General features: G+C 68.4%; 52 protein-coding genes, 1 tRNA gene and 2 pseudogenes. 46 read left to right on the top strand and 9 right to left on the bottom strand.

Annotation, left to right across the window (positions count from 1 at the left end):
* On the top strand, positions 1-954 hold a 954-nt coding region (locus tag ACZ561_RS33315; protein ID WP_471002315.1), incomplete at its 5' end, for a hypothetical protein.
* A 689-nt stretch (positions 955-1,643) separates the two neighbouring features.
* Here the strand turns inward: ACZ561_RS33315 and ACZ561_RS33310 are convergent.
* Both ACZ561_RS33310 and ACZ561_RS33305 read right to left on the bottom strand, forming a co-directional pair.
* Positions 1,644-2,252, bottom strand: coding sequence for an HhH-GDP family DNA glycosylase (locus ACZ561_RS33310; protein WP_471002312.1), 609 nt, complete (start codon positions 2,250-2,252; stop codon positions 1,644-1,646).
* 155 nt (positions 2,253-2,407) lie between these two features.
* Positions 2,408-2,695 carry a hypothetical protein gene (locus tag ACZ561_RS33305; protein ID WP_471002309.1) on the bottom strand — a complete coding sequence of 96 codons (288 nt, stop codon included), beginning with the start codon at positions 2,693-2,695 and terminating at the stop codon, positions 2,408-2,410.
* Positions 2,696-3,117: 422 nt separating this feature from the next.
* Between ACZ561_RS33305 and ACZ561_RS33300 the strand changes: the two genes are divergently transcribed.
* The 4 genes from ACZ561_RS33300 to ACZ561_RS33285 all read left to right on the top strand — a co-directional run bounded on the left by ACZ561_RS33300 (position 3,118) and on the right by ACZ561_RS33285 (position 6,093).
* Complete coding sequence (locus ACZ561_RS33300) at positions 3,118-3,549, top strand: hypothetical protein (RefSeq protein ID WP_471002306.1); 432 nt, start codon at positions 3,118-3,120, stop codon at positions 3,547-3,549.
* 67 nt (positions 3,550-3,616) lie between these two features.
* Positions 3,617-4,291, top strand: a complete 675-nt coding sequence (locus ACZ561_RS33295) for a DUF5819 family protein (RefSeq protein ID WP_471002303.1) — start codon at positions 3,617-3,619, stop codon at positions 4,289-4,291.
* Entirely contained in the window at positions 4,288-5,490 is a 1,203-nt protein-coding gene (locus ACZ561_RS33290; protein WP_471002300.1) for an HTTM domain-containing protein, read from the top strand. Before ACZ561_RS33295 ends, ACZ561_RS33290 begins: the two co-directional genes overlap by 4 nt.
* Positions 5,491-5,682: 192 nt before the next feature.
* Positions 5,683-6,093, top strand: coding sequence for a GntR family transcriptional regulator (locus ACZ561_RS33285; RefSeq protein ID WP_471002297.1), 411 nt, complete (start codon positions 5,683-5,685; stop codon positions 6,091-6,093).
* Positions 6,094-6,195: 102 nt separating this feature from the next.
* Here the strand turns inward: ACZ561_RS33285 and ACZ561_RS33280 are convergent.
* From ACZ561_RS33280 to ACZ561_RS33270, 3 genes and pseudogenes are all read right to left on the bottom strand, one after another.
* A pseudogene (locus ACZ561_RS33280) lies at positions 6,196-6,963 on the bottom strand (transposase).
* A 57-nt stretch (positions 6,964-7,020) separates the two neighbouring features.
* Positions 7,021-7,566: a hypothetical protein gene (locus ACZ561_RS33275; protein WP_471002294.1), complete on the bottom strand. Its 546-nt coding sequence runs from the start codon at positions 7,564-7,566 to the stop codon at positions 7,021-7,023.
* A gap of 216 nt (positions 7,567-7,782) precedes the next feature.
* Entirely contained in the window at positions 7,783-7,911 is a 129-nt protein-coding gene (locus tag ACZ561_RS33270) for a hypothetical protein (protein ID WP_471002291.1), read from the bottom strand.
* Between the two features lie 25 nt (positions 7,912-7,936).
* Here ACZ561_RS33270 and ACZ561_RS33265 point away from each other — a divergent pair.
* A pseudogene (locus tag ACZ561_RS33265) lies at positions 7,937-8,497 on the top strand (site-specific integrase); the annotation flags it as partial.
* Between the two features lie 84 nt (positions 8,498-8,581).
* On the opposite strand, the gene ACZ561_RS33260 reads toward ACZ561_RS33265, so the two are convergent.
* Entirely contained in the window at positions 8,582-9,166 is a 585-nt protein-coding gene (locus ACZ561_RS33260) for a hypothetical protein (protein ID WP_471002288.1), read from the bottom strand.
* Between the two features lie 1,213 nt (positions 9,167-10,379).
* Here ACZ561_RS33260 and ACZ561_RS33255 point away from each other — a divergent pair.
* The 3 genes from ACZ561_RS33255 to ACZ561_RS33245 all read left to right on the top strand — a co-directional run bounded on the left by ACZ561_RS33255 (position 10,380) and on the right by ACZ561_RS33245 (position 14,426).
* A complete protein-coding gene (locus tag ACZ561_RS33255) occupies positions 10,380-12,320 on the top strand; it encodes a hypothetical protein (RefSeq protein ID WP_471002285.1) in 1,941 nt (646 codons plus the stop codon).
* A gap of 310 nt (positions 12,321-12,630) precedes the next feature.
* Entirely contained in the window at positions 12,631-13,866 is a 1,236-nt protein-coding gene (locus ACZ561_RS33250; protein WP_471002282.1) for a helix-turn-helix domain-containing protein, read from the top strand.
* Entirely contained in the window at positions 13,863-14,426 is a 564-nt protein-coding gene (locus tag ACZ561_RS33245) for a flavoprotein (protein ID WP_391393101.1), read from the top strand. The genes ACZ561_RS33250 and ACZ561_RS33245 overlap by 4 nt, the downstream gene beginning before the upstream one ends.
* Before the next feature lie 216 nt (positions 14,427-14,642).
* Here ACZ561_RS33245 and ACZ561_RS33240 read toward each other — a convergent pair whose 3' ends face one another.
* Positions 14,643-15,038 carry a GntR family transcriptional regulator gene (locus ACZ561_RS33240; protein WP_100109133.1) on the bottom strand — a complete coding sequence of 132 codons (396 nt, stop codon included), beginning with the start codon at positions 15,036-15,038 and terminating at the stop codon, positions 14,643-14,645.
* Between the two features lie 418 nt (positions 15,039-15,456).
* Between ACZ561_RS33240 and ACZ561_RS33235 the strand changes: the two genes are divergently transcribed.
* The 16 genes from ACZ561_RS33235 (at position 15,457) to ACZ561_RS33160 (ending at position 27,176) form a co-directional block, all read left to right on the top strand.
* The gene (locus ACZ561_RS33235) at positions 15,457-15,750 is read left to right on the top strand and encodes a hypothetical protein (RefSeq protein ID WP_386416184.1); all 294 of its coding nucleotides are present in this window, start codon (positions 15,457-15,459) and stop codon (positions 15,748-15,750) included.
* Positions 15,747-16,070: a hypothetical protein gene (locus ACZ561_RS33230; protein ID WP_471002277.1), complete on the top strand. Its 324-nt coding sequence runs from the start codon at positions 15,747-15,749 to the stop codon at positions 16,068-16,070. The genes ACZ561_RS33235 and ACZ561_RS33230 overlap by 4 nt, the downstream gene beginning before the upstream one ends.
* Positions 16,067-17,071: a DUF2637 domain-containing protein gene (locus ACZ561_RS33225; protein WP_471002274.1), complete on the top strand. Its 1,005-nt coding sequence runs from the start codon at positions 16,067-16,069 to the stop codon at positions 17,069-17,071. Before ACZ561_RS33230 ends, ACZ561_RS33225 begins: the two co-directional genes overlap by 4 nt.
* Positions 17,068-17,718, top strand: a complete 651-nt coding sequence (locus ACZ561_RS33220; RefSeq protein ID WP_471002271.1) for a GGDEF domain-containing protein — start codon at positions 17,068-17,070, stop codon at positions 17,716-17,718. The genes ACZ561_RS33225 and ACZ561_RS33220 overlap by 4 nt, the downstream gene beginning before the upstream one ends.
* On the top strand, positions 17,715-18,827 hold the full coding sequence (locus tag ACZ561_RS33215; RefSeq protein WP_471002268.1) for a DNA cytosine methyltransferase: 1,113 nt from the start codon (positions 17,715-17,717) through the stop codon (positions 18,825-18,827). The genes ACZ561_RS33220 and ACZ561_RS33215 overlap by 4 nt, the downstream gene beginning before the upstream one ends.
* A complete protein-coding gene (locus ACZ561_RS33210) occupies positions 18,824-19,147 on the top strand; it encodes a hypothetical protein (RefSeq protein WP_471002265.1) in 324 nt (107 codons plus the stop codon). The genes ACZ561_RS33215 and ACZ561_RS33210 overlap by 4 nt, the downstream gene beginning before the upstream one ends.
* Before the next feature lie 73 nt (positions 19,148-19,220).
* On the top strand, positions 19,221-21,476 hold the full coding sequence (locus tag ACZ561_RS33205) for a P-loop NTPase family protein (protein WP_471002262.1): 2,256 nt from the start codon (positions 19,221-19,223) through the stop codon (positions 21,474-21,476).
* A gap of 141 nt (positions 21,477-21,617) precedes the next feature.
* On the top strand, positions 21,618-21,869 hold the full coding sequence (locus ACZ561_RS33200; RefSeq protein WP_471002259.1) for a hypothetical protein: 252 nt from the start codon (positions 21,618-21,620) through the stop codon (positions 21,867-21,869).
* Positions 21,870-21,903: 34 nt separating this feature from the next.
* Positions 21,904-22,092, top strand: a complete 189-nt coding sequence (locus tag ACZ561_RS33195) for a hypothetical protein (protein WP_386416167.1) — start codon at positions 21,904-21,906, stop codon at positions 22,090-22,092.
* 11 nt (positions 22,093-22,103) lie between these two features.
* Positions 22,104-22,712: a hypothetical protein gene (locus tag ACZ561_RS33190; RefSeq protein WP_471002255.1), complete on the top strand. Its 609-nt coding sequence runs from the start codon at positions 22,104-22,106 to the stop codon at positions 22,710-22,712.
* 3 nt (positions 22,713-22,715) lie between these two features.
* Positions 22,716-22,901 carry a hypothetical protein gene (locus tag ACZ561_RS33185; protein WP_100109142.1) on the top strand — a complete coding sequence of 62 codons (186 nt, stop codon included), beginning with the start codon at positions 22,716-22,718 and terminating at the stop codon, positions 22,899-22,901.
* A gap of 5 nt (positions 22,902-22,906) precedes the next feature.
* A complete protein-coding gene (gene ssb, locus ACZ561_RS33180; protein ID WP_471002251.1) occupies positions 22,907-23,386 on the top strand; it encodes a single-stranded DNA-binding protein in 480 nt (159 codons plus the stop codon).
* 86 nt (positions 23,387-23,472) lie between these two features.
* Positions 23,473-24,372, top strand: coding sequence for a bifunctional DNA primase/polymerase (locus ACZ561_RS33175; RefSeq protein ID WP_471002248.1), 900 nt, complete (start codon positions 23,473-23,475; stop codon positions 24,370-24,372).
* A complete protein-coding gene (locus tag ACZ561_RS33170; RefSeq protein WP_471002245.1) occupies positions 24,369-25,544 on the top strand; it encodes an AAA family ATPase in 1,176 nt (391 codons plus the stop codon). The genes ACZ561_RS33175 and ACZ561_RS33170 overlap by 4 nt, the downstream gene beginning before the upstream one ends.
* A gap of 4 nt (positions 25,545-25,548) precedes the next feature.
* Positions 25,549-25,719, top strand: a complete 171-nt coding sequence (locus ACZ561_RS33165) for a helix-turn-helix transcriptional regulator (protein ID WP_356024836.1) — start codon at positions 25,549-25,551, stop codon at positions 25,717-25,719.
* Positions 25,716-27,176, top strand: a complete 1,461-nt coding sequence (locus ACZ561_RS33160; protein WP_471002242.1) for a tyrosine-type recombinase/integrase — start codon at positions 25,716-25,718, stop codon at positions 27,174-27,176. The genes ACZ561_RS33165 and ACZ561_RS33160 overlap by 4 nt, the downstream gene beginning before the upstream one ends.
* Here the strand turns inward: ACZ561_RS33160 and ACZ561_RS33155 are convergent.
* The gene (locus ACZ561_RS33155; protein ID WP_471002569.1) at positions 27,173-28,018 is read right to left on the bottom strand and encodes a S8 family serine peptidase; all 846 of its coding nucleotides are present in this window, start codon (positions 28,016-28,018) and stop codon (positions 27,173-27,175) included. The two genes, ACZ561_RS33160 and ACZ561_RS33155, sit on opposite strands and share 4 nt — an antisense overlap.
* Before the next feature lie 687 nt (positions 28,019-28,705).
* Between ACZ561_RS33155 and ACZ561_RS33150 the strand changes: the two genes are divergently transcribed.
* Complete coding sequence (locus ACZ561_RS33150) at positions 28,706-29,368, top strand: hypothetical protein (protein ID WP_471002239.1); 663 nt, start codon at positions 28,706-28,708, stop codon at positions 29,366-29,368.
* A 226-nt stretch (positions 29,369-29,594) separates the two neighbouring features.
* Here the strand turns inward: ACZ561_RS33150 and ACZ561_RS33145 are convergent.
* Positions 29,595-29,666, bottom strand: a tRNA-Arg gene (locus ACZ561_RS33145).
* A 169-nt stretch (positions 29,667-29,835) separates the two neighbouring features.
* Here ACZ561_RS33145 and ACZ561_RS33140 point away from each other — a divergent pair.
* The 20 genes from ACZ561_RS33140 (at position 29,836) to ACZ561_RS33045 (ending at position 50,762) form a co-directional block, all read left to right on the top strand.
* Entirely contained in the window at positions 29,836-30,294 is a 459-nt protein-coding gene (locus ACZ561_RS33140; RefSeq protein WP_471002566.1) for a response regulator, read from the top strand.
* 124 nt (positions 30,295-30,418) lie between these two features.
* Positions 30,419-31,612 carry an ArgS-related anticodon-binding protein NrtL gene (gene nrtL, locus ACZ561_RS33135; RefSeq protein ID WP_471002236.1) on the top strand — a complete coding sequence of 398 codons (1,194 nt, stop codon included), beginning with the start codon at positions 30,419-30,421 and terminating at the stop codon, positions 31,610-31,612.
* Positions 31,613-31,624: 12 nt separating this feature from the next.
* Positions 31,625-33,016 (top strand): diaminopimelate decarboxylase, encoded by a 1,392-nt coding sequence (gene lysA / locus ACZ561_RS33130; protein WP_471002233.1) that lies wholly within the window; start codon positions 31,625-31,627, stop codon positions 33,014-33,016.
* 104 nt (positions 33,017-33,120) lie between these two features.
* Positions 33,121-34,413, top strand: coding sequence for a homoserine dehydrogenase (locus ACZ561_RS33125; protein ID WP_355107956.1), 1,293 nt, complete (start codon positions 33,121-33,123; stop codon positions 34,411-34,413).
* 6 nt (positions 34,414-34,419) lie between these two features.
* Positions 34,420-35,490 (top strand): threonine synthase, encoded by a 1,071-nt coding sequence (gene thrC, locus ACZ561_RS33120; RefSeq protein WP_329115889.1) that lies wholly within the window; start codon positions 34,420-34,422, stop codon positions 35,488-35,490.
* Positions 35,491-35,859: 369 nt separating this feature from the next.
* Positions 35,860-36,777, top strand: a complete 918-nt coding sequence (gene thrB / locus ACZ561_RS33115; RefSeq protein ID WP_158990478.1) for a homoserine kinase — start codon at positions 35,860-35,862, stop codon at positions 36,775-36,777.
* 385 nt (positions 36,778-37,162) lie between these two features.
* The gene (gene rho / locus ACZ561_RS33110; RefSeq protein WP_471002227.1) at positions 37,163-39,190 is read left to right on the top strand and encodes a transcription termination factor Rho; all 2,028 of its coding nucleotides are present in this window, start codon (positions 37,163-37,165) and stop codon (positions 39,188-39,190) included.
* A gap of 209 nt (positions 39,191-39,399) precedes the next feature.
* Positions 39,400-40,497: an LCP family protein gene (locus tag ACZ561_RS33105; RefSeq protein ID WP_471002224.1), complete on the top strand. Its 1,098-nt coding sequence runs from the start codon at positions 39,400-39,402 to the stop codon at positions 40,495-40,497.
* Between the two features lie 165 nt (positions 40,498-40,662).
* A complete protein-coding gene (rpmE, locus tag ACZ561_RS33100) occupies positions 40,663-40,881 on the top strand; it encodes a 50S ribosomal protein L31 (RefSeq protein WP_376433449.1) in 219 nt (72 codons plus the stop codon).
* Between the two features lie 98 nt (positions 40,882-40,979).
* Positions 40,980-42,056, top strand: a complete 1,077-nt coding sequence (gene prfA, locus ACZ561_RS33095; RefSeq protein ID WP_361672528.1) for a peptide chain release factor 1 — start codon at positions 40,980-40,982, stop codon at positions 42,054-42,056.
* 37 nt (positions 42,057-42,093) lie between these two features.
* Positions 42,094-42,939 (top strand): peptide chain release factor N(5)-glutamine methyltransferase, encoded by an 846-nt coding sequence (gene prmC / locus ACZ561_RS33090; RefSeq protein ID WP_329115878.1) that lies wholly within the window; start codon positions 42,094-42,096, stop codon positions 42,937-42,939.
* 43 nt (positions 42,940-42,982) lie between these two features.
* Positions 42,983-43,630 (top strand): L-threonylcarbamoyladenylate synthase, encoded by a 648-nt coding sequence (locus ACZ561_RS33085; RefSeq protein ID WP_376433452.1) that lies wholly within the window; start codon positions 42,983-42,985, stop codon positions 43,628-43,630.
* Positions 43,627-44,271, top strand: a complete 645-nt coding sequence (locus ACZ561_RS33080) for an arsenate reductase/protein-tyrosine-phosphatase family protein (RefSeq protein WP_471002218.1) — start codon at positions 43,627-43,629, stop codon at positions 44,269-44,271. Before ACZ561_RS33085 ends, ACZ561_RS33080 begins: the two co-directional genes overlap by 4 nt.
* A 333-nt stretch (positions 44,272-44,604) precedes the next feature.
* Positions 44,605-45,852 carry a serine hydroxymethyltransferase gene (locus ACZ561_RS33075; RefSeq protein WP_471002215.1) on the top strand — a complete coding sequence of 416 codons (1,248 nt, stop codon included), beginning with the start codon at positions 44,605-44,607 and terminating at the stop codon, positions 45,850-45,852.
* Positions 45,853-45,959: 107 nt separating this feature from the next.
* Complete coding sequence (locus tag ACZ561_RS33070) at positions 45,960-47,297, top strand: MraY family glycosyltransferase (RefSeq protein WP_471002212.1); 1,338 nt, start codon at positions 45,960-45,962, stop codon at positions 47,295-47,297.
* Positions 47,298-47,562: 265 nt separating this feature from the next.
* Positions 47,563-47,979, top strand: coding sequence for a hypothetical protein (locus tag ACZ561_RS33065; RefSeq protein WP_260227957.1), 417 nt, complete (start codon positions 47,563-47,565; stop codon positions 47,977-47,979).
* A gap of 225 nt (positions 47,980-48,204) precedes the next feature.
* The gene (gene atpB / locus ACZ561_RS33060) at positions 48,205-49,014 is read left to right on the top strand and encodes a F0F1 ATP synthase subunit A (RefSeq protein ID WP_376433460.1); all 810 of its coding nucleotides are present in this window, start codon (positions 48,205-48,207) and stop codon (positions 49,012-49,014) included.
* Positions 49,015-49,108: 94 nt separating this feature from the next.
* Complete coding sequence (gene atpE, locus ACZ561_RS33055; RefSeq protein WP_158990502.1) at positions 49,109-49,366, top strand: ATP synthase F0 subunit C; 258 nt, start codon at positions 49,109-49,111, stop codon at positions 49,364-49,366.
* Positions 49,367-49,407: 41 nt separating this feature from the next.
* Positions 49,408-49,950 carry a F0F1 ATP synthase subunit B gene (locus ACZ561_RS33050; protein ID WP_376433462.1) on the top strand — a complete coding sequence of 181 codons (543 nt, stop codon included), beginning with the start codon at positions 49,408-49,410 and terminating at the stop codon, positions 49,948-49,950.
* The gene (locus ACZ561_RS33045) at positions 49,947-50,762 is read left to right on the top strand and encodes a F0F1 ATP synthase subunit delta (RefSeq protein ID WP_471002207.1); all 816 of its coding nucleotides are present in this window, start codon (positions 49,947-49,949) and stop codon (positions 50,760-50,762) included. The genes ACZ561_RS33050 and ACZ561_RS33045 overlap by 4 nt, the downstream gene beginning before the upstream one ends.
* Positions 50,763-50,867: the final 105 nt, after the last annotated feature.

The raw sequence follows: 50,867 nt of genomic DNA, 5'->3' as shown, positions 1-50,867 counted from the left end.
CCCGCCCCGGAACCGTCCGCCGCATCGGCCCCCGCCCCGGAACCGTCCGCCGCATCGGCCCCCGCCCCGGAACCGTCCGCCGCATCGGCCCCCGCCCCGGAACCGTCCGCCGCATCGGCCCCCGCCACGACCGGTAACCCCGTCGGCTCCTCTGCGGCTGCGGCCATCGGAAAACTGACGGGACTGCGTTGGCGATTCGACCACGCCCGGCAGACCGGCGACCTTGCCGAGGCCAGGCGCGTGTGGCAGGAGGCGGGCAAGCTGTACGGCGTGAAGCTGCCGCCCGAGCAGCAGGCCGCGTACCGTCCCCACCTGCGCGACATGAGCGAGTGGGTGCATGAGCGCGAGAACTCGGACGTCCAGGCCGACCTCCGCCGACTGCTCGGCGACCTCAAGCAGCGAACGGGGTCCGCTGCCGCCGAAGCCCTTCACGACGGCCTTGCCCGTGCGAAGGGGCTCAAGCGGCGGCACCGCGGCAAACTCCCGCAGGACCTTCAGGACGCCTATCGCGTCTGCGTGGAACGACTCGCCGAGCACTCCGCAGCGCCGTCCGGGGGCAACGACGAGGCTTCCGCTCCGGAGGCGGAGGACGCGTCCCGATCGGACGAGGCCAAGCTGTCCGAACTCGCCTCTGTCGTCCGCTCCCTGCTGGAGGACACCGCACGGGACCGGGCCACTCTCAACTGGTCGGCGATCCGGCACCGGCTGAGCGTGGAGCTCCCTCACCTGCGCCCGGACGACCAGGGGCAGGTGCTGGTCCTCGCCGACAAGGACACCCCGGCGGACGAGCCGCTCCTCTCCGCCCTGGTCACCACGAACAACGGGGATCTCCACCCGCTGTACCGGCATGTCGCCTTCTCGCTCGACCGGGAGACGCCCGCACGACAGGACGAACTCCATGCGCGCTGGCAGAGGGATGTCCTTCGGCTCCACAGCCTCTGGAAACACCGCTGACGGGGGCGCGGCGGCGGGTCTTCTCACCGTCTCGCCGCCGGGCCCGAGTACCGCCTCAGTCCTCCGCGGCGACCTTTCGCGCTCGGCCGCGAGGGGCTCCTGTTCTTGGAGTCCCGGACTCCTTTGACGGCCTGGGAGGTATCACCCGATGGGGCCGAACGAGCGGGACGGATCGTCGCCGAACTCGCGGCCGACGCTGTCCTGCACGGCTGCGTCCTGGGGTGCGACAGGCGGGGCCGTCCTCACTTGCCCGGCCTGCGTCCTGGGGTGTGACAGGCAGGCCGTCCTCACTTGCCCGGCCTGCGTCCTGGGGTGTGACAGGCAGGCCGTCCTCACTTGCCCGGCCTGCGTCCTGGGGTGTGACAGGCAGGCCGTCCTCACTTGCCCGGCCTGCGTCCTGGGGTGTGACAGGCGGGTCGTCCCCGCTTGCCCGGCCTGCGTCCCGGGGTCTCCGCATCGAGGTCACCGCCCCGCGCGGCGAACAGCTGTCTGTCTTACCACCGCACCCCGAAGTCCTCCTGTCCGAAGCCGAGTCGGTCCCAGGGTCTCGTCCTGGTCGGCCTCGCCGACCCGTTGGGCCGTAGATCCCTACGCGCGGGCTCAGACCCTCGCTCCCGGTTCCTCGCCGGGCGGGAGGCCGGCGGAGAACCCTTGGAGGGCGAGCGGCGCCATCCCCACACATGCGGAGCTCACCCCGCCTGCGCCTTGAACCGCCAGACGGCGTGTTCCAGTCCCCCCGGCTCATGCCCGAGGAGGGCGGCGGCCTCCTCGTACACGGCTCGCAGCTCTGCGTACGTGAGGCCGGCAACCCCGGCCGTTGCCGCGAACGACCTCAGGTGCATGTCCACCGCGACCTGAGACCTGCCGACGAGGTTGCCGATGTAGTCGACACTCTTCGGCCCCACCCCCTTCACTGTGCCCAGGGCGGCGCGGTTGTCCTGGTGACCGAGCCACTCGTGGAGGTCGTTCCGGCTGTCGACGCCTCTGGCGGCCAGCAGTTCGGTGATGGCGTGAGCCGTTGCGACCCTGCCGGGGCTGTTGAAGTTCATGGCGAGGGCGAGGTCTTCCGTGGCCAGCCGGTTCCGGAAGCCGCGGACCGTGACGGCGTCAGGCCATGCGGACTGGAGCTGGAGCAGCCGCGGCAGGATGGTGGACCGGTATCTGCGGCGCGCCTGGAAGCTGGTGTCGCAGATGACGGCACCCATGTGCGTCCAGCCGCCGGGCGGATCGAAGGGGCCGTCGCCGAGAGCGGACCGAACCTGGGCAGCGAGCAACTGAGCGCTGCTGAGAGTGTCCATGGGCCCATGATGGCTTTCCGGTAGCGCAGTTGGAGCCTCGTCGACGTACTACTGGGCATGGCGGGAAGCCCGAACCCCGGCCCTCCGATGAAGGTCCGGGACCGTCTCCTCGACCACAGCTGGCACACGGCCGGTCAGTTCCAGGAGTCTCAGCGTCACTTGAGGCCGTGGGCGGGCGTCGACCGCCACACAGAAGAGCTGGCCGCCACCGTCGAAGTACACGTAAACGGTGGGCACCGCGGGTGGAAGCCGAGCTGGATGCCGCGGATGTCCGGGAAGAAGGGGTCGGCGGAGCAGCGGCTCAGCTCAAGGGCCCCTGGGAGAGCAGCCTTCACCTCGCCGGCGTGCATGCCGAAGCGCAGCGGTCCGACACTCTTCAGCGGGGTCAGCATCCACACCGGCTGAGCGGACTCCGCCGTGGTCTCCTGGGCTCCCGCAGTCATTCCGTATCCCCTCCGTTCGTCGCCTGAATGCGGACCTGACCTGCTGTTTCCCTGCCGGGCCCAGCTGTCCGCGCTGATCTCTATCGCATGCCGTGCGCGAAGCACCAACGGACTTCCTCTGTTCGCGAATGGCCGGACGTACGCGAGCTCGCGTAGCGCCAGGCTGAGCAGTAGGCGTGCGGTTCCTCGTGGTCAAGGCCGACTGCAGATGGCGGCGGCGTCCCCCCGCCGCCAGAGCTCGTGTTCCGCGTTGAGAACCTGCAGGCTGGCGAACGCGGCCGGGTTGCGGGGTGCGAAGCAGCGTGGTTCGCGTGGTGCAACCCGATTGGTCCATCCAGAGCTGCGATTTCGTTACCTCCCCTCGTTCGCGCCGGTTGTGTGCGGCAGCGGCGACCGTGGGGCGCCGCCCTACAGGGAAGGCAGTGGCGATGAAGGGGATTCTCCGGACGGCATTGGTCGTGGCGTCTGTTGTGGGCACCACGGTGTTCGGTGGAGTCGCGTCGGCCGATAACGGCGACAAGATCCATCTGGGCGATGACATCAACAACTCGACGTCGAACAACCTCGACCACAACTGTGGCCCGATCAGTTTCGGATTCTGCAACCAGACCAACACCTTCAACCCCGTGGTGAATCTGAGCATCCGCGATCTGCTTCTGGGCAGTGGCGATGACGACGGCGACACCGGCAGTTCTGGCAGCAGCGGCTCCTCGGGCTCGTCGGGCTCCTCGGGAAGCAGCGGCTCCTCGGGCTCCTCAGGCTCGTCGGGCTCCTCGGGCAGCAGCGGCTCCTCGGGCAGCAGCAGCGGCTCCTCGGGCAGCAGTGGTTCCTCGGGCAGCAGCAGCGGCTCCTAGGGCGGCTAGCCCGCCCATGACGACGACTTAACGGCACCCGGACCCGGCGAAATCGGAGCGCAAGCGCATGACGGGCACTCAGAGCAACTCTTCCCGGGTCCGGTCCGGACCGGCCACGGCGGTAGTGGTCTCCGCCGCCGTGATCATGCTGGGAGCCGCGGCCTGGCACGTAGCGGTGGTATTCCTTGCTCTCGCGCCGGAGAACGGGATCTCACAGGCATACAAAGAACAGATCGACGGATATTCCAGACCCACATTCGCCAGGGACTGGAAACTGTTCGCCCCCAACCCCCTGCAGGAGAACACCGCGGTCTCCGCACGCGTCGAGGTGGCGTCCCCCGACGGCCGCCGCCAGGTGAGCAATTGGGTCGACCTCACCGGTCAGGACATCGCGGCTATCAGGGGCAACCCCCTTCCGAGCCACGCACATCAGAACCTGCTCCGCCGCGCCTGGGATTTCTACGCGAAGACGCACGACCTGCGCGACGGTCGCCGTGTGGACCGGCGCGGTGACTTGTCGGAGCAGTACCTGAAGCGGATCGCGCTCCAGCGCCTCGGCCGTGGGGACAGCATCGGCACTCACATCGTCGCCATCCAGTTCCGGCAGCAGGTGACACGGGTGCAACCACCCCACTGGGACACGCGCGACGTGGGCACCGATGTCATGGTCCGCGCGGCCGCTCCCGGGACGCAGCCCTGGTGGCCGGTGAGGGAACACGACTACGAAGGGCTGGGGCTGTGACCAAGCGCCTCACCGATCTCACCACACGTATGACGCACGTCCTCGACCTCGCTACCCGGACCCGGTTCCCCTACCAGGCCGCCACGATCCGGATCGGCTTCTCCCTCCTCTTCGCGGCCTTCCTCGTCCGCGAATGGCCCCATCGCCGGACTCTCTACGGAGACCACAGCCCCTGGTCGCAGGAGATGGCTCTGCGCGTCATCGGCGAGGACCAGGCCTTCACCGCCCTGGCCTGGTGGCCGGGCCACTGGTGGTTCGAGACCGTCTACCACGGCACCCTCGTGGCGGCACTGCTGCTCATGGTCGGATGGCGCACCCGTGCCACGTCGGCGCTCTTCATGGTCGGCGTGCTGTCCCTGGAGTTTCGTGCTCCCTACCTGGGGGACGGCGGTGACAGTGTCTTCATCACCATGGCGGTCTACCTCGTCTTCACCCGCTGTGGCGAGGTCTGGTCACTGGACGCACGCCGTCGGCGCACCGGTGCCGACGACCGGTCCGGTCCGTTGCTGTGGCAGCTGACCGGCGTACTGCTGGGACTGGTGCTCGGTCTCCCCGACTCCGGATGGACGGGGCTGCTCTGGGCACTGTGGGCCGGATGCGGTCTGCGGTATGCGGCCGACCGCTGGTTCCCCCGACACGAGGCCCGGACCCTGCTGGATGGTCTGGCGGCCATGCTGCACAACGTCGGGATGTTCATCATCGCGGTGCATGTCTGCTTCATCTACGCCACTGCCGGCTGGTACAAGATCCAGGGATCGCGCTGGCAGGAGGGCAGCGCGTTGCACTACGCGCTGCACCTGGACCACTTCCGGCCCTGGCCGATGCTGTCCGACCTGTTGGCGGCCGGGATGATTCCGGTCGTCCTCCTCGCCTACGCGACGGTCGTGGTCCAGGTCGCCTTCCCCTTCACGCTCGCCTCCCGGAAGATCAAGAACGTCCTGCTCGCGGTGATGATGGCCGAGCACGCCGGCATCGCGGTCGTCCTCGGGCTGCCGTTCCTGTCCGCGGCGATGATCGTCTGCGACGCCCTGTTCCTGCCGACCGCGCTGCTGCTCTGGATCGACGCCCGAGTCAGTCGCAGAAATCTTCGACTCGGGGGCGGCAGCGAGGCCCCGGTGGCTGTTCCTTCCATCCCGGAGGGCAGGAAGCCCGAGCCCGCGAAGACACCGGAACCGTCCAGCGCAACCCGGCCCTGGTAATGCGCGGCGCCCCCCTCGACAGCCATCAGTCCTGGCTGTCGAAGTACCGGCCGCTCAACCGGTAGCCGTTCTCGCGAGCAAAGCCACCTGGACGGGCCCGACGTGGGCTGCGGGGCCTCGGCGAGAGCCGCCCGGCGTGCGAAGCCGGGGTGGTCGACCACTTGCGGCCGAGGCTCAGGAAGGGGAGGCTGCGTGCCGCAGGCCAGTCCGCGAGGGACGTACTTGCTCATCTCCGAGGCGCTTCGCGCGAGGATCGCCGAGGGGCGCTACGCCCACGGCCTGCCGTCCGAGGCTGAGATCGGCCGTGAGTTCGGCGTGGCCCGTACGACCGTGCGGCGCGCCTTGCGTGCCTTGGAGGAGACCGGGGATGTCGCAACCCTTGCCGGGGTTGGCCGGCAGATCCCTGGGGCTTCCCCGCACGCACCATACGAGCAGATCATGTCGGACCTGCTGAAGCAGATCCACGAGGGCACCCTCCCGGCTGGGGCCCGCCTCCCCAGCGAAGCGGCGATGGCCGCGACCTACAACGTTTCCCGGGGCACGGTACGCCGTGCCGTCCGGGAGCTGGAGACGGCCGGGCACGTCAGAGCCCAGCGGAGGTAGGGCGGTTCGTCAGCAGCACCACCTGAATCCCACCCAAAAGCTCATCTCGTAAAGATCTTCCAGTCAATAGGGCCGTGATCAGCTGCCGTCTGCTCTGCTCGCCTATCGGCCGAGGGCAAGGTTGTGCAGGCACGCGATGCCTCTCATCGCGTGATGGACGCCGTCGCCCTTCAAGCGGCAGTCGCGGAGGATCTTCCAGGTCTTCATACGGGCGAAGGCGTGCTCGACACGGCCGCGGACCTGGCGGTGGCAAGTGTTGTGCTCTTCCTTCCAAGCAAGCAGTTCGCTCTGCCGCGCTCGCGCCGGTGCGGGATGATCAGGCCGGTGCCTCGGCAGCCGCCGTCAGCGATCACGGTGGGCCGGCCGACGGCGTCTTTGGCACCGGACAGTACCCACGCCTTGCAGTCGTTGCGGTTGCGGGCAACGGTCGGCCGACCACGAGTACGAGTCAGGTGTCGGCGTCGATGATGACCTGGTGGTTGGTGGAGTAGCGGTAGTTCTTGACCGTTCGGCCACGGTGTGGTCGCGGGTGGGGACCAAGGTGCCATCCACGATGAGCACGGTGCCCTTGCGAATCCGTCTGCGGGGCTTGAGCGCGAGCCGGGGGCCGAGGTGGCTGATGATGCGGTTGGCCGCGGACTTCGAGACGCCGAGCAGCGGTGCGAGCTGTCGTAGCGTCAAGTTGGTGCGCCAGTACGCCGTGACCAGCAGTACCCGGTCCTCCAGCGACAGGCTCCACGGCCGGCCTCTGCGGACCGCGTCAGCTCCTTCATGCCGCAGCTGTGTCACCAACGTGCCAAGACAGCGGGAGCTCAGCCCGGTGAACGGGGTTATCCAGGACGGCTCCGACACCGTAATCACACCAGACACCGCAAGATCTTTTCACGGGCCGCAGTGCCGATCTGCGGGCCGTCAGGATGGACATCGCTACGGTTCCACGGTCCTGAGCAGGCACTCGCGGTCGTCTGCGCTGATCAGTCCTTCCGGAAGGGTCCCGGTCTCCAGCAACGCGCGCAGGGCGGAAGCGTGTGCGGCGAAGGCGGCCCTGCACCATTCGCGTTCCGGGTGATCGGAGTCCTCCCCAAACAGCAGCACCTGGCGTTCGTCGTCGGCGTCGACGGGCGAAGACAGCTCCGCGGCGACGACCAGGAGGCCGACCAGGTCGGGCCGCACCGCGATATCGGGGACAGCTGCCAGACGGATCAGGAAGGGCAGGGCGGCCGGCATCACGGCGCTCACGTGGAAGACGCTGTTCATCAGGAGGTTCTCCAGCACGGGCAGGGCCTCAGGGCCGGCTGCCTCATCCAGGAGACTGCGGAGCAGGACCGGGACCCCCGCAGGACAACCCGGAATCTGCGACCAGTCGACATCGGCGCCGCCCAGCAGCGCGGGGTGGTCGCATGCAGCCTGCTCCATCTCCGGATGTTCGCGCAGGAACCGAGCGACGGCAGCCTCTTTGACCGCCGTATCCATCACACACATCTCTACTGCCCCTGCTCCCACGACATCGCCGGACGGCGTCCGCGAAACTCTTCCCGGAGGTGACGTCGAACGCAAGCACCAGGCCAGTAGCTGCCACCTCCTGCCCCCGGGGGTAGTGGCGCCCCAGCCCGGCACCGGATTTCGGGACAGCTCATAGCTTGTTCTTTATCAACGACGGCCGAAGCCTTTGTTGCTGCGTGGCGATGTTCAGTGATGTACGTCCAGGTACGCGTCGTGCTCGGCGTAATGGATGACCGCCTGGCATTTCTCCGAGGCGTCGGGCCGGGCTCCGTCCCGCCAGGACGACCAGACTTCGAGGACGTCCTGTGCCAGCACGACTTCGAGTAAATAAGGAAGGTTGTTCGGCGGGTTCCGGCCTGCTGAGGTGGTGGGCCTGGCCGAGCCTGATCTGACTCTCCCGGCATCGGGGTGGGGCACTGCCCTCCTCCATCGGACGCGCCCCAGTGTGGGCAAGCAGTGGACCGATTCTGGCGAGAGCCACGACGACCGTGGCCTCAAGAACCGGCCTACGGAGGATGTCCGGCGCGTGCCGCTCCCTCCCCAGCTCGTGAGGATCTTCAGCGAGCACATCGACACCTTCGGCACTGCCGACGACGGCCGCCTGTTCTTCAGCGAGAGCGGGGGAGTGGTGTCCTCCTCGACCTATGACCGGGCGTGGCAGGAAGCCCGGGAACCGGCGCTCCCGCCGGCCGTCGTTGCCTCGCCACACGCCCGGCGGCCCTACGACCTCCGGCACTCCGCGCTCTCCACATGGCTCAACGCGGGCGTCGACGCTACCGAGGTGGCCGAACGCGCCGGCAACAGCGTGGAGGTGCTGCTGACTCGGTACGCGAAATGTCTCGACGGCCGTCAGGAGGTGGCGAACCGGCGCATCGAGGAGCTGCTGCGCGAATACGAATGAGCGTCGCCTGACGCCCCTGATCCATGGCCCCTGGACCTGTCCGGGGGCCTTTGGCGTTCAGCTGCGATCCCGCACGGGCGACGTCTAGAACGGGGGAGTCCACCCTGGCGGCCAGTTCGTCGCGTATCCGGGCGGGGGCCACACATCCGAGCCGTTGTACACGCACCACTGACGGCCCAGCCACTCGCACTCCGGTATGGAACCTTCCCAGTCGTCGGTGCAGCGGTCGGTCCACTCGCGGCCCACCAGCACCGGTCGGGTCAGCACCCCGTTCGCGGTGTCCTGGACGCGCAGAACCATGCCGACGCCGTTGATCCCCGGGTTGCCCCGCGGCCCGTAAGACACGCTGTGAGCACCCGAGGAGTGAAGGTCCAGGACGGCTTCCTCGAGTGCAGCCGGCATGCGGCCTGTCAGTTCCAGTCCGTCCAGGGTCACGCGCGGACCGTAGGCGGCGTCAGCTGCCACGCAGAAGAGCCGATCAACGCGGTTGAAGTACGTGTAGACAGCGGGCACCACTGGATGGAAGCCGAGTGGGAGGCCGTAGACGTCCGGGAAGAAGGGCTCAGCCGAGAAACGCTTCAGCTCAAAGGCTTCCGGGAGCGCAGCCCTGACCTCGTCGGCGGACATGCCGAAGTGCAGCGGGCCGACGCTCTCCAGCGGGGTCAGCACCCACACCGGCCGGCCTGGCTCCGTCGAGGTCTCCCCGGCTTCCGAAACCATCCGCTGTTCCCCCACGTTCGTTGGCCTGAGACCCGGACCTGACCTGCATCGACGCCTCACGGCCCAGGCCGCGAATAGGCCGCAGCGCCTGTCATACGGCGGCTCAGTGCGGCATACGCGTGCACATACAACAAGACCCCGTCCTCAGCGTCTTAGCTGGTGGCGGGGTCTTTAGGCACTTCCTGCGAAGTGCCCCCGGCAGGATTCGAACCTGCGCACACGGCTCCGGAGAGCGTGATCCCGCAGTGTCAAATTATTGCTCTGACCTGCACGAATCCTTCGGGAAGATCGCACGCTCTCCCGATCCACACGCCCCTCACACGATGGCCGTGCGGCGCCATGCCTAGTCCAAGCGGAGAACCCGTCGTCAGGACGTGTTCGATTGGCTTCTGTGCAGCGCCCCGGGAAACACTATGTGCCCCGCTCCCGCGTCCGCGCGAAAGAGGTTGAGGCCCGGGGCATCGAGGTTGGCCAGTGTGGTCCATGCCTCCCAAGTGCACTGCCACAACTCTGGTAGGGACGCCGCGTGAACGGCGCCCCGTGACCGACTGGCCACATGATTCCTTGCACGCCACCCACCGCGGCTGTCTCTGCGCCGACTGTTGAGCGGCGGCGATGTGGCTACTTGAAGACGGTGCTCGAGGACCAAGCCGCAGACAACGGGCCCGAGTGCAGACGCGGTCACACGTTCCGACGCGCTGATATGTGCCAGCAGCTCCGGCCACCGCAGCACGACGACGCTTTCCCAGAGTTCCGGAGGGACGGTGTTGGCGACGTGGTGACTCTCTCCGACAGGGAGATCACGAAGCCGCCGTTCCCCCTCTTGAGTTTGACCGACGTAGCACAGCCCGCCACTGGTGAAGACCCCGTACAGGACAGGCCCGGTCACTGGGGAGCGCCGGCCGTTCGCGCGCGTCAGCAAGTCACCCACCTGATGGGCGAAGGCAAACCGCCGGTCCTGCCACTGAGCGAGGCTCGGTGGATCCGAGACCAGGCGATGAAGGGAGGCGAGCCAGCTCGTGTATGCGTCCTCAAGATCAGTCACATCAGACAGTTTGAGGGTATGCCTGTCCAGGCCAACAGCCCGTTGCCGCCTACACCTTCAGCCTGACGTGACCACAAACCGATGGCTCGGAACGGCAAGCTTCGAGACCATGAAGCCATGTCTCTCCCGACAGAAGCCTTGGCGCGCATCCTGCAGGCAGCGAGAAACGAACTCGGTCAGCTGACTGAACCGCCGCGGGCCAGTGTTCCCGTGGCCCAGGACGACTGGGAGCAGTCCCTGTGGGATGCAGGGCTCTGTGAAGAGGAGTGGCTTCTCGGTGGCCCAATGGATGCGCTGGCGACCGCTGTTGCGGAGGGGAACGCTAAGGAGATCAAGAAACGCGCGCTCGACTTGGTGCATGACGTAAAGTCGCGAGAAGAAAATCTGTGGTACTTGGCCGTGCTCAAATCTGGACTCTCGCAGGAAGTACTGCACTTGCGAGAGTGCTTGCATAATTTTGCGATCCAAGTTCTTGATGATGCTGCTTGTGGATTTCCTGATGGCCTGCGGCATGTGGATGAGCTGCAGGCCAAGCTGGACTCGATCACAAGCGCCACACCAAGTCTGCCGAGTGAAACGTGCGTTCAGATCTTTGGCGTTGCGCGCGATGAAATCTGTGATCAACGAGGGATCTTTTTGCCGTCGCGCCTTCTGGCGAACTATCGGGGGCGTATTGGCGTGCTCTATAAACGCCTAACTTCTGTGCTTTCCGAGCTAGCGAAGAAGCCACTGGAAGTCGAAAGTGCAGTCGATCTCGCGTGGGCCTATACACAGAGTGGACGGCCCCTGTTGGTGCTGCGCTCGGCATTCTTTGCTTCGCGCATCGTAAGAAGCGGATTTTCGGCAGACCCGATTTTCGCAGAGCCGATTAGGCGCCTGAGGGCGCGGACCGACCGAAGCGCGGCTAACCACCAGGGGATCGTTCAAGCCCAGCAGAACCTCAGGAATGCATCAACTGCTCAGCAGCGGGCCTTCTCCATGCTCGATATCTATCGCAGGGTGGTCGAGGGCCAGCTCCGACCTTGTGCATGGACGGTCCTTGAGCTGCGAGGGCGATCTGGAAGGCTGCCCGAGATTGCATCATTGCGCGATCAGCTAGTTGCTGATGGGCATCTAGTCCTTCAGGATGCAGCACAGGCGATACTGCCGGCTGTCCGAAACGGAGCCGCTCACGAAGACTTCGAATGGGATGAAGATCGCGAGCTAATTTGTGTCGGCGAGGACACCACTGCGGTAGATGATCTTGCTGATGGAATCGAGCGGGCGTACGCATTCATGGTGGGGTTCGACTGTGCATTGATGGCGCTTCGAGCCGAGATGCCAGAACTTGCGCGCTTCCTTGATGAGAGCGATCCGCCGCAGGGAGTCCGTGCGCTGCGCGAGAGGAATGCTCTCAATGCTTTCGGTAGTAGTGGGCTCTCGGTCCACGATTGGTGCTATGAGCGCGGTCGCCTCGAAGTGGTGTTGGACCGCTGGGGGATGGACTCTTTTTATCCTGGTCTTCAGGCGGCAATGTGGACTTCCCGTTTTCTGGAGAATCTAAAAGAAGTCGCTGTGAGTATTCGCGGCTCCGAATCAGTTCCGGTCGTGGTAAGCCGCCCGGCGCTGGATGCGATGTTCCCTGTCTGGGGCGAAGCGCGTACCCTCTTCCCGGTGTTGCCTGCCTTCGTCTTCATGCCAGCGGAGTACTCGGTGAGGGCTGCTGGGGGTCATCAGCGTGAAGTTGCGTTTGGCGTGGTGCTCCGCATGGCGATTCGGAACACGCTAGTTATGTGCTCCTCATTCGAAGAGAGCGGAAAATCCGACGTCCTGGTGCGCCGTCTTGAGCTGGTGCTAGTTGCCATCCGGCAAACAAATGTCCTAAGTGGAGATGATCAATGCGTGCGAGCGAATGAAGTTGAATCGCTCATTTGTCGCCTGACGGAACAGCTTGCAAAGCCGAAGCGAGAAAGGGTTTCGTCAGTTGCTCGCTACCTGCTTCAGAAACTGGCGAACGTGCATGACCGCTTGCCAGCTGTGTCGCCAATCCCTGGGCTCTCCGCCGACTCTGGCACTTAACTTTCGGACTCCCACGGGCTGAAACACCCCGGGTGTTTCAGCGCTGAGTCGGACAGGTGGGACAGGTGGGTTTCCCGCTGTCCCACCTGTTTTCGCAGGTCACCCCGGCTACTGGGACAGTCGGACAGTCGGGACACCCCTGCCCTCCACCTTGGATCTCAACCGAACGACTGGGCCCGGACACTTTGTCCGGGTCCGCTGCTGTTCGGTGCCTCATGCTCGGTCGGCTGGAGAGGGAAGACCGTCTGTCCAGCGTGACGACCGGCTCGGTACCGTGAAGCTAGCCCCTAGAACCAGGAGGCAACACGCAATGCGTGGTCTTGGAGATCACCTCAGCATCGGCGAGCGCATCGCGTTCTACCGGAAGCGCCGTGGCTACACGCAAGAGGTGCTGGCCGGTCTGGTCGGTCGTAGCACTGACTGGCTTGCGAAGATCGAGACCGGGCGCCGGAAGCCGCCCCGCATCGACATGCTGGCGGAGCTGTCGCGCATCCTGCGCGTGCCCCTCGGGGACCTGCTCGGACAGACCGTCCTCATGGAAGACGAGCGCCAACAGGACGACGTCCCCGCCGTGCGCGACGCCCTCATGACCCCGCGTCGCCTCTCGCGTATGCTCTTCGGCCCCCAGGCTGAGACTCAGCTGCCGACACCTGCCCCGGTGGCCGTACGGGTGGAGCAGGCATGGAACGACTACCAGGGCGGACGGCTCGGCAGTGTCATCGCCGCTCTTCCCGCGCTGCTCCAGACCGCACAGGAGTTGGAGGATCGCGCGGCGCGTCGAGGCGACGACCGTAGCGAGTGCTGGGCAGTGTCGGCCCGTACGCACCATCTCGCCGCCACGACACTCGCGAAGATCGGTGAGTCTGACATCTCATGGCTCGCTGCCGAGCGCGCGATGCGAGCCGCTGACGAGTCGGACGACCCGCTCGTGTTGGCATCCGCGGCCCGGTCCGGCACGCATGCTCTGCTTGCCAATGGGCGCTACGACGACGCTCTCGAACTGGGCAACACAGCGGCAAGGTGGCTGTCGTCCCAGGTGACAGAGAACGACCCGGCCGCGCTCAGCTTGCTCGGGATGATCCACCTGCGTGCCGCAGTGGCGGCAGCGCGGCATCAGGACCGGCCTACCGCCACGGAGCTGTTGGACCGTGCCGAAGAACTCGCGGACGACCTCGGGTCGGATGAGAACTACTGGCAGACCGGATTCGGGCCAACAAACGTGCTGCTCCATCGCCTGTCCGTTGAGCTGGACCTCGACAACGTCTCGTACGTGGTGGAACACGGCCGGATCAATGTCGACCACATGCCGCAGGAGCGCAGCGTCTCCCACCGCATCGACTATGCGCGGGCTCTGTCGCTCGCCGGCCACGGAGACGAAGCGTTTGCGGAGCTGCGGACGGCAGAGCGCACGTCGCCGCAGCTCGTACGCAACAATCCGAGAGTGCGCGAGACGCTGCGGGACCTGATCAAGCAGTCTCCCGTGACCGGCGGTTCGCGTTCGTCCGAGGTGTTCGTGATGGCGCAACGGTGCAGGGCGGTGCAGTGAGTTCAGGCAAGCGCGGGGTGCTCGGAGTTGTCGGGTCGGCGGCCGGGGGCGTAGAGGCATTGCGTACCGGTCTCGTCGAACCCGCGATGGACCGCGGATGGCAGGTTGCCGTCACGCTGACGCCGACCGCAGGTCAGTGGCTGCGGATGAGCGGGGAGGTTGAGCGGCTGGAGAAGCTCACCGGCCTAGCCGTACGTGACGAACCGCGCCTGCCTGGTGAGGCCCGGCCGCATCCGCCAGTTGACTGCTACGTGGTCGCTCCCGCGTCCGCCAACATGGTCGCCAAGCTCGCGACTGGCGTGATGGACAATCAGGCACTGACCCAGGTTGGCGAGGCTATCGGCACGCTTGGTCTGCCAGTCGTCGTCTTCCCGCGGGTGAACGCGGCGCACGCGCGCCATCCCGCGTGGCAAGGGCACATCGATGCTCTTCGTGCTGGGGGAGTGCTCGTCGTCTACGGCCCGGACGTCTGGCCGCTGTATGAGCCGAGGGAGGCGCCGGCGGGGCGCGAACTCCCATGGGCCGCAGTGCTGGACGCCGTGGAAGAAGCCACTCGATGACGAATCGTCAACCTGCCTGACCTGCAAGGAAAGAGGACCCGGACAGTCTGTCCGGGTCCTCTTCAATTTCCGGCCGCATGCTCATTGCCATGTCAGGGATCAATGAGCAAAGCGGCGAGTTGGGAGGGCTGACTCCCACGGAACTTGCTTTGATCGAAGCAAGTTTGAGCGAGGCGCGCGCCACGGTTGAACGACTGCAGCGGCGTGCGGACGAACTCACGGCGAGGGTGGAGTCCCGTCACCGACAAGCTGTTCAAGGCGGTCGAGTCGCTCACCGAGCAGACGAAGAGCGTCATGAATCGAGCTGAGCTCTGCGGCCAGTGCGGTGAAGGCGGGGCTGCTGCCCGGCTCGGTGCCGAGCGGCATCGAGGGGTCTCGGACGAACGTCCCGCGGCCTTGCTGGGTGAGGACCAAACCCTCGTCGCGGAGTTGGCCGTACGCGCTCTGAACAGTCAGGAGCTGCACGCCAAGTTGCTTGGCGAGCGTGCGAGCCGCTGGGAGTCGATCTCCCGGTTCGTACTCGGGCTTCGGGCCTGTGATCTTCGCTCGGAAGTCCGCAGCGATGTCCTTGGCCGTGGGCGCCTGCCTGGGCGCTTCTGAGCTGTGCTCCATGGGTTCGAGAGTAGCCGGACTAAGTCAATCTCGGCTTTCCCGTCGGACCTCCTTGACAGCCAGATTGACATAAGTCAATCTGAACTCACGCCCGGAGGGCCCCGTGAAACGGGTCTGAAGGAAGCGGCTGGTCTTTGAGAAACGCCTGGTCACAGGCGTACATAAGTGGGCCTCTGAGCCGTCTCCCCCGAAGTGACGGCCGCGCGGATGCAAGACCGCGCACCTGCACGACTCCAACCCTCGCAGTGCTCCGGCGCTGCGGCCCCGGACAGTCGTGATGGCGGCAGATCAAATCTGCCTCCGGGGCGCTGCCCTGCCGCCGATGCGGCTTGGGGCTGCACATCCCGAGTGGTCGCCTCTCACCACCAGGCCACGACCGCCCGGCATCTCCCTGTCCCTTCGACATCAGGAGCGCCGCATGCGCACGTACATCGGCGGTCATCAGGCCGTCTCCGTCAACGACTTCATCGAACTGGCCCTGGGCACCCCGGTTGAGCTGTGGCTCGGGGAAGAGGGCGAGACCAGCGAAGAGCGCGCGGCCCGGCTGGACGCCGCGCGCGACATCCTCGCCGACAACCCGGAGCTCCCGGACGACGTGGCCCGCATCGCCGCCGAGGTGATCGAGGCGCACGCCCCGGAGCTGTTCAACGTCGTCCCGCTGGCCCGCCCGGCCGGGCGCCGCCGGCCGTCCCGGAAGGGAGCGGCGGCATGAACGAGCCGCTCACGCTGGACGCGCTGGCCGCTCCGCTGCGCGTGCTGCGGCTGCTGGCTGCTGACTTCGGGCACCTGCCCGCCCCGGACGTCGACCTGTCCCACATCTACCCCGATCGGCTGACCCTGCGGTTCCACGAGGGTCTGAACGCGTTCGAGGCGTGGCGGGAGGCCCTGGCCGTGCCGCCGGAGAAGGTGACGCACGGCGTGCAGGGCGACGGCATGACGCGCGTGCTGAAGGCGACGACCGGCTACGCGGGCGCCGTGGTGCACCTGCACGGCTACACCGATGTGCCCGCCACGCACGGGGGTGCGGCATGACAACGCAGACGATCGAGCGTCTGGCCGTGCCGCCGCTGACCCGCCCGGAGATGGGCCTTGCCGGAATCGGTGCGCTCGCCGCCGCCGCGGTCGGCGCCCTGGGCCTGTACTCCTCTTTTGACGCGGTGTCCCTGGCTGCGGCCCGGTGGGGCTTCAGCAACCCGCACACCCTGCCCGTCGCCATCGACATCGCCATCCCGGTGTTCACCCTGGCCAACCTGCTGTTGATCCGGCTGGACATGGCGTTGGCATGGGTGCGGTTCGTGCCCTGGGTGCTGACCCTGGTCACCTGCTGGCTGAACATCGCGGCCGGGCACTCGCTGTCCGCGAAGGTGGCGCACGGCACGATGCCGCTGCTGTGGGTGGTGTTCTCCGAGATCGGCGCCCACGTCTACGCCGTGCGCATCGGTGCCGTCACCGGACGGCGCATGGACAAGATCCGCTTTTCTCGCTGGCTGTTGGCTCCGCTGTCCACGTTCGCGCTGTGGCGGCGCATGGCGCTGTGGGAGGTCACCTCCTACACCGACGCCCTTGCCTGCGAGCGTGAGCGGCTGTTGGCCCGTGCGGACCTACATGAGCGGTTCGGTCCGGTGGCGTGGCGCTGGAGGACCCCGCGGCGTGAGCGCGTGATGCTGCGCATGGGCGAACTCGCCCCCGCCGGCGCTAACGTGCCCGCCGTCCCGGAGCCGCCGCAGACCCCCGAGAAGCCGACGCGCGAGGCGCCGAAGCCGCCACGCAAGCGGCCGACGACGGGTAAGGCCAAGACGGCGCAGCGCACGACGGCCGAACTGCTCGCCGAGGCGCGCACGATCACGGCCGGCTGGAAGGACGGTCAGATCAACGCCGAGGCGCTGCGCAAGGAACTGCACTGCGGCTCCGGCCCTGCCCGGCAGGTGCGTGACGCCCTGCTCGCCGAGCGGGCCGACGGGCGCGCCCTGCACCCCGTCGACAGCCCCGAGCCGGACGCGTCCGGTGACGCCGCCGAGGGGGTGGCAGCGTGAACACCCTGGCCACGGTCCTGCTGTCCGCGCTGCCGCTCGCCGTGGGTTGGGCGGTTCACGTGTGGTGGCTGCGCGGCTGCCTGAACACCGCCCGGCGAGACCCGCTCACCGGGTTACGCACCCGCGACGGCTTCACCCGCCGCGCCACGGCCCTGCTCAAGGACCCGCGCGCGGTTGTGGTGCTGGCCGACGTCGACAACTTCAAGCACATCAACGACACCTACGGGCACGCGGCCGGGGACGCCCTGTTGAAGGCGACCGCGGACCGGCTCGCCCATCACGTCGGCCGTACCGGGGTCGCCGGGCGGTTGGGGGGCGATGAGTTCGCCGCCCTCCTCATCGACGACCACAACACCGCCGGGGACCTGCTTGCCGTGCTGCACGGCGTGCTCGCCCGGCCTGTCGACGGCCAGGACCCGGACGTGCACACCACGGTTTCGCTGGGCTGGGTGCGCGCAGCGGACTTCCCCGCCGATGACTTGTCCGGGCTGCTGCGGCGCGCGGATGAGGCGATGTACGCGGCCAAGCAGGCCCGTGCCGGAATGCGCCGCGCCGGGCTCGGTTGGCTGTTCGCCACTGTCACCGGACGCCGCGCCGGCCGGGCCAGCGCCCGGACCGATGCGCCTGTGATCGGGGTGGCGGCATGACGGCCCCGCGGATCGGTTCGGTGTGCACCGGCTACGGCGGTCTGGACATCGCCGTCCAGGCCGTGTTCGGCGGGGAGCTGGCGTGGGTGGCGGACAACGACCCCGGCGCCGCGCTCATCCTCGCTCACCACCATCCCGAGGTGCCCAATCTCGGGGACATCACCGCCGTCGACTGGCACGACGTCGAGCCGGTCGACATCTACATCGGCGGCTATCCGTGCCAGCCGTTCAGCACCGCGGGCAAACGGAAGGGAACCAAGGATGCCCGGCACCTCTGGCCGCACATCGCCCGCGCCCTTGGGGTTCTACGACCCCGACTCGCGGTCTTTGAAAACGTCGCAGGGCACCTTTCACTCGGCTTCGACACCGTCCTTGGCGACCTTGCCGCCCTCGGGTTCGATGCGGACTGGTGCTGTGTACGCGCGTCGGATATCGGCGCCGCACACCAGCGCAACCGCCTGTTCTTCTACGCCTGGCCTGCCGACTCCGGCGGCCAGGGACTGGCGCGGGGGTGGGCAGAGAGGACAACTGCCCACCGCCGTGGCGCTGTTGCCGACGCCGTCGACCTCGGAGAACACAGGGGCGGGGCACGCGGCACAGGGCGGGATGAACCTGCGGCACGTCGTCTCGCTGCTGCCCGCCCCGCGGGCGTCGGCGAACGAGAACCGGCAGACCAAGCGCAGTCCCTCGCAGGAAGCAGGCAGGCACGGCAAGAGCCTGGCCGCGGAGGTAGGGGAGCTGCTGCCGACACCGACCGCAACGGACGCGAAGAGCAGCAGCGGAGCGAACCCGGCCTGGGGACACGGGGAGACCCTGACGGACGCGGCCCGCAGCGTTGGGGCCCGTACGCCGCGGCGATCGAAAGGTGGGCGCAGGTCATCGGCCGCCCCGCCCCCCGGCCAACTGACGATCTGGGACGGCTGAACCCGCCGTTCGTCGAATGGCTGATGGCCCTGGACGACGGCCACGTGACCGCCGTGCCCGGCCTGTCGCGCACCGCCCAGCTCAAGGCGCTCGGCAACGGCGTGGTCTGGCCGCAAGCCGTCGCCGCCCTGCGCATCCTGCTGAACCGGTCCGAACCCCCGGCATGGGGGAGGGCCGCGGCATGAAGTCACAGCCCATCGTCGGCGCCGCCGTCTTCACCGCCGTGATGGAGGCGGCCGGCTACCGCTGCCAGTGCGGCAACCCCCACACCAAGGGCGACGGCCGCTGCCCGCACGAGCACGACCACTACACCAGCAAGCACGGGCGCCGGGTACGGCTGATGGCCGCACCCGCCGACCCGCTCGCCACCGACGTCGCCGCCGCCCGTCTCCTGGCGAGCGAGCTGCGCGCATGGTGCTCCGACTGCCACGGCGCCGCCGCCCGGCTCGCCCGCAAGCGGCTGCCCGCGGCTTCCACAGATCAGTGCGGCCTGTTCGACCTGTAGCCGACAGGGCCCGGCCTTGCCCGCCAAGACAGCGGCCGGGCCCCGTCACCCCTCCCCGAGAGAAGGAATCTCAGTGAACCACCCCGACGACAACGAACTCTTCAACCGACTCGAAGCCGAGATGGCCGCCGACTCCGGCGCCGAGGTAGTCGACCTGAACAAGGCCCGATCGGCGCGCGGCGAGTCGGCCGACCCCGCCCCCGACCCGGCGGCCGACTCCCGGCCGACCGAGTCGGCCGCCCCGAGCGTCGACCGGTCGGCCGACTCGGTCGACGACGACACCGACGACCGGTCGACCGTGATGGTCGACGGACCGGCCCCGGCCGGTCCGGGCCTCATGGACCGCCTCCGGTCGGGGCAGCGGCGCGAGGTGATCCCGGCGTGGGCGAAGTCCAAGCCGGAGTTCGTCACCGCGCTCGGCTGGCTCGGCGGCTACGCCTGGCACACCACCGCCTTCCACGCGGTGCGCCTGCCCTGGTACTCGCTCCGGCTCGCCTTCCAGGCCCCGGCCGGGGTCGCGAAGTTCATCGGCGGCGCGATGCGCTGGGTCGCCGACACCGAGGGCGAGCCGCTGCGGCAGGTCGCCGCCCGGCGCGAGAACGTCGAGGAGTACCTGAAGCTGTCCCGGCAGCGCGACAACCGCGTCAAGCTGCGCAGCATCCTCATGCTGCTCGCCCTGGTCGTCGGCCTGCCGCTCGCCCTGGTGCTGTTCCTGCTCGCCCCCACGTGGCTCGAAGTGCTGACGCTGGCGCTGCTGACGGCCGGGTTCGGCTTCCTCGGTGCGCCGTCCGACAAGCCCGTCATCTCCCGTGCAGTCGTCACGACCGAAGTCGAGCGGCTGACGAGCGGCATCGTGGAACGGGCGCTGGGGGCGCTCGGTATCGCCGAGATCAACAAGGCGCTCGCCAAGGGCGGGGAGGGCATCAAGTTCCCCGCCCCGATCACCCGCGACGGCCCCGGCTGGCGCGCGGATGTCGACCTCCCGTACGGCGTGACCGTGCCGGACATCCTCGACCGGCGCGAAAAGCTGGCCTCCGGCCTGCGCCGCCCGCTGGGCTGCGTGTGGCCGGAGCCGGTCGCCGACGAACACGCCGGCCGCATGATGCTCTGGGTCGGCGACCGGGCGCTGAACAAGGTGGCCGCCCCGCCGTGGCCGCTGGCCAAGTCGGGGTCGGCGTCGCTGTTCAAGCCGCTGCCGTTCGGCATCGACCAGCGCGGCCGGAACGTCGACCTGACGCTGATGTACGACAACGTCCTGATCGGCGCCATGCCCGGCATGGGCAAGACGTTCAGCCTGCGCACGCCGCTGCTCGCCGCAGCGCTGGACGTGACGGCTGAGCTGCTGATCTGGGAGCTGAAGGGCACCGGCGACCTGGACCCGCTGAAGAAGGTGGCGGCTGACTACGGCTCCGGCCCGGACGACGACACGTGTGCGGCCACGCTGGATTCGATCCGCTACGTCTACAAGGACCTGGAGCGCCGGGCCAAGGTCATCAGCTCACTGCCCAAGGACAAGTGCCCGGAGAACAAGGTCATCCCGTCCCTGGCCGCGAACCGCTCCCTGGGCCTGCACCCGCTCATTCTCGCGATTGACGAGTGCCAGGAACTGTTCAGCCACGACAAGTACGGCAAGGAAGCCGGAGCGCTGTGCACGGCCATCATCAAGCGCGGCCGGGCGCTCGGGGTGATCCTGCTGCTGGCCACGCAGCGCCCCGACAAGGACTCGCTCCCGCCCGCCATCAGCGCGAACGTGGGCACGCGGTTCTGCCTGCGGGTCATGGGCCAGATCGAGAACGACATGATCCTGGGCACGTCGATGTACCGCAACGGCATCCGCGCCACGTCGTTCACCAAGTCCGACAAGGGCATCGGCTACCTGGTCGGCGCCGCCGACGACCCGCAGATCGTGCGCGGCTACTACCTCGACAACCCGGCCGCGGACGCCATCTGCGAGCGCGCCCGCAAGGCGCGCATCGAGGCGGGCACGCTGCGCGGCATCGCCGCAGGCGAGACCCCGGAGCGGCGCGAGGCGGTCGATCCGCTGCTTGAAGACATCCTCGCCGTCGTTCCGGCGGATGAGGCCAAGCCGTGGAACGACGTCACCGTCGACCGGCTCGCCGAACTGCGGCCGGAGAAGTACGGGCCGTGGGGGGAGATGGCCCCGGCGGACAAGGCGCGGCAGCTCACCACCGCGCTCAAGCCGTACGGCGTGACCACGGGCCAGGTGGCCCGGCGGATCAACGGCAAGACCGTCAACCGGACCGGGTTCGAGCGCGCCCACATCGTCACGGCGATTGCGGAGCGTGACCGAAATCGGGACGCGGGCTGACTCTCGGGAGCCTCTAGCGCTAGGGGTCCAACCCTCTAGCGCTAGAGGTCCCGCTAGCGCCCCATGCGGGCTCTGATCTGCAAGCTAGCTGATAGGTCCCCACCTGCGGAAACCCCTGAAAACCGCCCCGGGAGGGCTCTCGTGACCCCGATCCTGCTCGCTATCGCACTCCTGCTGTTCATCACGTTCGGTTACGCCTCGGTGTGTGCGGCGAGCCCGTTCGGCAACTGCCGCAAGTGCAACGGCTTCGGCTTCGCCATGACCACCGACCGCAAGGGACGGCCCAAGCGCGGCAAGAACTGCCGCCGCTGCAAGGGCCACGGCAAGCGGATACGCGTCGGCCGCTGGCTCTACAACCGCGCCGCCCGCACCTACCGCGCAGGCACCGGCTGACCCCAACCCCACCCCATGGAAAGGAGGTTGCGGCATGGCCGTGACCATCTCCCTCGCCCTGCTCTTCGGCTTCGTGCTCTTCATGCTGCTGCGCTCCAAGACCCTCGGCCCCGGCAGCGCGTTCGTGGCCGTGATGTTCGGCTTCTACCTCGCCTCCACCGGAGCCGCCGACACCGTCAACCAGCTCATGACCGCCGTCGTCAACGCGCTCCCGAACCTGTGAGGAGTACGGCCATGAACGAACCCATCGTCGCCCGGCACTGGCTCAACCTCGCCGCACCCAAGGCCGCGCCCGCCCTCGCCACCACGACCGTGCTCGGGCTGGCCCGGATCTGGAATGCCAACGGCGCCGAACACTCCGTCGGCAACGCCGTGCTCATGGCCGCCCTGTCTCTCGCCGCCGCTGCGGCCGGCGCGTGCGCGAGCGTCGGCCGTGCCGGAGACCCCGTGCTTGCCGGGACCGCGTTCGCCGCCTCCGGCGGGCTCGCCCTCGCCGGGGTCGCCGGATACGCCGACGGGTGGTCCCTGCCGTTGCTGCTGTGGGCGCTGGCCACCGCCGTCGCCTACGGGCTTGCCGCGCGTTACTGGCGTACCGACCGGCGTGAGCGCGTCGCCTACGAGCGGCAGGTGAGCGACCGGCGCGAGGAACGCGCCCACATCGAGCGTGTCGAGACCATCCGCGGCACCACGCAGATCGAGGTGGCCTGTACCGGCGCCGCCTACGCCGAACAGCTCGCGCAGGCACTCGCCACCCGCGCCGCGCTGCCCGGCTTCGACCCCGCTGCCCTGGAACGCGCGGGACTGCCCGAGCTGCCCGCCCTCGACACGAGCAAGGAGCACTGAGCCGTGTTCGAGATCCGCGTCATCTGCACGCAGGACGACGCCGAGCGCGTCAGCACCGCTTTGGCCGCCGCGTTCGACACCGGCCCGGCACGCCAGTACTCGACCCGCGACGGCAAGCGCACCCGGCTGTACTTCACGGCCGACCATCGCGACTCCAGCACCAACCCGACCCACACCGAAAGCGAGTGATCCATATGTCCGTGGGAGAGACCCCCATCACAATCGTCGGCAACCTCGCCGCTGACCCCGAACTGCGCTTCACCACCGGGGGCGACGCCATCGCCCGGTTCTCCGTCGCCTCCACCCCGCGCACCTACGACAAGGCCACCGGTCAGTGGCGGGACGGCACCGCGATGTTCCTGCGCTGCACCGCGTGGCGCGACCTGGCCAACCACGTCGCTGAGAGCCTGACCAAGGGCACGCGCGTGGTCGTCACCGGCCGTCTGCGTCAGCACAACTGGCAGAACGAGCAGGGCGAGAACCGTTCCATGCTCGCCCTGGAAGTCGACGACATCGGACCCTCGCTTCGCTTCGCCACGGCCAAGGTCGAACGCGTCCAGCGCAACGGCGCCGCCTCCGGTCCGGCCACCGACGCGTGGAGCACTGCCGCCCCCCCCGCGGCCGGAGCCGCTAAGGGCTCCGGTTCCGGGTTCAGCGACGAACCCCCGTTCTAGACACGCCCGGGGCGGGCGCCTCTCACCACAAGACCGCGCCCGCCCCGGCTCCCTTGTCCCTTCGACAGAACAGGAGAACCTCCAGCATGCCTCAACTGGACGGCTCTGCCCAGCTCGCCGCAGCGCTTGACGCCTCGTCGCGCGGCTGGCACGTCTTCCCCCTCATCCCCGGCGCCAAGCGCCCCGCCGTCCGCGACTGGGAGACCCGCGCCACCACCGACCCCGAGCGCATCACCCGGTGCTGGACGCACGCCCCCTACAACGTCGGCATCGCCACTGGTCCCTCCGGCCTGGTAGTCGTCGACCTCGACACCCCCAAGGGGCCAGACGACACCCCGCCGGCCGAATGGACCGCGCACGGCGTCACCGACGGAGCCGACGTGCTCGCCCTGCTCTGCGAGCGCCACAGCGAGCCCTTCCCCGCCAACACGTACATGGTCCGCACCTGGAGCGGCGGCACGCACCTGTACTTCGCCGCACCTGCGGGCGAGTCCCTGCGGAACACCGCCGGGGACAGCGCCCGCGGGCTCGGCTGGAAAGTCGACACCCGCGCCGTCGGCGGGCTCGTCGTCGGCGCGGGCAGCACCTTCGCCGGAGAACCGTACACGGTGTCTCACAACGCCCCTGTGGCCCCGCTGCCGGGGTGGCTCGCCGAGTTGCTGCGCCCGGCGCCGCTGCCCCCACAGCGGCCGGTCACGGTCCCGCTCACGGCCCGCGACCGGCGCGGCAGGTTCCTGAACGCCGCGGTCAACGGCGAGTTGGCGCGCGTCACCGGCTCCGGCGAGCACCAGCACAACAACGCTCTCTACGTTGCCTCCGTCGCCCTCGGTCAGTTGGTCGCCGGGGGAGAGCTGGACGCGTACGAGGTGACCGAGAAGCTTACCGAAGCGGCGCGCATCGTCGGCCAAGGCGAGCGCGAAGCGCGCCGCACGATCGCCTCCGGCCTGCGCGCCGGAGCCAACCGCCCCCGGCAGGTTGCAGCATGAGCACCCACCCGATTCCCCCGCTGCACCTGTACTCCGTGCCCAGCGACCCCGAGGCAGCTCCGCGCGAGCTGCCGAAGCGGGAGCGCCCACGCACGGCGTGGACCGCGGATCAGCTCATGGCCGCCGACTTCCCGGAGCCGAAGTGGGCCGTGCCGGGCATCCTCGCCGAGGGTGTCAACCTGCTCGCCGGACCCCCGAAGGTGGGGAAGTCATGGCTGTCCCTCGGGTTGGCCCTTGCGGTCGCTGCTGGCGGCCACGCCTTCGATGCGGTGCCGGTCAACGGCGGCCCGGTGCTCTACCTCGCCTTGGAAGACACCCCACGCCGTCTCCAGACCCGCATGCGCAAGATGCTCGGGGGACAACCGGCCCCGGCTGGGTTGACGCTGGTCACCGAGTGTCCGCCCTTCCCCCAGGGCGGCAGCGACGCCATCGCCAACTGGCTGGAGCGCAACCCGGATGCGCGCCTGGTCGTCATCGACGTGTTCGCCAAGATGCGCGGCCCCGCCCCGCAGGGCGTGTCCGCGTACGACGCGGACTATGTCGCCGTCGGCTACGCCAAGCGGATCGCCGACCACTACGGCATCGCCGTGGTGCTCGTCCACCACGTCCGCAAGGCAGGCTCGGACGACTTCCTGACTGAGGTTTCCGGCACCAACGGCATCGCCGGAGCCGCGGACGCCACGCTCGTGCTGAAGCGGGCGCGCGGGCAGGCGGACGGCATCCTGCACGTCACCGGTCGCGACGTCGACGAAGCCGAGTACGCGCTTCAGTTCCAAGCCGCCTCCGGGGCTTGGCAGATGCTCGACGGACCGGTGACGGACCACACCATCGGTGACACCCGCGCCGCGATCCTCCGGCACGTTCGCGCCCACCCCGGCGCCCGACCCAAGGACATCGTCGCCGCGCTGCCGCAACTCGATGCCGAGAACGTCCGCCGCACCTGCTCCCGCATGGCCGCGGACGGACAGCTCACCAAGGACGGAGCCGGCCGCTACTACCCGGACACCGAGACCCGGACCGAGGGAACACCGGGGTTGTCCAAGGTGTCCGACTGTCCCAGTCCATCACCTGACCTGCACAAACAGGTGGGACAGCCGGAATCGGGACTGTCCCACCTGTCCGACTCCCAACCCGCAGACGAGAGCCAAGGGGAGGCCGACCGCCGTGCGTGACGAAATGCTCACGATCTCCGAAGTTGTCGAGGAAATCGGCGTGCCCCTCTCGACCTTCTACCGCTGGCGACAGCTCAGGAAAGGACCGAAGGCAATCAAGCTCCCGAACGGCGCCGTACGCATTCGCCGTTCGGAGTTGGAGCGCTGGATTGCAGCTCTGGAGGAAGCCGCGTGATTGACCGCAAGACCGGCGCAAGGTCGGGCGCTCGTAAGAGCGAGTGCCCGGCCGGGCCCGAAGAGCCCACGCTTTCCACTGACGTCCGTGTCTGGAAAGTCAGCAAGATTTCCAGCAAGACAGCGCCCTACCAACTGCGTTGGGTGGTTGCTGGGAGAGTTCGCCACGCGACTTTCACGACGTCGGCGCTTGCCGAGAGCCGCCGTTCGGAGCTCTGGCGAGCCATGCGCAAGGGCGAAGCCTTCGATGTAGAAACTGGGCTGCCCGAATCGGATCTTCGGGCAGCAGCAGAGAAGGCGAGTACCAAGCCGGACCCGTCATGGTGGGACTTCTCTCGCGAGTACATGGCAATGCGTTGGCGCACTGCCGCGGCGAAGACGCGTGAGGGGCTGGCGGACAGTCTCGCTACCGCAGCTCTCGGCATGATGGGGGACATCCCCGGGGCGCCGGAGCTTGAGGACGTGCGGCGCGCCGTACGGTGGGCCGTCGTACCGGCTCACAAGGATGAAGAGCCTCCGCCGGACTTGGAGAAAGCCTGTGCGTGGCTGGCGAACCACTCTCTTCCCCTGTCGGCTCTCCATGACTCCAAGGTTGTGCGTGACGTCCACTACCGACTGTCGTTCAAGCTCGACGACGCTCCTGCCGCCTCGGATACTTACAAGCGGCGCCGTCGCGGTTTCAACACAGCGATGGAGTATGCGATCCAGGAGGGGTATCTCGACGAGAACCCGCTCGCCGGGGTAAAGCGGCCCAACTCCCGAGGAACTGATGCCGTGGACCCGCGAGTCTTGGTCAACGAAGTGCAGGGACGGCAACTCCTCACGGCCGTCTCCTATATTGGTTCGGTGTATCGCAATCGTGGAAGGCGCCTTGTCGCCTTCTTCGGCTGCATGCTGTACGCGGCGATGCGGCCAGCGGAAGTCGTTGGGCTGCGATCAGATGACTGTCACCTTCCCGAACAAGGCTGGGGGACTCTCACACTTCGCGAGACGCGCCCTATCTCCGGAAAGAAGTGGACCGACTCGGGGGATCGTCACGACAAGCGGGGACTGAAGTCGAGGGATCCTGGCGCTGACCGGCCCGTACCGATTCCGCCTGTCCTTGTGGCAATGCTCAGGGCGCACTGGAACGAATTCGGGACGGCCAAGGATGGCCGACTCTTCCCCAACGAGCGAGGCGGCATGCTGGGGACCTCAAGCTATTGGCGCGTGTGGCAGGAGGCTCGCCCGCTCGCGTTCCCGCCGGACAAGGCGAGATCGCTGCTTGCCCGCAAGCCGTACGACCTGCGGGCCACGTGCATCACGAACTGGCTTCGTGCGGGCCTCCCCGTGGCGGAGGTGGCCCGGCGCGCCGGCAACTCTCCAGAGGTCATTCACCGCCGCTATGCCGGCTGCATCGACAACAGCGCGGAGGAGAACAACAAGAAGATCGAACAAGTCATGGGCTGGGAGAGTTAGGGGAGGTACGCGCCGGAGACGACAGCGGCAGCGAATGAGGTGCCCCACAGACTGGCGGCCGGGCCAGTCAGACCAGTCATCGGGTTCAAGTCGCCGAGGCTGTCGCTGTCGCTCCCTCCATAGGCCGATTCCGTGGTTGCCCCCTGAGGCGGTGTGGAGTTGTACGGCGCTAGTGCGCCCTGCATGTCGAGCGCAAGGGCGACAATGGACTCGGGGACGCGCGCTGGGTAACCGCTATTTGCGCCGTTTCCGTTGCCCGCAGCGGCCACCAATACGGGTGTATCGACAGCCTGTGTGCAATAGCGCACCGTGTAGTCGATGCTCCTGCCCATCGAGGTATCACATGACTCCGAGAGCTGAGTACTCAAGCTGGCGTTGATCAAGTCGTATTGACCCGACCAGAGGGCATGCATTAGACCGCAGAGCACTTCGTAGGACTGGCCTACTTTGTCCTTATTGAGGACCCGGAGTGGGTGGATGATCGCGCTACCTTCGACCGCCTCGATGACTTTGGCAACCGCTGTTCCGTGTCCGTGCGGGTCGTCTGCTGCCACCACTCGAACGCCATGCTGATCGCAGTCGAGGAAGTCCACCATGCCGGTGACTGCTCCACGGACTCCGGTGTCTAGAACGGCAACCCGATGGCCTGCGGCCCGCCTCGTACTAGGGATGCTTGGCTTGCTATTAACGAGGTCGCTAAGCTTGCCTGCGTCGAACGGGTCGGGGATGCCGCTGCCTCCCTGTGTTGCCTGCAACTGGAATCCTGGCTCCCATAGCAGATGAGTCAAGTAAGGGGGTCCGAAGGGCGGGAATCGTTCGAAAGGCGGGAATGGGGACGTCATCATCTCGGCCTGCAATTGTGCAGTAGCCTGAATTCCGATGTGGCGCCGATGATGAGCGACGGCGATTGCGGGGCTAAACTCCTGGGTGAATCTGGAAGCTGTGCGCTCATCGATTGAGGCAAGGTCGATAAGGCGAGGTCGGTCGATTTCCAGGCGCCGCGGCGTGTCTAGGCGAGACCAAATCTCCAGGAGCCATTGAATTTGCCCTAGTGGTCCCACGACCGTTGAGTATTCTTCTGTATCTTCGCACATGGGTTTCCTCCACTTCTGAGGGCAACGTAGTTCTTGCTCACGTGGCGAGCACTCCCGGCTCCGCCATTAGGAGCAATGGAGTAGCCCCCGCTGCGCCTAAGTCTGCAACCTGATCCCATGCCAGATGCCAGTGTGAAGTACAGGCCCGAGCAATATCCGGTCACCGACGACGAATTGGCTGAGTGGACGCCCGTCAGGAATGATGCGGGGAAGATCCTGCGGGTCAACGGTTCCTGCCCGAGCTGTGGGCACGACACCGTGCAGCCCGTGCAAGGTCACGTGATGGACCGTCTGGCTGCGGGCGCTGGAGGGGCGCCGCCGAATCTGCCTCCGTCGGCTCGTATGACCAGAGTCTGTGAGTGCGCTTGCGGACAAGATCACACGGACACCGCAGATCCGCCTGGCCATTGGCCCAGCTGCGGCAGATGGTGGCTCGTGAGCGTTGCTCTTGATCCCAGACCGCAGGGCCAGCAAGTGCGAGCTGCTTCGGACGCTTCCTTGCTTGCAGCGGCGCGTGCGGCGCAGGAACTGGTGGCGACTGAAGAAGGCAAACTGCGGTCCTCGGCGGAGAAGTGGATCGCGGGCGTGACGGCGCTATTCGGCCTGTTCGGTCTGGCCGGCCTTGTGGTGGGCAAGGACACGTTCGTCGGCACGCAAACGGAGACTCGTGTGGTTGCCGGGGTGGCTGCCGGGCTTGCTGTCGGCACGGCCGCATGGGCGATTGTGCTGGTTTACCGGGCGGCATTCGGGTGGCCGACGGACGTTGACATCAGCAACGACGAACTCCTGACCAAGTGGTTCGAAGGGCGCCGTGGCTACCTCAGGACAGCCTTGGGTGATCTCAAGAACGGTGTGCGCCTTTCCTTGCTTTCACTGGTCGGCTTGGTCGTGGCCATCGGGTGTATCTGGTTTTCGCCTCGGGATACTCCAGTGCCTCAAGTGCAAGTGACGCGCCAGGACGACTCGCAGGTGTGCGGCAAGGTCGTCGATACCACGACTGATGGCGAACTGCGGGTCAGACGCCAAAGCGGTGGGATTGAAGCGATCAAAGGGACGGACCTCAAGGCCGTCAAGAACGTGGGCTCCTGCAAGTCCTAGCGCTCCGCGGCTTCCGCCTGATCGCGGAGCAAGGCGCCTGTCTCGACGTGGTGACCCAGTTGCGGCGGGTGGCATTCAGTTCATTGATGGCCGCTGCCTCACACGCTGCTCACACGGGAATGGCGATGGACAGCCAGAGAGGGCGGGAGTCAGTGAGACTGACTCCCGCCCTCTTCCTTCGGCATCCGCCCTGGTCAGCGCTTGATTTTTGCTGATCCTGGGCAAGTGCCCCCGGCAGGATTCGAACCTGCGCACACGGCTCCGGAGGCCGTTGCTCTATCCCCTGAGCTACGGGGGCGTCCGCCGTGTTCGGCGGCGACGGGTAGAACCCTACCAGCATCCGAGCAGTGCCTGTGAACAGGTATTTCCGTCGCGTCACCGACCCCTCGTTCCCCCTCACGGGTCGGAAGTGGGCAAAACCCGGACGCAGCCCCTTCCCGCGACCTACTCTCGTCTGTGTGTCAGGCGTGTCCGGTCGGGTGCTCGTTGTCGATGACAACCGGGTGATCCGGCAGTTGATCAGGGTCAATCTCGAACTCGAGGGGTTCGAGGTCGTGACCGCGGCCGATGGTGCCGAGTGTCTGGATGTCGTGCATCAGGTCTGTCCTGATGTCGTCACCCTCGACGTCGTCATGCCCCGCTTGGACGGGTTGCGTACCGCCGAGAAACTGCGGTCCGATCCGCGGACCAGTCATGTGCCCGTAGCCATCGTCAGTGCCTGTACGCAGCACGAGATGGACAGCGGTGTCGCGGTCGGCGTCGACGCGTTCCTCGCCAAGCCCTTCGAGCCCGCAGAGCTCGTCCGCGTCGTGCGGCAGCTCATGCACCGGGAGCGCGGCGAGCGGCGTGACGCACAGGAGGGGCCTTCTGCCGTAGACGGCAGACACGGGGCCGGACGCGCCGGCAGCCCCAGCGGGTCCCATTAGGGCGTGGGCTGCCACATGGGCTGGGGTCGTCGGTGAGCGCGACCCGCCCATGCGCCCGCCCCCTCCTGCCCGCATTGCGAAACCGGTTCGCGTTCCGACCCCCCTTCTCCCATACGCTTGTCCCGTGACCCCCGCGGACCTCTCCCTCACCGTGCTGCACGCCGTGCGCCGTGCGGTCGACGACGGTGCGCTGCGGGTCGACGGCGGAGACCTGCCCCGGCACATCAAGATCGAGCGGCCCCGGCCCGGCGGGCGTGGGGACTACGCCAGCAATGTGGCCCTGACCCTCGCTCGCGCGGCTCGGCGCACGCCCCTCGATGTGGCCGCCATTCTCCGGGACCGGCTCCACCACAGCCCCGAGCTCGCCGCCGTCGACATCACCGGGCCCGGGTTCCTCAACTTCACCCTGCGCCAGGGGGCGCAGCAGGACCTCGTGCGCGAGATCCTCCGCCAGGGTCACCGGTACGGGTGGCACCGGCCCGACCCGGCCCGACACCAGACCGGAGACCGAACCGGAGACCCGGCCCGACACCAGACCGGAGACCGGACCGGTCACGGGACCCGACACCGGACCGGACACGAACTTGTCCACCGCGCCGATCTCCGCGCCGCCGTCACCGCCGACTCCGTGCAGCGCATCCTCGCCTCCCAGGGCATCCCCGTCCGCACCCACTGCCAGGGCGTCCCCGACCCCGACTGGGCCCTCCTCGGCGTGCGGGTCGAGGACCGAGGCGAGCAAAGCCACCGAGGCGAGCAGAGCCTTCCCGCCGACATCGCGCCCCTTCCCGTTCCCGACTCGCCCCGCGGCCTCGTCCGCCGTCTCGGCGTCGACGCCGCCCGTTGGGGGCTCCTCTCCGCCGCCTCGCACGACCGGGCCCGGCTCGGTGACGAGCTCCTCCGTCAGCACGAGGACAACCCCCTCTTCCGCGTCCGGTACGCCCACTCCCGTACCCGCGCCCTCCTTCGTAATGCCGAGCAGCTCCAGTTCTCCAGCCGGCCCGACCCCGCCCCCGCCGTCCAAGACGCCGGCACCCCCGCCGTCGCCACCCCCGACGACGCCCCCGTCCTCACCCGCGCCCTCGGCGACCACCCCGTCGTCCTCGCCGGCGCCGCTCGCCACCGTGCCCCCGATCGGGTCGCCCGGCACCTCGAAGTCGTCGCCGATGCGCTGCTCGACTTCCAGCACACCGTCCTGCCCCTCGGCGACGAGAAACCCTCGGCCGCCCATCGATCCCGGCTCGCGCTCGCCGAAGCCGCCGGGGTGGTGCTCGCCGGTGGCCTCTCCCTGCTCGGCATCAGCGCACCCGACCAGATTTGAAAGATTGCAGACATGAGCCGTTCCGCCCACCCCGCCGGGCCCCGTCACGCCGACGTCCTCCCCGAAGGGCACTACACCGCCCCGCCCTCCGACCTGAACCTCCTCGACCCCAAGGTCTGGGCCAGGACCGTCGAGCGCGACGACCGCGGCGTCGTCTCCGTCGGCGGCATCGGAGTCGACGAGCTCCGCGAGCAGTTCGGCACCCCCGCGTACTTCCTCGACGAGGCCGACTTCCGTGCCCGCTGCCGCGCCTGGGCCGACGCCTTCGGCACGGACGCCGACGTCTTCTACGCCGGCAAGGCCTTCCTCTCCCGCGCCGTCGTGCGGTGGCTGAAGGAGGAGGGGCTGAATCTGGACGTCTGTTCCGGCGGCGAGCTGACCACCGCCCTGTCTGCCGGGATGCCCGCCGAGCGCATCGCCTTCCACGGGAACAACAAGTCCCAGGAAGAGATCCAGCGCGCCGTCGAGGTCGGCGTCGGGCGCATCGTCCTCGACTCCTTCCAGGAGATCGTCCGCGTCGCCCACATCGCCCAGTCCCTCGGCAAGCGGCAGCGCGTGCAGATCCGGGTGACGGTCGGCGTCGAGGCCCACACGCACGAGTTCATCGCCACCGCCCACGAGGACCAGAAGTTCGGCATCGCCCTCGCCGGAGGACAGGCCGCCGAGGCCGTCCGCAGGACCCTCAGGCTCGACGGGCTCGAGCTCATCGGCATTCACTCGCACATCGGGTCGCAGATCTTCGACATGGCGGGCTTCGAGGTGTCCGCCCGTCGCGTCGTCCAGCTGCTCGCCGAGGTACGCGACGAGCACGGCGTCGAGCTCCCCGAGATCGACCTCGGCGGCGGCCTCGGTATCGCCTACACCTCCGAGGACGACCCCCGCGAGCCGCACCACATCGCCAAGGCCCTCACCGAGATCGTCACCCGTGAGTGCGAGGCGGCGGGACTCCGTACGCCGCGCATCTCCGTCGAGCCCGGACGCGCCATCGTCGGACCCACCGCCTTCACCCTGTACGAGGTCGGCACCGTCAAGCCCCTCGAAGGGCTGCGGACGTACGTCAGCGTCGACGGCGGCATGTCGGACAACATCCGCACCGCGCTGTACGACGCCGAGTACAGCGTCGCCCTGGTGTCGCGGACGAGTGACGCCGAGCCCATGCTCACCCGCGTCGTCGGCAAGCACTGCGAGAGTGGCGACATCGTCGTACGGGACGCGTTCCTGCCCGCCGACATCGCCCCCGGCGATCTCATCGCCGTACCGGCCACCGGGGCGTACTGCCGCTCCATGGCCAGCAACTACAACCACGCACTCCGCCCGCCCGTCGTCGCTGTGCGCGACGGCGAGGCGAAGGTGATCGTCCGGCGTGAGACGGAGGAAGATCTCCTGCGTCTCGATGTCGGGTGATGAAATAAGCGTCTCAGGATCCGGACGAGGGACAGAAACCCTCGTCCGGTGAGTGAGACTGGTCCAACCGTAGAGATACGAAGTAGTACGAGAAACGAGGTCGGATGATGCGTACGCGTCCGCTGAAGGTGGCGCTGCTGGGCTGTGGTGTGGTCGGCTCAGAGGTGGCGCGCATCATGACGACGCACGCCGACGACCTCGCCGCGCGCATCGGCGCCCCGGTCGAGCTCGCCGGCGTGGCGGTCCGCCGCCCGGACAAGGTCCGTGAGGGCATCCCCGCGGAGCTGATCACCACCGACGCCACCGCCCTGGTCAAACGGGGCGACATCGACGTCGTCGTCGAGGTCATCGGCGGGGTCGAGCCCGCCCGCACCCTGATCACCACCGCCTTCGAGCACGGCGCCTCCGTCGTCTCCGCCAACAAGGCGCTCCTCGCCCAGGACGGCGCGAGCCTCTACGCCTCCGCCGACCAGCACGGCCAGGACCTGTACTACGAGGCCGCCGTCGCGGGCGCCATCCCGCTCATCCGGCCGCTGCGCGAGTCCCTCGCCGGCGACAAGATCAACCGCGTGATGGGCATCGTCAACGGGACCACCAACTTCATCCTCGACCGGATGGACACCAATGGTGCCGGGTACTCGGAAGCGCTCGACGAGGCCACCGCCCTCGGGTACGCCGAGGCCGACCCGACCGCCGACGTCGAGGGCTTCGACGCCGCCGCCAAGGCCGCCATCCTCGCCGGGATCGCCTTCCACACCCGCGTGCGCCTCGACGACGTCTACCGCGAGGGCATGACCGAGGTCACCGCGGCCGACTTCGCCTCGGCCAAGCGCATGGGCTGCACCATCAAGCTGCTCGCCATCTGTGAGCGCTCCGCCGACGGCGGCTCCGTCACCGCGCGTGTGCACCCTGCGATGATCCCGCTGAGCCACCCGCTCGCCTCCGTCCGCGAGGCCTACAACGCGGTCTTCGTCGAGGCGGAGGCCGCCGGGCGGCTCATGTTCTACGGCCCCGGCGCCGGCGGTTCTCCGACCGCCTCGGCCGTCCTCGGCGACCTGGTCGCCGTGTGCCGCAACAAGCTCAACGAGGCCACCGGCCCCGGCGAGTCCGCGTACACCCAGCTGCCCGTGAGCCCCATGGGCGAGGTCGTGACGCGGTACCACATCAGCCTCGACGTGGCCGACAAGCCTGGCGTACTCGCCCAGGTCGCGACGGTCTTCGCCGAGCACGGCGTATCCATCGATACGGTGCGCCAGCAGGGCAAGGACGGCGAGGCCTCCCTCGTCGTCGTCACCCACCGCGCGCCCGACGCCGCCCTCTCCGGGACCGTCGAGGCGCTGCGCAAGCTCGACACCGTGCGCGGTGTCGCCAGCATCATGCGTGTTGAAGGGGAGTAAGGACCCATGACCAGCAAGGGCACCCACCAGTGGCGCGGCATCATCGAGGAGTACCGGGACCGCCTTCCGGTCACGGACACGACGCCCGTCGTCACGCTCCGTGAGGGCGGCACGCCGCTCGTCCCCGCTCAGGTCCTCTCCGAGCGCACGGGCTGCGAGGTGCACCTCAAGGTCGAGGGCGCCAACCCCACCGGTTCCTTCAAGGACCGCGGCATGACCATGGCCATCTCCAAGGCCAAGGAGGAGGGCGCGCAGGCCGTCATCTGCGCCTCCACCGGCAACACCTCGGCGTCCGCGGCGGCTTACGCGGTACGCGCCGGGATGGTGTCCGCCGTCCTCGTGCCGCAGGGCAAGATCGCGCTCGGCAAGATGGGCCAGGCCCTCGTGCACGGCGCGAAGATCCTCCAGGTCGACGGCAACTTCGACGACTGCCTCACCCTGGCCCGCGCGCTCTCCGAGAACTACCCGGTGGCGCTGGTCAATTCGGTGAACCCGGTCCGTATCGAGGGCCAGAAGACCGCCGCGTTCGAGATCGTGGACATGCTGGGCGACGCCCCCGACATCCACGTCCTGCCCGTGGGCAACGCCGGCAACATCACGGCGTACTGGAAGGGGTACCGGGAGTACGCCGCGGACGGTCTGGCGACGCACACCCCGCGGATGTGGGGCTTCCAGGCCTCCGGCTCCGCGCCGCTCGTGCGCGGCGAGGTCGTCAAGGACCCGTCGACCATCGCCACCGCGATCCGGATCGGAAACCCGGCCTCCTGGGACTTCGCGATCGCCGCGCGGGACGAGTCCGGCGGCTTCATCGACGAGGTGACGGACCGTGAGATCCTGCGCGCCTACCGGCTGTTGGCCTCTCAGGAGGGTGTCTTCGTCGAGCCCGCCTCCGCCGCGTCCGTGGCCGGTCTGCTGAAGGCCGCCGAGCAGGGCAAGGTCGACCCGGGCCAGCGGATCGTCTGCACGGTCACCGGCAACGGCCTGAAGGACCCCGACTGGGCCGTCGCCGGCGCACCCCAGCCGGTCACCGTCCCGGTCGACGCGGCGACCGCCGCGGAGCGCCTCGGCCTGATCTGATCGGTCCGCCCGGCGTGATCGGACTCGGTGCAAGAGGCCGATCCGCCCCGCCCGGCCCGATCGGCCTCTTGATCTGGCCTGATCCACCTCTGCCTGGCCTGATTCGGCCCCTCCGAACGGAGGGGCCACCGGGTGAAACCCGATCAGGAACGTACATAGGCGCACAGGATGGCTCGCGACACGCATCGTGCGCCTCCTGTGCGCCCTATGTCGCCACAGAACCTTCCTTCGATAGGCTGTACCCAACCCGCCCCGTTGCATATGCGCGGTGTCGTTGCCGTTGTCGCCCCCGAGGCAGAAGCGGCCCCCGGGTTTCCGTGTACTTCTCTTGAAATCCCGTTGTCGCAAGTCAAGGAGAGTCATCGAGCGATGGCCGGTCCCGCGTTCCGCGCCGCCGCCGTACGGGTGCGCGTTCCCGCCACCAGCGCCAACCTCGGCCCGGGCTTCGATGCCTTCGGCCTGTCGCTGGGGCTCTACGACGACGTCGTCGTCCGGGTCGCCGACTCCGGGCTGCACATCGACATCGCCGGAGAGGGCGCCGACACGCTCCCGCGCGACGAGAGCCACCTGCTCGTACGCTCCCTGCGCACGGCCTTCGACCTGCTCGGCGGGCAGCCGCGCGGCCTCGAGGTCGTCTGTGCCAACCGCATCCCGCACGGCCGCGGCCTCGGCTCCTCCTCCGCCGCCATCTGTGCCGGCATCGTCGCCGCCCGCGCCGTGACCATAGGCGGCGACGCCCGCCTCGACGAGGCGGCCCTCCTGGAGCTCGCCACGGAGATCGAGGGGCACCCCGACAACGTCGCCGCCTGTCTTCTCGGCGGCTTCACGCTCGCCTGGACCGAGTCCGGTGCCGCGCGGGCGATCAGGATGGATCCCTCGGATTCCATCGTTCCGGTGGTTTTCGTCCCCGGGAAGCCCGTCCTGACCGAGACCGCCCGCGGTCTGCTGCCGCGCACCGTCCCGCACGTCGACGCCGCGGCCAACGCCGGGCGTGCCGCGCTCCTCGTGGAGGCGCTGACCCGCCGCCCCGAGCTGCTGCTCGCGGCCACGGAGGACCGGCTGCACCAGGAGTACCGGGCCCCTGCGATGCCCGAGAGCATCGCCCTTGTGAACCGGCTGCGGGCGGACGGAGTCCCCGCGGTCATCTCCGGCGCGGGCCCCACGGTGCTCGCGCTGGCCGAACACGGGACGGCCGACAAGGTCGCCCGGCTGGCGGGAGAGGGATGGGCCGCGAACCGGCTCGATCTCGACGTGTCCGGAGCGAGTGTTCTGCCGCTCGCGCCGTAGGGACACGTGATTGCCGGTGATGGAGAGGGGGAATGTTTGTTGGAGCCGGTAGTGTTAACCTCAAGTCAGCACCCGGCGCCTTTGAGGCGCGGTGCTGAGTGTCCCCATCCGGGACCACCGATTCTTCCGGGAGCCTCCCCAACTGCCTGAGCAGCCTGCCTGAGCAGTTTCGAGCACGCTCCGGAACCGGCACGACACCCCTCGCTCTTCCCAGGTGAGGGCCGAGCAGGGGGCCTCGGGCCGGACCCACAGCACGTCTTTTTCTCTTCCGCCGTACCCGGCGGGACCACCGCCCCGACACGGTCCACAAGCCAGGACCGCTGCCGGACAGCACAACCGGTCGCCGAGCCAGATGGCCGACGTCCGCTCCAGGGAAGGACCCTTCGTGAGCGACACCACCGATCTGATGGGCGTGACTGCCGACAGCAATGTCGACAACGCCGCGCCCGCCGCAGGTGCTGCCACTGGCACCACCGCACGGCGCCGCCGCTCCGGCACCGGCCTCGAGGGCATGGTCCTGGCCGAGCTGCAGCAGGTCGCGTCCGGCCTCGGCATCAGGGGCACCGCGCGGATGCGCAAGAGCCAGCTGATCGAGGTCATCAAGGAGGCGCAGGCAGGTGGCGGTTCTTCCGCCCCCGCCAAGGCCGCAGCCGACACGGCTGAGACCAAGCCGAAGCGCCGCGCCACCTCCAAGGCCCGCACGGCCGAGGGCGCCGCCGAGACCGCTGCCCCCAAGGCGGAGAAGGCCGAGAAGGCCGTCGCCCAGCAGCAGATCGACATCCCCGGCCAGCCCGCCTCCGACGACCAGCCGGCCGGCGAGCGCCGCCGCCGCCGGGCCACCGCGCCCGCCGGCAGCCCGGAGGGCGAGGCCAAGGCCGAGACGGCCCAGGCCGTGAAGACCGAGGCCAAGGCCGAGGCCCGAACCGAGGCCCGTACGGACACGTCCGCCGACGCCAAGGCCGACGCCGCCGTCGACACCGCCGAGGGTCGCGGCCGCCGTGACCGCGGCGAGCGGGGCGAGCGCGGGGAGCGCCGTGACCGCGGCGACCGTCAGCGCGACCGCCGTGACCGCGGCAAGGGCGACGACCAGCAGGGCGGTGGCCAGGGAGGCCAGCGTCAGCAGCGTCAGGGCGGCCAGCAGCCGAACACCGGCCCGCAGGACGACTTCGACGACGAGGGCGGCCGTCGTGGCCGTCGCGGCCGCTACCGCGACCGCCGTGGCCGTCGTGGCCGCGACGACTTCGCGACCGGCGAGCCGCAGGTGTCGGACGACGATGTCCTGATCCCCGTCGCGGGCATCCTCGACATCCTCGACAACTACGCGTTCATCCGGACCTCCGGCTACCTGCCCGGCCCGAACGACGTGTACGTCTCTCTCGCCCAGGTCCGCAAGAACGGCCTGCGCAAGGGTGACCACGTCACCGGTGCCGTGCGTCAGCCGAAGGAGGGCGAGCGTCGCGAGAAGTTCAACGCGCTGGTCCGCCTGGACTCCTCGAACGGCATGGCCGCCGATTCCGGCCGTGGCCGCCCGGAGTTCAACAAGCTGACCCCGCTCTACCCGCAGGACCGGCTCCGTCTGGAGACCGACCCGGGCGTGCTGACCACGCGGATCATCGACCTCGTGTCGCCGATCGGCAAGGGCCAGCGAGGCCTGATCGTGGCCCCGCCGAAGACCGGCAAGACCATGATCATGCAGGCGATCGCCAACGCGATCACGCACAACAACCCCGAGTGCCACCTGATGGTCGTCCTGGTCGACGAGCGTCCGGAAGAGGTCACCGACATGCAGCGGTCGGTCAAGGGCGAGGTCATCTCCTCGACCTTCGACCGCCCGGCCGAGGACCACACCACGGTCGCCGAGCTGGCCATCGAGCGCGCCAAGCGTCTCGTGGAGCTGGGTCACGACGTGGTCGTCCTGCTCGACTCGATCACCCGCCTGGGCCGCGCGTACAACCTCGCGGCGCCGGCCTCCGGCCGCATCCTGTCCGGTGGTGTCGACTCGACCGCGCTCTACCCGCCGAAGCGCTTCTTCGGTGCCGCGCGCAACATCGAGGACGGCGGCTCGCTGACCATCCTGGCCACCGCGCTGGTCGACACCGGCTCGCGCATGGACGAGGTGATCTTCGAGGAGTTCAAGGGCACCGGCAACATGGAGCTCAAGCTCGACCGGAAGCTCGCCGACAAGCGCATCTTCCCGGCCGTCGACGTCGACGCCTCGGGTACGCGTAAGGAAGAGATCCTGCTCGGCAGCGACGAGCTCGCCGTCACCTGGAAGCTGCGCCGTGTGCTGCACGCGCTCGACCAGCAGCAGGCGATCGAGCTGCTCCTCGACAAGATGAAGCAGACGAAGTCGAACGGCGAGTTCCTGCTCCAGATCCAGAAGACGACTCCCGGAGCCGGCAACAACGACTGACTCCAGAGACGTCCGTCACACGGCGGGGAGCCTGCCCCTGGGGTCGTAACCCCGCCGTGACCTGGACAAACGTCACCGCGCCCACCGTGCCTCGCACGGTGGGCGCGGTGCGTTGCGGTCCGTCGCTCTTCGAAACCTCACAGGTTCCTATGCAACCCTTTTGGGCGCTTCGCCGTCACAGAAGGTGAAACTAGGACCTGAGGTAGCAGATGAGTCAGCAGAGCTGGGGAGCCCGAATACCAGGCGGCGGCAACGGCCGCCGGCGCAAGCCGCCCACCAAGGGCCGGCGCGCGGTGACCGTCGCCGCCTGGGGCGCGGCCGTGCTCGTCGTGGTCGGCGGCTCCGGACTCGGCTACGTCTACTTCAAGCTGGACGGCAACCTCAAGGGCGTCGACATCAACGCCCAGCTCGGCACCGAACGCCCCGAGAACGTCGACAACGGCTCGATGGACATCCTCGTCCTCGGCTCCGACTCCCGCTCCGGCGACAACGGCGCGTACGGCAAGGACGAGGGCGGGGCTCGCTCCGACACCGCGATGATCGTCCACGTCTACGAGGGCCACAAGAAGGCCAGCGTCGTCTCCGTACCGCGCGACACCCTCGTCGCGCGGCCCGCCTGCACCGACGGGCAGGGGAACGCCGTCGCCGGCGAGAAGCGCGCGATGTTCAACACCGCGTACGAGGTCGGCGGCCCGGCCTGCGCGGTGAAGACCGTCGAGTCGATGTCCGGCATCCGCATGGACCACTACATCGAGGTCGACTTCACCGGCTTCACCAAGCTGATCGACAAGCTCGGCGGCGTGGACGTCACCACGACGCAGCGCATCACGGACGACAAGAGCCACCTCGACCTCGAGCCGGGCACCCACACTCTCGACGGTGAGCAGTCCCTCGGCCTGGTCCGCACCCGAAAGACCGTCGGCGACGGCAGCGACCTCGGCCGCATCCAGCTCCAGCAGGCCTTCATGAAGGCGTTCATCGAGCAGGTCAAGGACGTCGGCGTCCTCACCAACCCCAAGAAGCTCCTGGACATCGCGGACACGGCCACCAAGGCCATCACGCCCGACTCCGAGCTGGACTCCGTCAACGAGCTCATGGGCTTCGCCAAGGGGCTCTCGAAGATCGGCGCCGAGGACGTCCACATGGTCACGATGCCGGTCCGGTACGACCCCGCCGACCCGAACCGCGTCCTACCGCTGGAAACCCAGTCGCAGCAGGTCTGGCAGGCACTCAAGGCCGACAAGCCCATTCCCGCCTCCGCGACGAAGGACACGGCCACGGGGCAGGCCGACGGAGTCGTGAAGTAGCCCTCCGCAAGGCCGGGCGTACGCCCCTCGACCGCCCGGAATAGTTTCACCACGGACCCGGTTTTGGGAGATACGGCCGGTCCTGGCAGACTGGTACGTCGGCTCCGGTTCACGCAGGTGCAATCCGCACGGCGACCCGGCGCCCTCCCGAAACTAGGAGACACCTTGAAGCGCGAGATCCACCCCCAGTACGTCGAGACCCAGGTCAGCTGCACCTGTGGCGCGTCGTTCACCACCCGTAGCACCCTGACCGAGGGCACCATCCGTGCCGAGGTCTGCTCCGAGTGCCACCCGTTCTACACGGGCAAGCAGAAGATCCTCGACACCGGCGGCCGCGTCGCCCGCTTCGAGGCCCGCTTCGGCAAGGCTGCGGCCAAGAAGTAGCACGTCACTGCGCCGGTCCTTGGTCGCTCCCGCAGGGGGGACCGGACCGGCGCTTTGCCGTCCCCGCAGTCCGTTCGTACGAAAACCAGGAGCCCCCGATGTTCGAGGCGGTCGAGGAACTGATCGGCGAGCACGCCGATCTCGAGAAGAAGCTCGCTGACCCTTCGGTCCACGCGGACCAGGCCAACGCGCGCAAGCTGAACAAGCGTTACGCCGAGCTGACCCCGATCGTCGCCGTCTACCGTTCGTGGAAGCAGAACGGTGACGACATCGAGACCGCCCGCGAGCTGATGCACGACGACCCCGACTTCGCGGCCGAGGTCAAGGACCTGGAGAAGCAGCGCGAGGAGCTGACCGACAAGCTTCGGCTGCTGCTCGTCCCGCGCGACCCCAGCGACGACAAGGACGTCATCCTGGAGATCAAGGCCGGCGCGGGCGGCGACGAGTCCGCCCTGTTCGCCGGCGATCTGCTGCGGATGTATCTGCGCTACGCCGAGCGCGTCGGCTGGAAGACCGAGATCATCGACTCCACCGAGTCCGAGCTCGGCGGCTACAAGGACGTCCAGGTCGCGGTGAAGACCAAGGGCGGCAACGGCGCGACCGAGCCCGGCCAGGGCGTCTGGGCGCGGCTGAAGTACGAGGGCGGGGTGCACCGTGTCCAGCGCGTGCCCGCCACCGAGTCGGCCGGCCGGATCCACACCTCCGCCGCCGGTGTCCTCGTGACCCCCGAGGCCGAGGAGATCGACGTCGAGATCCATGCCAACGACCTGCGGATCGACGTGTACCGCTCCTCCGGTCCCGGCGGCCAGTCCGTCAACACGACCGACTCCGCGGTTCGCATCACGCACCTGCCGACCGGCATCGTCGCCTCCTGCCAGAACGAGAAGAGCCAGCTCCAGAACAAGGAGCAGGCCATGCGTATCCTGCGGTCCCGGCTGCTCGCCGCCGCGCAGGAGGAGGCCGAGTCCAAGGCCGCCGACGCCCGTCGCAGCCAGGTCCGTACCGTCGACCGGTCCGAGAAGATCCGTACGTACAACTTCCCGGAAAACCGGATCTCGGACCACCGCGTCGGCTTCAAGGCGTACAACTTGGACCAGGTGCTCGACGGCGACCTGGACGCGATGATCCAGGCCTGCGTCGACGCCGACTCTGCTGCGAAACTGGCCGCCGCGTAAGTTCCGTAAGCCCCACCCCGTACCACGGAGGACCAGCGTGAACCTGCTGCTTGCCGAGGTGGCCCAGGCCACCCAGCGGCTGGCCGACGCCGGCGTTCCCTCTCCGCGTTTCGACGCGGAGGAGCTCGCCGCGTTCGTGCACGGCGTCAAGCGGGGGGAGCTGCACAACGTCAAGGACGCGGACTTCGACGCCCGCTACTGGGAGGCGGTCGCCCGCCGGGAGGCGCGCGAACCGCTCCAGCACATCACCGGCCGGGCGTTCTTCCGCTACCTGGAGCTCCAGGTCGGGCCGGGCGTCTTCGTGCCCCGTCCGGAGACCGAGTCGGTCGTCGGCTGGGCCATAGACGCCGTACGGGCCATGGACGTCGTCGAGCCGCTGATCGTCGACCTGTGCACCGGTTCGGGCGCGATCGCGCTCGCCATGGCGCAGGAGGTGCCGCGCTCGCGCGTGCACGCCGTGGAGCTCTCGGACAACGCGCTGGTGTGGACCCGTAAGAACGCCGAGGGTTCGCGGGTCACCGTGCACCAGGGCGACGCGCTGAGCGCGCTGCCGGAGCTCGACGGCCAGGTCGACCTGGTCATCTCCAACCCGCCGTACATCCCGCTGACCGAGTGGGAGTACGTCGCGCCCGAGGCGCGGGACCACGACCCGGAGATGGCGCTGTTCTCCGGCGAGGACGGCCTCGACACGATCCGGGGGATCGAGCGCACCGCGCACCGGCTGCTGCGCCCGGGGGGTCTCGTCGTGATCGAACACGCGGACACCCAGGGCGGCCAGGTGCCGTGGATCTTCAACGAGGAGGCCGGCTGGGCGGACGCAGCCGACCACCCCGACCTGAACAACCGGCCGCGCTTCGCCACCGCCCGCAAGGCGATGCCGTGAACCGCACCGCCATGACCACGCTTGTGTATGAGGAGGCCCGCTGATGGCTCGGCGATACGACTGCAACGAGGCGACGGACCGTGCGACCGGTCTGCGCGAGGCCGCGTCCGCCGTTCGTCGTGGCGAGCTGGTCGTGCTGCCCACCGACACCGTGTACGGGATCGGCGCGGACGCCTTCAGCTCTGAGGCGGTCGCGGACCTGCTGGACGCCAAGGGCCGGGGCCGCAATATGCCCACGCCCGTTCTCATCGGCTCCCCGAACACGCTGCACGGGCTCGTCACCGACTTCTCCGAGCAGGCGTGGGAGCTCGTCGACGCGTTCTGGCCGGGCGCGCTGACGCTGGTCGCCAAGCACCAGCCGTCGCTGCAGTGGGACCTGGGGGACACCCGGGGCACGGTGGCGATCCGGATGCCGCTGCACCCGGTCGCGATCGAGCTGCTCACCGAGGTCGGTCCGATGGCCGTCTCCTCGGCGAACCTGACGGGCCACCCGTCGCCGGAGGACTGCGACGCGGCGCAGGGCATGCTGGGCGACTCCGTCTCGGTGTACCTCGACGGCGGCCCTACCCCCGGGATCGTCCCGTCGTCGATCGTGGACGTCACCGGCAAGGTGCCCGTCCTGCTGCGCGAGGGTGCGCTGTCCCCGGAGGAGCTCCGGAAGGTCGTACCCGACCTCGAGGTGGCCAATTGACCGCCCCTGAGGGGCGTGGCATAGCGGGGCACGAGAGCAGTTCCTTCCGCATTCTCCACGTCAGCACCGGCAACGTCTGCCGCTCGCCGATCACCGAGCGGCTGACCCGCCATGCCCTGTGCGACCGCCTGGGCGACCCCCGGGGCGGCGGCCTGATCGTGGAGAGCGCGGGCACGTGGGGCCACGAGGGCGCCCCGATGGAGGCCAACGCGGAGCTGGTCCTCGCCGACTTCGGCGCGGACGCGAGCGGCTTCGTGGGGCGCGAGCTCCTCGACGAGCACGTCATCCGCGCGGACCTGGTCCTGACGGCGACCCGGGACCACCGGGCGCAGGTCATCTCGATGGGCCACTCGGCGGGTCTGCGCACCTTCACCCTGAAGGAGTTCACCCGGCTCGTCCGCGCCATAGATCCCGCGACTCTGCCGGACCCCTTGGACGACGGCATGGTCGAACGCGCCCGCGCCCTGGTCCGCGCGGCGGCGGCTCTACGCGGGTGGCTCCTGGCCCCGAACGCGGAGGCGGACGAGGTGAACGACCCGTACGGTGCGCCGATCACGTTCTTCCGCTCCATCGGCGAGGAGATCAATACGGCGCTGGATCCGGTCGTGACGGCGCTGACGGGTGTGTCTGCGCGTCGTTGACGGGTGGCTGCCTACGTCCGACGGCCGGAGGGCGGCGCAGCGGCCCGATGCCTGAGAGGCCCCCTGGGGCCGAGCAGTGCGAGGGGTGCGTCGGGAGCGGGGCTCAACACGGCGCTGGATCCGGTCGTGACGGCGCTACCAGCTCCTGCGCGTCGTTTGACGGGCCCCTGCGCGGGGTTGACGGGGCCCCTGCGCGTCGTTGACGGATGGGCTGGGTGTCGGAGGAACCCGGGCGCCAGGGCCATCCGGCCCAGAGGCTTGGTGAACATCGGGCAAAGCCGTGCCGACGCGCCTACATTGGAGCTGAAGCCCAGCCCACGCCTGGAGCCAACGATGCCGGTCACCGCTCCCCCCGAAGAGGATCTCGACGTCCTGCGCCGGCAGGACCCGGAGATCGCCGACGTGCTGCTCGGGGAGGTGCGCCGGCAGTCCGACAGCCTTCAGCTGATCGCGGCCGAGAACTTCACCTCGCCCGCCGTCCTCGCCGCCCTCGGCTCCCCGCTCGCCAACAAGTACGCCGAGGGCTATCCCGGCGCACGCCACCACGGCGGCTGCGAGTTCGTCGACGCCGCCGAGCGAATCGCCGTGGACCGGGCCAAGGCGCTCTTCGGAGCCGAGCACGCCAACGTGCAGGCCCACTCCGGTTCCTCCGCCGTCCTCGCCGCCTACGCGGCCCTCCTGCGGCCCGGGGACACCGTCCTCGCCATGGGCCTCGAACACGGCGGCCATCTCACCCACGGCTCGCCCGCCAACTTCTCCGGCCGCTGGTTCGACTTCGTGCCCTACGGCGTCGACGCCGAGACCGGACTCGTCGACTACGAACAGGTCGCCGCCCTCGCCCGCCACCACCGCCCCAAGGCGATCGTCTGCGGCTCCATCTCCTACCCCCGCCACCTCGACTACGCGCTCTTCCGCGAGATCGCCGACGAGACCGGCGCCTATCTCATCGCCGACGCCGCCCACCCCATCGGCCTCGTCGCAGGGGGAGCGGCACCCAACCCCGTCCCGTACGCCGATGTGGTGTGCGCCACCACGCACAAGGTGCTCCGCGGTCCGCGCGGCGGGATGATCCTCTGCGGCGCCGAGCTCGCCGGCCGCGTCGACCGTGCCGTGTTCCCCTTCACGCAGGGCGGCGCCCAGATGCACACCATCGCCGCCAAGGCCGTCGCCTTCGGGGAGGCGGCGACGCCCGCATTCGCCGCGTACGCCCATCAGGTGGTCGCGCACGCCCGCGTCCTCGCCGACGCGCTCGCCGCGGAGGGCTTCGCCGTCACCACCGGCGGCACCGACACCCACCTGATCACGGCGGATCCCGCCCCGCTCGGCATCGAGGGCCGCACCGCCCGGATGCGCCTCCTCGCCGCCGGCATGGTCCTCGACACCTGTGCTCTTCCTTACGGGGACGGACGCGGCATCCGGCTCGGTACGGCTGCCGTCACCACCCAGGGGATGGGTGCCAGGGAGATGGCCCGGATCGCCGCGTTGTTCACGATCGCGCTACGGGACAAGCCCGAGGAGACGGCGCGGGTACGCGCCGAAGTGCGCGAACTGTCCGGGCGATTTCCCCCGTATGGATGGTGATGGCAGGCGGAGCGCAACCATCCTCGCGGGCCGAATGTCCTCAAGCACATGGACAGCACGGCTAGGGTGTGGGGCTGAGATGGCCAGCGATTCCTGTGGGGCAGCCCGTGCGTGATTACCTGCTGACGCTCTGTGTCACGGCCGCGGTGACCTATCTGCTGACCGGTCCGGTGCGGAAGTTCGCCATCGCGACCGGGGCGATGCCGGAGATCCGTGCCCGAGACGTACACCGAGAACCGACTCCGCGGCTCGGTGGCATCGCCATGTTCTTCGGGCTGTGCGCCGGACTGCTGGTCGCCGACCACCTCCAGAACCTCAACAGCGTCTTCGAGCTCTCCAACGAACCCCGGGCGCTGCTGTCAGGAGCCGCGCTGATCTGGCTGATCGGTGTCCTCGACGACAAGTTCGAGCTGGACGCCCTCATCAAGCTGGGCGCGCAGATGATCTCCGCCGGCGTGATGGTGATCCAGGGTCTGACGATCCTGTGGCTGCCGATCCCCGGTGTCGGCACGGTCGCCCTCACCCGCGGGCAGGGCACGCTCCTCACGGTCGCCCTGGTGGTCCTCACCATCAACGCCGTGAACTTCGTGGACGGCCTCGACGGCCTCGCCGCCGGCATGGTCTGCATCGCCGCCGCGGCCTTCTTCCTGTACGCCTATCGCCTCTGGTACGGCTACACGATCGAGGCCGCCGCCCCCGCCACGCTCTTCGCCGCGATCCTCATGGGCATGTGTCTGGGCTTCCTGCCGCACAACATGCATCCGGCCAGGATCTTCATGGGCGACTCCGGCTCGATGCTGATCGGTCTGATCCTGGCCGCCTCGGCGATCTCGATCACCGGCCAGGTCGACCCGGACGCGCTGAAGATCTTCGAGGGCTCGACCCGCCAGGCCACCCACGCCGCGCTCCCGGTCTTCATCCCGCTCGTCCTGCCGCTGACGATCATCGCGATCCCGATGGCCGACCTGATCCTCGCCATCGTGCGCCGTACCTGGAACGGCCAGTCACCGTTCGCGGCCGACCGCGGGCATCTGCACCACCGGCTTCTGGAGATCGGGCACTCGCACAGCCGTGCCGTGCTGATCATGTACTTCTGGTCGGCGCTGATCGCCTTCGGGACGCTCGCGTACTCGGTGCACTCGGCATCCATGTGGATCGTGCTCGTGGTCGTACTGCTCAGCGCGATCGGTCTGGTGCTGCTCCTGCTGCCGCGCTTCTCGCCGCGAGCCCCGCGGTGGGCGGAGTCCTTCGTACCGCCCCGCTACCGGCGCCGTAAGCGGGTGGCCGCGGGGCCCATGGGCACGGGAGCCGAGGCACCGGTCTCCGCGTCCGTGGAGGAGCCTCTGGAGGAGCGCATCCCGGTCCCGGCCGGAGTCAACGGCGCCACCGCCATCGGCCACCGTTCGCGCTTCACCGACCGGCGGAAGGCCGGAACGCCGAGTTGACGAACGCCGCAATGGCGTCCAATACCAGACAAGTCCACCGCGCGTCGTGCACACACGCGCGCGGTAACTCTCATGTGTGACAGTCAGCACACTTCACGGGTAAAGAACTACTCAAATAGTTTGTGATACCGTTCACGAGACCCGGCGACAGAGCCGAAGGACCGTAGTGCGACGGTTCATTGGCCCCGAGACTCACCTCGGACCGGGCTTTACGCTCGTCCCTGACGACACCATCGCCCCCACCAGCAACAGCGGAGACACCGCCATGCCGTCCAACGACGCACGCATCCTTCTTTCGGCCGCCATTCCCACTGCTGCCACCGGCGCCATCGCCGCGGTCATCAGCGGCGTGGTCGCCGGCGGGAAGGGTGCGATCGGCGCCGTCATCGGCTGCGCGGTCGTCATCGCGTTCATGGGTATCGGGCTCGTGGTGCTCCAGCGGACGGCCAAGTCGTACCCGCACCTGTTCCAGGCGATGGGTCTTCTGCTCTACACGACCCAGCTGCTGCTTCTCTTCGTCTTGATGCTGTTGCTCAAGAACACCACGTTCTTCGACTTCAAGGCTTTCGCCTTCACCCTGCTCGCGTCGACCCTCGTCTGGATCGCCGCGCAGGCGCGTGCCTACATGAAGGCCAAGATCATGTACATCGACGACCCCAAGAAGCCGGGGTCGTCGACGTGAGGGGTAGGGCCGGGATAAAGGCGCATTCGGCTTCCTGCTATCGTCCGGTGCCAACTGCGGCACTGCGGGCGCGGGCATCCGAGCTGACGCCTGTCCCAGCGCGAGGCTCGATGCCGAACCGCCGCCCCCTTATCCGTAAGACCAGTCCAGTGCCGACCCGCGGCTGCGTGCCGCGCCGACACAACGAGGTTGCCGTACCTATGCGCCACGCTGAAGGAGCCCGCGGTGAGTGCTGACCAGACGCTTGCCTTCGACCCGGATTGCCACATCTTCAGTGGATGTGGCTTCCCGGCGCCGGGCCTGCACACGTTCATGTACGAGCCCATCGCCACGGTGGCCGGCATCGAGATCACCAAGCCGATGCTGCTTGCTCTGCTGGGCTCCATCGTGGTCGTCGGGTTCTTCTGGGCCGCCTTCAACAAGCCCAAGCTGATCCCCGGCAAGATGCAGATGGTCGGCGAGGCCGGTTACGACTTCGTTCGCCGCGGCATCGTCTACGAGATCATCGGCAAGAAGGACGGCGAGAAGTACGTCCCCTTCATGGTGTCGCTGTTCTTCTTCGTCTGGATCATGAACCTCTGGTCGATCATTCCGCTCGCCCAGTTCCCGGTCACGTCGCTGATCGCCTTCCCGGCCGGTCTCGCGCTGATCGTGTACGTCATGTGGATCTCGCTGACCTTCAAGAAGCACGGCTTCGTCGGCGGCTGGAAGAACATCGTCGGTTACGACAAGTCCCTCGGCGCGATCCTCCCGATGGTCGTCGTCCTCGAGTTCTTCTCGAACCTCATCATCCGGCCCTTCACGCACGCGGTCCGACTGTTCGCGAACATGTTCGCCGGTCACCTGCTGATCGTGATGTTCTCGCTGGCCACCTGGTACCTGATGAACGGCCTGGGCTTCGTCTACGCCGGCGCCTCGTTCGTCATGGTCCTCGTGATGACGGCCTTCGAGCTCTTCATCCAGGCCGTCCAGGCGTACGTCTTCGTCCTCCTGGCCTGCAGCTACATCCAGGGCGCGCTCGCCGAGCACCACTGAGCGACTCCCGCCCGGGATTCAGCTACACCCCCAATCCAACAGTCGTCCGGTGGCCAACCCCCACCGGGTCATTGAAAGAGAAGGAAGTAACGGCATGTCCGCTGCTCTCGACATGGTCAACCTCGCCGCCTCGGCCAAGGAGAACGTGGTCGGCAACGTCGCGTCGATCGGCTACGGCCTGGCCGCGATCGGCCCCGGCGTCGGCGTCGGCATCATCTTCGGTAACGGTACGCAGGCCCTCGCCCGCCAGCCCGAGGCCGCCGGTCTGATCCGCACCAACCAGATCATGGGCTTCGCCTTCTGTGAGGCGCTCGCCCTCATCGGCATCGTCATGGGCTTCGTCTACCAGTAAATCGGACCGACAGCCCACACCTTTTTACGGAAGGCACTGATGTGAACGCTCTGCTTCTTGCGGCGGAGGAGCCCCAGCCTCCTCTGATCCCGCATCTTGACGAGCTCGTCATCGGCCTGATCGCCTTCGTCATCGTCTTCGGCTTCCTCGCCAAGAAGCTCCTCCCGAACATCAACAAGGTTCTGGAAGAGCGTCGGCAGGCCATCGAGGGTGGCATCGAGAAGGCCGAGTCGGCCCAGATCGAGGCCCAGAGTGTGCTGGAGCAGTACAAGGCCCAGCTCGCCGAGGCCCGCCATGAGGCCGCGCGTCTTCGCCAGGAGGCGACGGAGCAGGGCACCGCGATCATCCAGGAGATGAAGGCGGAAGGCCAGCGCCAGCGCGAGGAGATCATCGCGGCCGGTCACACGCAGATCGAGGCCGACCGCAAGGCCGCGGCGACCTCGCTGCGCCAGGACGTGGGCAAGCTCGCCACCGACCTGGCCGGCAAGCTGGTCGGCGAGTCCCTTGAGGACCACGCCCGCCAGAGCCGCACGATCGACCGCTTCCTCGACGAGCTCGAGGAGAAGGCCGAGGCCGTCCGATGAACGGAGCGAGCCGTGAAGCACTGGCCGCCGCACGAGAGTCCCTCGACGCGCTGACCGACAACACCTCGGTCGACGCCGCGAAGCTCGCGGGCGAGCTGGCCGCAGTCACCGCGCTGCTCGACCGCGAGGTGTCGCTGCGTCGGGTCCTGACCGACCCGGCGCAGGCGGGCGAGGCCAAGGCCGAGCTCGCCGGGCGACTGCTCGGTGGTCAGGTGGGCGGGGAGACCGTCGACCTGGTGTCCGGCATGGTGCGTTCCCGCTGGTCGTCCTCGCGTGACCTGGTCGACTCGGCCGAGGAGCTGGCGAACACCGCCGACCTCACCGCGGCACAGCGGGCCGGCGCGCTGGACGACGTCGAGGACGAGCTGTTCCGGTTCGGCCGGATCGTCACCTCCAGCACCGAGCTCCGCTCGGCGCTGACGGACAAGGCCGCCACCGCCTCCGCCAAGGGCGAGCTGCTGCGCAGCCTGCTCGGCGGCAAGGCCAACGCGGTCACCGAGCGTCTGGTCGGCCGTCTCGTGACCCAGCCGCGTGGACGTAGCCTGGAAGCGGGACTCGAGTCCCTCTCCAAGCTCGCCGCGGCGCGCCGGGACCGGATGGTCGCCGTCGTGACCTCGGCGGTGCCGCTGACCGATCAGCAGAAGCAGCGCCTCGGTGCCGTCCTGGCCAAGCTGTACGGCCGCCAGATGCACCTGAACCTCGACGTGGACCCGGCGGTCCTCGGCGGGATCACGGTGCAGGTCGGTGACGAGGTCATCAACGGCACCATCGCGGAGCGCCTCGACGAGGCGACCCGGCGACTGGCCGGCTGACGTCAGCCGGCAACTGAACACAGCATCACCTGCGGCCCGGTTGGGCCGTGCAGAGATTGCAGAAGATTCCTGGGGGTCGGCCCCCAGACCCCCAAGAAGACTTCG

The sequence above is a fragment of the Streptomyces sp. NPDC039609 genome, assembly GCF_055596705.1.
The sequence above is the reverse complement of the archived record's forward strand: the minus strand, read 5'-3'. Positions and strand labels throughout refer to the sequence as shown.

Coding starts and splice junctions, on each gene's coding strand:
- thrC (WP_329115889.1), top strand. CDS start 34,420: ATGACCAGCAAGGGCACCCACCAGTGGCGCGGCATCATCGAGGAGTAC.
- ACZ561_RS33235 (WP_386416184.1), top strand. CDS start 15,457: ATGCGCACGTACATCGGCGGTCATCAGGCCGTCTCCGTCAACGACTTC.
- ACZ561_RS33305 (WP_471002309.1), bottom strand. CDS start 2,695: ATGACTGCGGGAGCCCAGGAGACCACGGCGGAGTCCGCTCAGCCGGTG.
- ACZ561_RS33250 (WP_471002282.1), top strand. CDS start 12,631: ATGCGTGGTCTTGGAGATCACCTCAGCATCGGCGAGCGCATCGCGTTC.
- ACZ561_RS33125 (WP_355107956.1), top strand. CDS start 33,121: ATGATGCGTACGCGTCCGCTGAAGGTGGCGCTGCTGGGCTGTGGTGTG.
- ACZ561_RS33215 (WP_471002268.1), top strand. CDS start 17,715: ATGACGGCCCCGCGGATCGGTTCGGTGTGCACCGGCTACGGCGGTCTG.
- ACZ561_RS33170 (WP_471002245.1), top strand. CDS start 24,369: ATGAGCACCCACCCGATTCCCCCGCTGCACCTGTACTCCGTGCCCAGC.
- thrB (WP_158990478.1), top strand. CDS start 35,860: ATGGCCGGTCCCGCGTTCCGCGCCGCCGCCGTACGGGTGCGCGTTCCC.
- ACZ561_RS33195 (WP_386416167.1), top strand. CDS start 21,904: ATGGCCGTGACCATCTCCCTCGCCCTGCTCTTCGGCTTCGTGCTCTTC.
- prfA (WP_361672528.1), top strand. CDS start 40,980: ATGTTCGAGGCGGTCGAGGAACTGATCGGCGAGCACGCCGATCTCGAG.
- ACZ561_RS33165 (WP_356024836.1), top strand. CDS start 25,549: ATGCTCACGATCTCCGAAGTTGTCGAGGAAATCGGCGTGCCCCTCTCG.
- ACZ561_RS33225 (WP_471002274.1), top strand. CDS start 16,067: ATGACAACGCAGACGATCGAGCGTCTGGCCGTGCCGCCGCTGACCCGC.
- ACZ561_RS33075 (WP_471002215.1), top strand. CDS start 44,605: ATGCCGGTCACCGCTCCCCCCGAAGAGGATCTCGACGTCCTGCGCCGG.
- ACZ561_RS33065 (WP_260227957.1), top strand. CDS start 47,563: ATGCCGTCCAACGACGCACGCATCCTTCTTTCGGCCGCCATTCCCACT.
- ACZ561_RS33255 (WP_471002285.1), top strand. CDS start 10,380: ATGTCTCTCCCGACAGAAGCCTTGGCGCGCATCCTGCAGGCAGCGAGA.
- ACZ561_RS33190 (WP_471002255.1), top strand. CDS start 22,104: ATGAACGAACCCATCGTCGCCCGGCACTGGCTCAACCTCGCCGCACCC.
- ssb (WP_471002251.1), top strand. CDS start 22,907: ATGTCCGTGGGAGAGACCCCCATCACAATCGTCGGCAACCTCGCCGCT.
- ACZ561_RS33230 (WP_471002277.1), top strand. CDS start 15,747: ATGAACGAGCCGCTCACGCTGGACGCGCTGGCCGCTCCGCTGCGCGTG.
- ACZ561_RS33295 (WP_471002303.1), top strand. CDS start 3,617: ATGACGGGCACTCAGAGCAACTCTTCCCGGGTCCGGTCCGGACCGGCC.
- atpE (WP_158990502.1), top strand. CDS start 49,109: ATGTCCGCTGCTCTCGACATGGTCAACCTCGCCGCCTCGGCCAAGGAG.
- ACZ561_RS33105 (WP_471002224.1), top strand. CDS start 39,400: ATGAGTCAGCAGAGCTGGGGAGCCCGAATACCAGGCGGCGGCAACGGC.
- ACZ561_RS33310 (WP_471002312.1), bottom strand. CDS start 2,252: ATGGACACTCTCAGCAGCGCTCAGTTGCTCGCTGCCCAGGTTCGGTCC.
- ACZ561_RS33240 (WP_100109133.1), bottom strand. CDS start 15,038: ATGGAGCACAGCTCAGAAGCGCCCAGGCAGGCGCCCACGGCCAAGGAC.
- ACZ561_RS33155 (WP_471002569.1), bottom strand. CDS start 28,018: ATGACGTCCCCATTCCCGCCTTTCGAACGATTCCCGCCCTTCGGACCC.
- ACZ561_RS33210 (WP_471002265.1), top strand. CDS start 18,824: ATGAAGTCACAGCCCATCGTCGGCGCCGCCGTCTTCACCGCCGTGATG.
- ACZ561_RS33175 (WP_471002248.1), top strand. CDS start 23,473: ATGCCTCAACTGGACGGCTCTGCCCAGCTCGCCGCAGCGCTTGACGCC.
- ACZ561_RS33085 (WP_376433452.1), top strand. CDS start 42,983: ATGGCTCGGCGATACGACTGCAACGAGGCGACGGACCGTGCGACCGGT.
- ACZ561_RS33045 (WP_471002207.1), top strand. CDS start 49,947: ATGAACGGAGCGAGCCGTGAAGCACTGGCCGCCGCACGAGAGTCCCTC.
- ACZ561_RS33275 (WP_471002294.1), bottom strand. CDS start 7,566: ATGGATACGGCGGTCAAAGAGGCTGCCGTCGCTCGGTTCCTGCGCGAA.
- lysA (WP_471002233.1), top strand. CDS start 31,625: ATGAGCCGTTCCGCCCACCCCGCCGGGCCCCGTCACGCCGACGTCCTC.